This window comes from Chitinophaga silvisoli (assembly GCF_003412465.1).
GTDB lineage: Bacteria > Bacteroidota > Bacteroidia > Chitinophagales > Chitinophagaceae > Chitinophaga > Chitinophaga silvisoli.
In genome coordinates this window covers 1-57671 of record NZ_QTJV01000019.1, presented here as the reverse complement: position 1 = coordinate 57671, position 57671 = coordinate 1, and the positions used below count along the sequence as shown (strand labels likewise).

Below are 57671 nucleotides of genomic sequence, written 5' to 3'. Positions count from 1 at the left end.
CTGATTATTTTCCGGCACCTGCCCCTACACCTTCCACTGCATTAAACGCAATCAACTTCGGTGCACTTGCCACAAACTCATCCAGCACACTATCCGCAATCTTAATCGCTCCACCAAAACGCGTAGCCCCGGGAATCGTCTGCATAGCAGCAGCTTCCGCCGCCAACTTCTTCGCATTTGCAAAATAACGACCCGCAGCATTACTTCCCCGATCTGCAGCATCCAGGCCCGCGGCCGTGAGCTGAAGAGCTCTTCCCCATAACTGCATTGCATCTAACCATGGACGCGCATCCTGCGCAAAAGAAGTATCCGCAACTCCCGCCCTGATTATATCAGGAGCACTTGCAAACGCTGCTGCACCTTGAGTCAGCTCTGCAATCGCCTGATGCCGTCTAAGCCCATCTCCATTAGCAATTGCATCACGCACGCCATCCAGCATTGCCTTCAGCTTAGGTGCCTGCACCTGCCATGGCTGACTACCAAAAGTCGGTGCCAGGTGCTGTGTATCGAAGAAGGTGAGCAGTGCGGCAATGGTTTGCTCATCACCACCAGCCAGTTCTCTTGCAGCAAAAATCCAGGTTCTCTCTGCATCATATCCCTTATCATTCCATGAAAACGCCACCACACCAGTAACCGCCACACGGCTCGGTGCTTCCTGGTTCATTGGATTAGACAGGATACCCGCCAGCTCTGCAGACAAACCAGCTTCTCGCTTTACATAAGGTGCCAGCAACAGGCGGCCTACAGATTCTCCATAGTCATTCACAGGGTAGTTATCCCATAAGAGCGTCTTACGACCGAACGCCTTCATGGCCGCTTTCGCATCATTTACAGAGATCGCAGGAGGCACCACATCAGTACCCGTCCACTGCACGACTACCTGTGAATCCAGATTTTTCCGCAACGCAGCTTTATAGGGCGTTTCTTTGGCATCATAATATTCAGTCGGCACCATAATCAGGTTAGGTGCATTTGGATCCACCTTCCTGATACCAGCCTGCAAAGCATTCAGCAATTTCGCCTGTGCAATACCTGCCGCTTCAGCACCTGATGGACCAAAGGTCACCTTGTCCAGGTCACAATTCCATTTGGTATATTCAATATCATCGAGGGCGACATAGAAGCTATGAACGCCAATACTGCGCAGGGCATTGAACTTACGAACCAGCGCCTGCAGATCACTCGTATCTGAAAAACAGACAGTAGGGCCAGGAGAGATCGCATATACGAAATTGATATGATTCCTGCTGGCATTCGCCGCCAGTTTACCCAACTCAGCCAGCGTTGCCGCAGGATAAGCATCCCGCCAGCGATCCCTGGCATATGGATCATCTTTCGGACTATAAACATAAGTATTTGCCTTGATGGTAGCCAGGAAGTCAAGGTGCTTTGCGCGATCAGCCATTGACCATGGCTTGCCATAAAATCCTTCAATTGTACCACGAATAGGCATAGATGGATGATCCTTTATCACCAGGGCAGGTATGATAGCCCGCTGCGCTAACTGGCGGAAAGTCTGGGCAGCATGAAACAAACCATCTGCATCGTGACCAGCCAGGGTAATCAAAGCGCCGTTGCCAATTACACTACAGGCAATCGTGTAGCCTTCCGCATTACTATCCAGGACAGCACCGCTCTTAGCAAGAGCAGAACGAACAATAGCCGCGTCGCCAGTACCCAAAAGGATGTAAGGACCGTCAAGCACCTGTGGCAGTTGCTTTGCAGTAATCACATTTTCTACTCCTGCTGCTGCTAATATGCTGCGAACCAGGGTGGTAGTAGAAGTATCAGTGCCCGGAGCCGTGATGAGGATCACCGATTTTCCCAATGAGAATGCACCCTTTCCAGGTTCGATAGATACGGGCGTAGGGAAGATGGCAGGTAAGGTAGCTGGTTGCGCAAATGCCTGACTGGTTTGTGGTGAATGTTGAACCGTTTGAGCGAAAGCAGCGCCGGAGCTGAATAGCACAACGGTTAAACAGGTGAATAACATTTTCATTCCTCTTTCGTGTTTTGAGACCTATAAAGGTGGAAAGATAATAACTGGAGAAGGAAAAAACGGGAGAAATATGTTATTCAGATTATTTTCAGGTAGCTTATTTATTCCTGGTCTCATCTTTTCAATGATTGCGGCAATAATAGCTTCTCAAAAAATAAAAAATTAAAATACCGCATCAATTAATAGTTAGCAACTCCATTAAAAAGCAAGTCCTCAGGCAATTTATTCATTGAGCTATTGTGCCAATAGCTCAATGACCCAGGTAATTCCTGATAATCGCACTAATCGTATCTGCCTGGTTAAAAACCATCAAATGCCCTCCCCCTTTAATACGATAATCAGGATGCACAAGCCTGCTGGTGATCACCCTATCAGCCGTCCCGTTTATCTGGATCGTCCTCTCCGGCGGCACCCTATTATCCCAATAAGCAATGCTCTTCAATGCCCAACGGAAAAATGATACATCTGTATCCTTTAACAAATTTGTCAACAACACTTTATCATTTGGCGACCGGGTACCAAAATACTTATAGGTAAGAAAATTAGTACGCTGAATCAACGCACCAGGAATGATCCGGTACAAGCCCAGTTTCATCCAGAAAAACTGCACCCGGTTCAGTTCATTCTTTGTCTTCACGGAAGAAATCAATACCATCTTGTCCACCTTTATCAGCTTAGCCACTTCCACAGCCACGATACCACCAAACGAAAGTCCGATAATATCCGGGTTTTCAACAGTGATCTGACTCTTTATCCTCGCCGCATATTGGGCAATAGATTCAGATGGCAAAGCAGGAATCCAGTTTATGTAAATTTTGTGATAACCTGGCAGGTCCAGGTTCATAAATATACTCGAGTCTGCCCCTATACCACTAAAAAGATAAATAGTTTTAGGTTCATGTTTTCCAGTATCGTTCTGCGTTTGAGCCCCCGCCAACAGGCTACTGAACATCAATAAAAACCCAAAAATCACTTTCACACTGTGCGCCATAATTTTACTTCCTTCTTGCCTGACAGGCATTTTTAATATAGTAGTTTGCGATATTATCCTACAAATAAGCATATACCATTACCTGCTGGAGTAGCTATTCATCCAGATGATTAACATCCTTTTTATTGAAATAGTTCCCCGAAAACCAGCGGGTGGATAAAACCGATGGCAAGTATAATACCAGTTCTCAAAAAGATTCACTAAAAAAATAAAGGGGCAACGATCAGATGATTGATGCGCGAAGATAATAATAAGAATGGCAAGGCATTCCTGAATCAAAAAGCGCCTTCCAATCATAGATTTGAAGGCGCTTTTTGATTTCGTAAGGGCTGATCCTACACATTCCGAACCCGCCGATTGAAAATTTCCACACAAATAAAAAAATCTATCCAAAGGACATACGCTGACAAATTGTTACTATATTGTATATGAACACGCTACACATAAAAACAATGATCTCCCATAAATTGTACAAGCTATATTTCACGCTACTTGTCCTTATTACTACACTGACATGTGTAAAGGGGCAGGAGCATCCTCCAGGAAATAAAACCTGGGGAGATCAGGACAATGGCACCTACCGCAATCCAGTTTTACCGGCGGATTATAGCGATTTGGACTGTATCCGGGTAGGGGGTGATTATTATGCCATATCATCTACTATGCAATTCTCGCCTGGCATGGTAGTACTCCATTCCAAAGATCTTGTCAACTGGGAAATTATCAGTCATGTAGTTGGTGACCTCGTTCGCATAAGCCCGAATTTGAACTGGGACAGGATGAATTGTTATGGAAAAGGAATTTGGGCCGGCTCTGTAAGGTATTATAAGAATAAGTTCTGGGTATATTTTGGTACGCCTGATGATGGCTTCTTTATGAGTACTGCCACCAATCCTGCAGGACCATGGGAACCTGTTCAACAATTATGGAAGGTGAGCGGATGGGATGATTGCTGTTCCTTTTGTGATGATGACGGCCAACTCTATTTCATTGCGACCAGGTTTGAGACGGATCCAAAGAACAACAAAAAGTATAATATCCATTTATTCAAAATGACACCCGACGGCAAAGGGCTTATCATGGAATCAGACTCCATCATCCACCAGTCTGACGGAAGTGAAGCAAATAAGCTTTATAAGATCAACGGACTTTATTACCACTATTTTAGCGAGGTGAAACCGGAAGGGCGTGTCATGATGATGGAACGTTCAAAAAGCCTGTACGGTCCCTGGGAAATTAAACAGTTGAACCATGTAGATCAAAAACTGGATAAAGAACCTAACCAGGGAGGTTTATTGCAACTACCTTCTGGTGAGTGGTATTTCTTCACCCATCATGGTACAGGAGATTGGGAAGGACGTGCCGCCAGTCTCTTGCCTGTTCAGTGGATAAATGGATGGCCCATTGTTGGCGAAGTGGGTGCTGATACAATTGGTCGCATGGTTTGGAAAGGAGTAAAACCCATATCATATAAAAGAAAACTGACCATTCAAACCAGTGATGAATTCAATACAAACAAGCTCAATGTTCAATGGGAATGGAACTACCAGCCCAGGAGTGATAAATGGTCCTTAACAGAACGAAAAGGATTTCTCCGGCTTTATTCATTTATGCCCACTGAATTAAACAATGAAAAAAGCATGATTTTGAAGGCAGGGAATACATTGACCCAACGTAGTATGCGCACGTCTTCGAATATGGCAACGGTAATAATAGACATTAGTCATATGGCTGATGGCCAATTTGCCGGATTAACACATTTTTCGACGACAAGTGCCAGCTTATTAGGTGTCAGGCAGGAGAATGGCATCCGTCATTTGATCTATGAGGTAAATGGAAAAGATTCCTTAGGTACCAGGATAAATGGAAGATATATCTGGCTCCGTTCTACATGGGATGCGAATGGCGTAAACCGATATGCGTTTAGTATAGATGGAAAGCATTATCAACCTTTAGCGGATATTTATCAATTGACCTGGGGGAGTTACCGGGGCGATCGCATTGGGGTCTTTAATTTCAACATAAAGGAGGAAAAGGGTTACGTAGATATTGATTGGTTTAGGTATAATTTTGAGCAATGAAATGATCCCATTTCTTTTATGATTGGGGAGCCCCGGCACTTTTCGAACTTGTTTTATAGCAGATTTAACCCAAATTGAACAATTCTGTTGTCAATGCCACCTCTATACGATCAGTAAAAGGGAGTGGAAAGTGAATATTAAACTAGAAGATAAAAAATGACTTATAAGATAAGTATTGCTTATTGGCATAAAAGTCGTCAGGAATTGCTCGCTGAAGGTACTCTACTATTTCTTTACCAAGGTATCTAAATTATAGGCACTTCCATGACTAAGCAATTTTTCTGGTATCGGTACCAATTTATTCGCTTTTACAACAACAAAATTCAGAATAAAAGGATACTCAAATGATTTCAAAGTCAAAGTATCATTATTTAAGGTCCAACTGCCTGACATTGTATGTTCATAAGAATTCATGCTATAAAACCAATGAATATTATATTCAAACCTGCCATTATCGTTTAAGATTAGTTTCCATTCCTTCGATGCTCCATCCATGCCACTATTGCCTGATTTCCCGACATAAGTTCCTAATATGCCAAACTGGTAAAATGGGAACAAAGCTAAAAGTATCAAATATTTTATCATATTTCAGCCCAGCGATTCTTTCCTACTCTTATCTGCTAAAAAGTAAGACATTTATTGTTTATTAGTACAATGATCCTGCAGGAAGAGTACAATAAAGGCTTTTATTGATTTATCCGTCTCAGTGTATCCACATTATGTAAATTTTTATTCTGAAAAACAATACTTTGAATAGGTATCAACTTATCATTTTTCGCAACAAATTTCACAAAGAACGCATCCTTTGATGCTGCCAGCATTAACGTATCGTTCCTCAAAGTCCATTGACCTTCTGTATGATAGTTGTAATTAGTCAGACGCGAGAAACTGTGAAAATGATATTTAAATTTTCCAGACTCGGTTAATGTCAACGTCCAGTCCTGACTATCGCCATCTGTACGGCCGTCTCCTTTTTCCTGGATATAAGTTCCTACTATACTTAACTGAAAATATGAGAACAATGCTAAAAGGGCCAAAGATTTTATCATACAATTTCAATTAGAACTTTAAGTTACTAAAATCATATTAATATCTTCACATTTGCCACAATCTCTTTGCATCATACCCATCAGTTAAGTTGTAACTATTTGACATGCTATAAAGATCTTAGAAAATCTAAATGACATTTATGAAATGAGTTGAAAAAACAAACGCTTCCTGATTTCTTGGAAGCGTTTGTTTTTTGAGATAATTTGAAACTAGTTTTTATACTGGTAATCATGCACTCTTAGCACATTACCATCCATATCTCTCACAACTTTCAACCGACCTATTCCATCATATTCATAATATGCTATACGATTTGCAGGATCACACTGACTGGTAATCCCTACCAGCGGATTATAGGTATTAGTAGTCATTTTCGCATCAGCAGGATATAGCCTCAACTCATCAATAGTAACGCTACCTGTAACAGTTATAGATGTCACACCTGTCACTTTATGCTCAAAATAATTCCATCCTTTTTTACTAAAAGAAGAAGAAGCAGTCACTCCATTAACTGTAGCTGAACCTGTTTTACTCCAATACGAAACAATATAAGTCGAAGCCGCTGTCAACCCACTCTTTGTTATACTCCCACTAATTGTCCAGGATTTACCACCAGTAATTCCACCAGTTACACTTACACCAGTAGAAGGAACCGTCCAGTTGCCTGTACCGGCATCCTCAAAACTGGAATAAGCAACATCAGCAACACCAGCATTATTCACAATAGCTATGGGAGTGGTACGATTATAATTCCAGATATATGCGTTATGCATATCATTGTAATTACCCTGTTCCAGTAAATTACCAGAGCTATCATAACTGAACGCCTGCCATTGCGGAGTCATCGCCGTTGATCCTCTCTGGAATTGAATAAATTCCGGCAGAATTATATTGCCTACTGGCCACACCCTATAATCATTCCGCGTACGATCAAGTAATACTCCAGCTTTAGAATTTTCCGTTTCGAGTACAACACTCTTGATATCTCTTGTCATCAAACTATCAATTGCCCTCGATGAATTTGCAGTAGTACCAGAGAGCGTTGATTTATCCAAAGGATATTTATACACAGTTTTCAATAAGTTTTGCTTACTATCCATTGTCTCAGTACGTGTCAGCTGGTAATGATTTGGTGTTTTATCGTAATAATAGTTATCAGTCTGAATGATACTATTACCATTATCATCATATGTCGTTACTTTTTTTGATTGTATTTTATCGAACCCGGTGAGGCGATAAAACAAAGGAAGTTTGACTTGATAATAGTTTAAACCACTACCTGGACTCCCATATACATAATAATCAGACTCACCATAAAAATATCCTGCATAATATCCTGTAGAAGTTGGGATAGCATCATAGAAATCTACTATTTCATCACCAACAACCCTATAATGCACATTGAATAAGCTGATAAATTCTGTATTAATCTCCCTGACAGTATCTTCATAACTATCTCCATTCAAATGAGGAGAGTAGAAATTATAGGCATATTCTTCTTTAGCAACTACATTATTTCCTTTCAGATATTCTTTTGAGGTCAATTTACCTCTTGTCCATTCTTTAGCTTCATATTGCCAAAGATCTGTACCGGCATAAAATTCACTAAAAAGTGAAGGACTAAAATTATAATTATACCTTGTTTTTAACGTATCGCCTGCCTTACCTATTGCATTTTCCGTCACAACCCTATATCCCGCATAAGAGCCAGATGTAGATTCCAATGGTAGTTTAGAGGTAGAGCCAAATTGCAGGCCAAATCCCATTGTACCGTCAGATATCATTCTGATCATAGGTTTGACGTAAAGCGGCATAGATAATATTTGTCCGGAAGTAACTTTTGTATTAGGATCAGTATAATCATATTGCTTTTGTAAAGCAAGCGTCCCATCCATATCATAAGTGTTGATCTGCTTTACCCTGATACCACCGATATTCAATTTATGTCCATTAGGATCCGGTTCTCTCCATTTGACCTGAAAAAATGTACTGTGTGGCTGATTAAGCGCAGTGCCAGTAACATTTGATAGAATCCTGATTTGCATAAGATATTTTCCGGCCGCCATTTTTACAAATTGGTTGGTGGAAGGTGTTCGCACACCTGAGTTACAATCAACGGCCGTATGGCTTGTCATTCTCCGGTTTATGCTACCATCATCATTTAACTGGTACAGATCAAAGTTTACATTGGCTGAATTACAACTAATAGCAAGGTTCTTATCGACAGTTGTCTGGCCTATGTTAGTAGAAGACACAAAATCATATGCCAATTGATAAAAACTACCTTCAGGAACAGTAAAATATTTTTTATAATATCGCTCTCCAACTATGCCCGTTGTAGAATCCGGAGCTGGAACAAAATTATTTCTATCGTAACCGGAGATACTGATTGATACTGTTTTATCCGTGAAGTTATCATCCTGGTAAGTAGATTCCAGTGCCCAAGGAACATTATTTTGTCCATATCCTTTAGCTATATTGTTCCCTTCATAAATATACTCGGTTTTGCCACCTTCCGGGAAAGTAATACTCTTTAGTGAAAAAACTTTACTCGTATCTCCTTTTACCCTACGATCTCCTCCTGCATAATAATCGGGTGAAATATTGGGAACTATTGTTGTATTCTGAATCGCATTAAAGAATCCCCAATGATCCTGTGCTGCAGAGAATTTGGACGGCATCTGGCTAAAAGTATAGTAATCAAACTTGTAAGTATTAATTTTCTCAGGGCCACTTCCATATATATTCAAAGAATCCAGCTTCAATCTTTTGTTCGCATAATCAGATGTAGCTACCGGCCAGTTATAATTAACAGACTTATATGCATCTGCCGTAAAATAACTATAGTTAAAAATAATCGTTTGAATGACTTTCCCCTGATTATCAGATACCACAACTTTGCTTAACGCCTTATTGGGCATGTCTATACGTGTTGTAGTATAAAAGTCAACCTTACCATCTTTAAATTTTATCTGTTTTAATATATTTTCATGATAGTAACAGGTGCCTGAACTGATCGCAAAACCTGGAGAGCCCACCAGACTATAGTAGGAGAAGGTTTCATTAAAGACTTTATCTATTGTATAGGCAGGCAATGTATCATATGAAAAAGTAATACTATCATTATATTGGTTATCTATTCTGGTAGGTACCCAGCTATTATCAGCATAAGAATTTGGCCCTCCAATGGAACTTTCTGTACCTCTTCTAAATGTACCCTTAATTCCATCTGGTAATTGTAAAGTCCAGTAATCAATTTGAGTTGTATTCTTGAGCTGATATTTTATACTAATGTCCTCCTTAGGGAATAATACAAATTTTTTATTGCTCTGATTGTACATATATCTTCCGGAAAAACCTAAAAAGTTATAATAGAATTCATCAGGCATCAAATCATTCGTATTATTTGCCGGGTGCTTCGCGTACCACATGAAAGAGCCTCTTTGGATAAGATATGGATCCTTAGCAGCATCCGGCATTGCCAGAAAACGTTTGATAGTTGAATCTAAAAAGAAACTTTTCTCATCAGCAATTGCGCCCCTTACTGTACGGGAGATCTCTCCTCCATAATTCAGGCTCCATCCCAGCCCCACCCAGGTAGCATCCTGGTCTACGCGTATACCACCGGCATGATAGTCTAGTGTGATGGGTATCGAAACTCCGTTTATGCTTATTTCATATAAGGGAATACTGATAGATGGAACACCTGTGAAGTAGGACACAGGGGTTTCTATGAACCGGTTAAATGCAGCGACTTCCGGTGTTTTAGCGTCAACTCTTGTTTTTATTGTCTGACTAATTGACAATAGTGGAAAAGAAAATATGGCAATTAGTAGAAACAAAATACTATTCTTCTTCATCACATAGGTATTTATATGGATACAATGTATTTTTTTGATTAGGCAGAATAAAAGCAAACGGTTAGTTATCTTTTTTTCGTAAAGGTTATATAATAACTATTCATAAAATAAAACTATTATGATTAGATATTTTACCCATTTATTATTTTATGGGTTGATGTTCTGGAAATATTATCACTCCTTTTGAAGGCAATACCAATTGTTTAGAGTAAGGCCATTTAGCATTTACTTTCTCGTCCCTAATCGCCGCTTTCAAAATTTCCAATGCGCTTTGAGACATAGGCAAATATGATTTTGTTCCGAATGTTATAGAAGCGTAAGAAGTCCGCGTTCCAAATTTCTTACCTAACTCTGCTCTTATTATATTCATCCTGACATCTACTTGATCCAAATGATTAAATTCCGTCTTAGTTATATTGGCATGCACAAACTTTCCATATAAAAAGGTATGGCCTAATTCATGCAAAGCAGTCATCCCAATGCCAAATGTCATCGGGTCTAAATCTGGTGAAGTACCATTTACCATATCTTCAATTTCCTGAGGATTGAGAACTATAACATTTACCATTGGATCTATTACCTCTTTCCAATCTGGAATTATAGTTCCTGTCTGCCCTTCTGTAAAACCAATATAAATTTTCCCAGGTCCATCTACTGCATCCATTATATCCTTACGCGCCTGCATACTTATATTTCTATTAGTTCTGATTCCCTGATTTACAATTCGACTAGTTTTACTATCCCATGTCAAATTAAGCCCTGATAACGTGGCCCAATGATTGATTAACTGGTCACGCAGCTGCGCTACGTTTTGATGTATCCTGGCATATACGACAGTCTCAGGTAAACTCAAAAGACCCACAATAGTAGTATCTCCCAAAAAATCACTTAGTAATACCGGATTATTCGCCATACCTGAATATGAACTAGTACTTTCATTTGGCTTAGGATCTACCTGCATCCACCTCCCAATTTGCGGATCATAATTCCGATAAAACGCATCATACTGATTCAACCCCAAATCCCGATTTGACTCAATACCATTGAACTTAAACTTATTCTCCGCATACCTCATCCCCTTCAGGGCATTATAAGAAATAGCCTCCATGGTCAAACCAAATGGATAATAATGGGTCTCCTCCAATACTGGCCCGTTCAACACCATCACCTGCACATTGTCAAAATAAACATCCTGCGCAGTTTCATTATCCGTATACACATACAAAAAACCTGCTTTCTGCATCACCGCTTTATCCACGGCCAATTGCTGTACCTCGTCCGGCATCGCCTGTACCTGCTTCATCCCACTATTCTGATCAACCATATTAAACTGATCATCAAACAAGACATAATTCAGATAAGCCTTTGGACGATTTATATCCGGATTTTCAGTATCCTTTGTTTTTAATTGACGATAATCATTGTTTGATAGGTTAGTAGCCACGTCAGTATTATTTATCCCTGCTGCACTGTGCACCCCACCAGCTGCAACACTACCAGTAATAGACTGTAAAGCATCTGCTATCATTGAAGAGGGAGTCTTATCAGAATTATCAGTCGGACCCTGAGATTTATAAAATGCATTTGCTTTTATCATCACAGTATCTCCCGCCATTACACGCAATACAATAGCCGGTCCCTTTTCATTCCCCTCCGTTTTCCCATTCAGCTTAGCAACATATTTATTGTTTATTGTTGTATCTGCCGGGGAATATCCAGCCGGTGCCGCTACACGCGTCTCTTCAATATTACTGAAAGTAGCAGCTTCTACCACAGCATTTTCAACTTCCATAGAAGCAGCATATACACTGGAATCCGGTTGATCCGTCAACACAAGACGAATATTACCCAGATGATCTTTCTCAAAATAATCAAATGCATAACTAACAGGCTTATTCGTAATATATAAAGGCCGTATTCTGCCTTCCTCATGTTCTACGGTTTGCAGACTGTCATTCTGATATATGAATCCTCCTGCGTAATCAGTAACTGTCGTTACAGCCGTGATATTACTGTTATCAACAACTGTTTTACGCAATTTATTACCTAATGCATCATATTGATAGGTAATAGTACCTTTTCCTTTTACAGTAATAACCTCAGGTAGGTTTAGATAATTATAGGATATAGATGATATATTTCTGTTCTCATCAGATGTCAAATTACCATTCAGATTATAAGTATAATCATCGCCGCCATTAGTTCCATTTATAAAATCACCTAATGTCGTACTGGATTTGGTATTTGCATCCGTTACAGTCCGCAGTTTATTTGAGTTATCAAAATACTTATAGGTAAGGTTATCCATTGTTTCTTTCGCAGTACCATTCATTCCTTGCTGTATCATGGATTGCATCCCCCCATTTGCATCATATGCCAGGTTACTCACAGAAAAATCCATTTTTGCTACTCCCCATGCAGCACCAGCTACATCTTGTTGGGAGAAATCCGCGCCAGCAAGTCTGCCAGTTGCATCATAAGTATAACCATAGGCCCGCGGTATACCATCTGAACGGCTTTTCCATTTTTGTCCTGCTATATTACCATTGTTATAATTCACATTGAAACCATAATCATAGCTAAGATCTTCCCCAAACCAGTTTTTCGTACTGCTATTTGTCTGCACAAATTCCTTATTAATACTTTTCAACCAGCCACGTACATTATAAGTCATCAATAATGAATCGACAGGTTGTCCATTACCGATAATACCCAAACGTTTCTTATTTATTCGGCCTAACTCATCATAACTATAAGTAGCGATAGTACGGTCAAATCTTGATTCATCATTTAACCGCTTTTTAATACTCACCAGCCTGCCTGTATGATCATAAGAATTAGTTGTTAATAACCTCGTTTCGGAAGTAGGGCTTTTAGGATGCTGATGTCGCAAATAGCTGGTCAGTAAATTGCCGTTAAAACTATACAGCATGGTCAATATGTCTTTTCCGCCAACACTGTTACCGGAGACTAACTGAATGGGTCTTCCTTTATCATTATAATAGGTAGTCGTAGTCAGCCATTTATCTGTACCCAATACACGAACTTTCATCCCTGTAGGAAGATATTTTGTAAGCGTACTATAATTACCCGAAAATGTTTCAGGGTAAAGAGTATCTGCCGCTGATAACTTTGAGAATTCATCGCTTTTAAATTTGAGTACCCCAGGGTAATTATAATCATCATAATACATATATATCAGCGGAGTCAATGCAGACATCGCAATTCCCGGCAGTGAATAGGAGGACATCATAGTGTTTGTATTTCCTGTACCAGATACTATCTCAGCCCCAAATTCTGTCCCGGTATTCGACTCAAACCCAGGTAAAAATTCAATTAATTGCGTTGCGTAATAATTTGCACTTCCGTCGTCATAATATAAAGCAAGATTTGCATCAAGTGGTGACTGATAAGACATGGTTGTTGAAGCTGTTGCTGTATTCATGGCCGCCTGCAAAGCCTCTCTGGTAGAATTACTTTTATAGATTGCTGTCATGACGGTTCGATTCTGCCCATCATATAACACAGTATACCATTCCATAGGAGATTTCGTCCGCTGTTCAGCATCCTGCGTAAAAACCAGCCGATCGCGAAGATCAAATACCTTATATAATGCTCCTTTGCCCGGAACTTCTTCTATGATCCGCCTATTGCGATCATCATATACATAATGATAACACAGCTCCTTAGCTACATCTGCAATGTTACTCCACTTATTGATCATGGTATAGTTTGTTGCAGCCGGAGGAATCACAAAGCTAAGCATGTCAGCATCATTGTACACATAATAGGTACATAGCCATCCTGCATGGGCCGTATTAATAGTGGATTGCAGTACTTTTTTGAGTACAAGCTGACCTTGTTTGTCTTTATACACAACAGTTTGATTCTGCTGCTCATCAATGTAAACCTCTTTTAATAACTCCCCGGGAGCATATATACCTGGGCTAACCGGAACTTCATTAATAAGATTCCAGATGCGAACAGAATCAGCAGCTGTATTTGCCAACTGTTTGGTTTCAGTACCATGTGTACTCCAGCTATTACCCGGAGAATAATTTTTCAATATCTTACCCAATGGAGATAATTCATATTCTACCTTTCTGTAGAAAATACTTTCATTGGCTGTCTCAGGATTTAGATTGGCATTCTTGAAGAATGTCTCCTGTGCACCAAAAGGATCTGTTTTAAATTTACCATCATTGGTATTATCTGTTGTTTGCGCATAAGACATGTACATATATTGTTGACGTCCAAATGCATCATATACAACAGGATAAACAAGGTCTCTGCCGCCAAATGTCAAGCCTTTGGCAACAGATTGTTTTACACGTCCCAATCCGTCATAATAGGTAGTAGATTGCCTTACTTCCCTGATTATCCGCGACTTACTAACAACACTCATCGTATCACTGATCGGCATATTAGGCTCCCAGGTAGTCACATAATTGGGTTGGTTTGCATTAGCTGTAGCACCTGGTTTCGTAACCGGCGTAGCTGCTGGAAGCGTAGAACTATTTGGGTTATTTTGCGCCCATCCATAAAAAGGGGATGTAATAATGGCACAGAATAGTATGGTATAGAGGAGTTTCATACTACAAGTAATTTTTAGAATTCATTTAGGCAAGTGACTAACCATAATATTCGTCAAAAGAAAAGGAACGACGATATCAGACGTGTCTGTAAATAGTTGGATTGGAAAATTTCTTCAACTCGGTTCATGGAAGCCGATATAGGTAATGACAGGTAACACAACTTAATGCTCATATGTTTCGTCTTGCGAAAGTTTACTACAATGTTAATTCAACGTCACCTGAACAATGGTACTAATTATAATGGGCTGCATAGCAATTCGTTGCAAATACCATATAAACTTATCAGGGTAATTGAGGTATAGGTTTACAGTTATAGAACAACATATAACTATTCACTAAACAAAAGTAAGGAAAGCTAAATTGAATAATTAGAATAATTTTAAATAATGACATCAAATCATTAAAAAAAGGGCATTTTCAATAAGAATATTACCTAAACCCACTGCGACCTTCATTGCGCATTCTGTAATGCTTGCAGCCCACGGAAAAGGCCAAACTGTCCTGAATTCATATTTATGCTCTAAAAGTTTTTGATCGGTTCTCGGGTAGAACCCGTTTCTTAAAACAAACCATAGTTGCAAAGGAAGAGCACCTACCCTGAGAGAGGCATTTCTTTTTATAGTCGGGGAGAGCCGACACTTTTTCGGACTTGCTGATAAAAGATCTAAAATATATTGGCCGATACTTTCGAAGTTTAAGCAGGATCCCCTTACTTTTAAAAAATACATAATATTACCTCGCCCGTAGCTGGCCTTTTAAACAAAGCATATTCGGACGTTTAAACAAAGCACCCCCAAAACCACTGTGCTATTTTTGTTCCATCAAACATAATTAAAAATTAAAAAAATGGAACAAACAAATTACAACGGAGCATTACAGCATTCAATAGGTTCTGGCTTTAACGCAACTTCAACAGCAAGTGACGTAATCAAAGGCATTGACCTTACAGGAAAAATTGCCATTGTAACAGGAGGGAATACCGGTATTGGTTTAGAAACAACAAAAACGCTGGCTGCTGCCGGGGCAACAGTCATTGTACCTGCAAGAGATATAGCTAAAGCAAAGAAAAACCTGGCATCTGTTGCCAATGTGGAAATTGAACCCATGGACCTGATGGATCCGGCATCTATCGACGCTTTTGCCGAAAAGTTTTTGGCTTCAGGCCGCCCCCTTCATCTACTCATCAATAATGCCGGTATTATGTGGGTACCATTGCGTAAAGACAGCCGTGGCATTGAATCACAGTTAGCCACCAATTATTTAGCGCAATTTCAATTAACCGCCCGGCTTTGGAATGCACTCAAAAAAGCCGGTGGTGCAAGAGTGATCAATGTATCCTCACACGGACATCAATTCGCTCCTTTCAATTTTGAGGACCCTAATTTTCTCAACCGGGAATACGAGACGCTACAGGCATATGGCCAATCAAAAACTGCCACCAATTTATTTGCGCTTGAATTAGACAATCTTGCCAAAGCCTATCATGTAAGAGCATATTCATTGCACCCAGGTTCTATTGGCGGCACTGAATTAGGAAGAGAAGCCCCCTTGGAACTGTTTCAAAAAATGGGTTTTTGCGATGCGGAAGGCAACCTTCTGCCAGAAGTGGCCGCCTCTTTAAAAACGATCCCTCAGGGTGCAGCCACGACAGTTTGGTGTGCCACCAGTCCTTTATTGAACAATATAGGAGGGGTGTATTGCGAAGATGCAGACGTTGCCGAACTGACTGCCGACCCTTCCATGCCAACCGGCGTAAATCCTTACTCATTAGATAAAGCCAGTGCCAAACGTTTATGGACATTGAGCGAAGAAATGACCGGCATTACTTTCCGCATTATTTAATTTAATTAAAATGAATAATTTACAAAATAAAGTAGCGGTTATTACCGGTGGCAATAGTGGCATCGGGTATGCCACCGCAAAAACGCTTACCGAAAAAGGCGCAAGGGTCATTATCACCGGCAGAAGAAAAGAAGCAATTGAAACGGCAGCCTCAACACTCCATGTAAGTGGAGTGGTGGCTGACCAATCCAAATTATCTGACATCGATATGCTGGTATCAGAAGTGAAAGCGCAATTTGGCAAAGTAGATATTTTACTCATCAATGCGGGCATTACAAAATTAGCTCCTATTGAGTCGATGACCGAAAATGTGTTTGACGAAATAATGAATGTAAATTTCAAAGGAGCTTATTTTACATTAAGTAAATTTATCCCCGTTTTAAATGATAACGCATCGGTGATATTTTTGTCGTCAACATCCGCAACCATTTCCCCGCAAAACGCATCGGTATATGCAGCAAGTAAATCTGCCATTAATGCCGTTATGAAAATTGCAGCGCTTGAACTAGCTTCCCGTAAAATCCGTGTGAATGCAGTTAGCCCCGGGCCTGTTGCTACGGAAATCTTGAATAAAATAGGACTGGATGCTGCGCTTGAGGAACAACTCGTGGGTAGTATCCCCTTATCCAGATTAGGAAAGGCCAATGAAGTAGCCGATTTGATAACTTATTTATCGGGCAACGAATCTTCATTTATTACCGGTTCAAATTTCCTGATCGATGGCGGTCAATCCATCTAAATGAATATCATGATTACTTTTATTTTTGTATTCATAATTAACAGTCTGAAGAAAGGACTATCAAAAACATAAAGTATGGAATATCAGGCAAAATATATAACCGAGGATATTAAACTCTCTTGTTACGAAGACAAGTTTTTTAAATCGGATATTATGTTCGACCATCATATGCTCATTTGGTTCATTTCAGGAGAGACCAAGATCGTCCAGGCAGATGCGACTTACATTTTTAAAAAAGGCGATATATTTTTGATCCCCAGAAATCAACTGGCAACAATCATCAATTATCCCAAAGACGGGCAACCCCACCAAACCGTGGTGATGCACCTGTCAACCAAAAGGCTTAGTGAATTTTACGCCAACCTGGCCGTAAAACCTAAAGCCTCGGAATCCCGGAAAATATATACATTCAACAACCATCCCCTGCTTGAAAGTTGCATGGCATCCCTGATCCCATACTTTGAAATGAAAGAGCTTCCCGAAAATATTGCATCATTGAAAATTACAGAAGCCATTAGTATTCTCAGGGCTATCGACAAAGGAATAGACAATGTGTTGGCGAACTTCGAAGAACCTGGAAAAATAGATCTGGCAGACTATATGGAAAAGAACTTTATGTTCAACCTGCCATTGGAAAAATTCGGTTACCTAACCGGTCGTAGCTTAACCACTTTCAAGCGGGATTTTAGTAAAATATTCAACACTACACCTCAGCGCTGGCTTACGCAAAAGCGATTGGAATTGGCACACTATCATTTTGTTGAAAAGAAAAAGAAACCGATTGACGTATACTACGAAGTGGGCTTTGAAAACTTATCGCATTTTTCCTATGCTTTCAAAAAACATTTTGGGTACACACCGACTGACCTGGCTGGGTAATGCTGGTGTTCAAAATGGACTTGAACTGCTTGTATTTAAAACCAGTGCGATAAGACTTTCTTATAAATGGATTCAAAAATTGATTAAATATAAAACCCCTTCAGATCTTTGGATCTGAAGGGGTTTTATATGGTCGGTGTGACAGGACACTTTTCGAACTTAATAATAAATGATCCGATACTAAATGAAGCATATCAGTCAGAATCAACAAATAAGTCGGCAAGGAGTAAAATGTAGTTATTAAATCAAAATATCTATTTTCAAAACAAACAACACACAATCAATTCATTGTCAATTATTTGTGGTAAAAATAATTCTTCGTATCTTTAAATAGTCCTGATAAACTGAATTATCAGCAGGTTTTAAAAAGGTATTTAAATCGGGTATGTCATATAGTACTGAATTTCTAAAACCAAGAATGACTGGCAAACGTTTCGACGACCATACTATTCCATTGGAATTATTAGAAGATTTTGCGGCTTTGGAAGAGTTGTTTATTGAGGTTGCCAAATGGATATATCTGGAAGAAAATCCAGACAGAAAACGTGTGCCACGAGGTTTTAACAATAAAGTAGAATTAAAATTATCCTCAATTGAAGAGGGTAGTACCATACTCAACTTTTTGCTGGTTACAGCATCCTTTGGATTATTTCCTGATGATAATTATCAGTATTTTGAAAAAGCAAAAGATAACATTATAAAATCCATAGATGCAGCCAATAATGGAAAAGAAGTCACCCAATATATACCAGAAAATTTATTGGCCTATTTTAATCGCATAGGTAAAAGACTGAGGGATGACGAAGCCATTGATTTCAGCCCTGATTCTGCTTTGCAAGCTAAACTAAACAAAACAACTCGTAAAAAATTAGTTTTAGCATCTTCAAATATTAGTGAAGTTACACTTGAAACAACAATCAGGGGAACAATTCCAGAAGCTGATAAAAGTAAAAGAACATTTACTATTATGACCAATAATGGTCAAAGAATAACTGCTAAACTATTGGGAGTACATGCTGCAACCATACTCGAAGCATTCAATAATTATGAATCCCAAACGCGAGTGTTAATTTCCGGACTTGGTCATTTTGATAAACATGATAAATTAGTAAGTTTTGAATCAATTGAACATATTTCTATTCTTGACCCATTAGATGTTCCATCTCGACTTGAAGAATTTTCAAATCTAGAGGCAGGCTGGTTTAATGGTGAAGGAGTAGGAATGAAAAAAGAAGATTTAACCTGGTTTGCAGAAATTTTCGAAAACAATTACAATCCAGTCTTACCACTACCATATCTGTATCCTACGCCATTGGGGGGAATTCAGGCAGAATGGTCGTTTGAAAGCCATGACATAAGTTTAACCATAGACTTGGCTCACAAATCTGGATTTTATCAATCCTTAGATCACAATACTGATAATGCTATTGAACATACATTAAATTTGGTTAGTGATGCTGATTGGAAATTACTTAATAAAAATTTAGCAGATATTTTTAAAGTTTAGGAAATGCACCAAGACACATTACTATTAAGACAAGTTCATCCTTCTTTTGTACAGGCTGATAAAATATCTTCCCAGGTCTTTAGCATTACATCTCAGGTATTCAGACCAACCCCAAAAGATGATTATAAACTTTCTGTTTATAATGGCGAGAAATATAGCCCTAAAGAATCTCATGCACATTTTACCAATATGAATAGTGACTTTAAATCTTATGGTGTAGTTGCAGTAACTATTCAGGAATGTAATAATGAAGCGCTAAACTGTACAGAAAACAATTTTCCCTTTGACGGACATTCTTTTATTGATTTCGAGGAACTGCCTAATGGTCAAATAGAGAAAAAAGCCAAAAAGCTAAAAAATTACGCAACAGAAAGAGGATGGCTTTATAAACAGGGTGATGAAAATTAGAGTGTTGAGAAAACATTATCAATAAGCAAGTTAAAAATATCACTATTAAGATAAATGAACCTTCAGATTTACTGTCGTTTGAAAAATTAGGGGACTTCGAACAAAGATGGCATGTAGCGTATTAGGAATAATTGCCAAATTGAACAGCATTCAGAAGATATAAACACAAAAAAGGAGATCAATTGCTTGATCTCCTTTTTTACGATTCGTCGGGGCGGCAAGATTCGAACTTGCGACCTCCTGCTCCCAAAGCAGGCGCGATAACCGGGCTACGCTACGCCCCGAAAAACACAGCTCTACAACAGATACTTCCGTGTTTGGGAGCGCAAACGTAATAAATTTTTAGAAAACTTACCAAATTATTACTCCATTTTTTTTTAAATGAATTCAAAAAGAGAACCTGAATCTATGAGCAAGGGCGGAAACCTCATTCCCGCCCTTACTCAATAAACATCCTATTTCTTACATGCACTCGTACACACATGCCCCTTCTCTCCATGCGCATACACATGCTTCCCACTATCATGACAAGCCTGCGTACATACATGATCTTTCATCTTCATCTTCATTTTCTTCTCCGTCTTCACCTTTGGCCCCTCCTGCTTTTTATCCTGTGCAACAGCAGTCAAAGAACCATATCCAAGCATAAGCATAACAACAGAAATTTTAAGAATCGATTTCATGGTAATTTATTTTAATTGTTATTGAAGCGTCACTTTAATAATACTACTGATAGCCGGCAATGTCGTAAATGCATTAGGGTTAGGTACAGCCGCTATCACTTTCGACTCTGTCAATGGCGTACCCGCCAGGTTAAACTGTGTAATCCCAGCCCCCGGAAACTGGTTCACGGCAGTTCCATCATCATACAATCCTATCGTAGAAGAAAGATCCCCCTTTTGCGTAGCGTCCCAATCATTGCCCGAAGTAGCAAAAAACCAGTCGTTTGAAAACCCATACATCGTTGCAATAGCCACCCTATCACCCTTTACCACAGATAATTGCTGCGATACACTCCCCCCGGCAGCCCCATTAATCCTTGGTAATAAAACCGTATTGGTGGCATCTTTAAGCACATATACCGCCTTAACCCCTGCCTTCGTTTTCAACGCCGCCGCCAACGCATCAGCACTCCCTTTCTGTGCCAGGTCCTTCAGCCCCTCACCACGATCATTTTCTCCCGTCATAAAAAATGGATTTGCCTGCCCATTATAAACGACTACCAATACTGGCGACAACGGCGTAAAAATCCCCGTTTTACCCATCAGGTAAGTATTCAGTACAGAATTATCTCCCATTTCAGCAATATTGGTAAGACCATTGGCTGACGGTTTGCCCGCCGAATAAATCGCCTCAGGCAATAACTGGTTACCACCCGCTACATAAGAAATAGTCCAGACACCCGGGCTAAAAGGCGTTTCATTGCCCGTGCCGCCCGAGATATTACTGATGGTAACTGTAAACATAGAATTACCATTATACGCCAGCATTACCTTCATCAGCTTTGAAGCAGCCAGGTAAGAATTACCATAATCATCAGTCCCACTCACCTCCTTGATATTCTTAGCCGCACTTTCAGCCGTACCAGGGTGAACCACTGCCGACCCCGGCACCTGATTTTGCCGCGTACCATTATCCCACAACTTTATCTGGTCTGATACATCCCCGGTAATAGGCTCCCCATTGTCATTATACAACTGAATCCCCGGGTTATCCGGCGCAAAAAACAGGTCATTGCTCCAGCCATACATCGTAGCAAATGTGAGCCGCTGGTTTTTGGCAGCAGAAAATGTAAAACTGGTCGACTGCCCCGGCAAAATAACCGGCGGCGTTCCGGTTCCCTGGAAAGTACCAGTCTCAACCAAAGGCTTACTATCCAGCACATTCTCAATAGAAATAGTAGTAGATTGGGCCGACGGCATGTCATCATCCTTCTTACAGGCAGCCAGAGTCAGCACAGAAGCAAATAAATAATACGTTTTCAACAGGTTATATTTCATCTTGGGTATATTTTAGTACCACAAAACAAATCAAACCATATCCCACAGGTATTGCAGAATTGTAACAAAAGTATCACAGTGACTTTTCCACAGTTTTATTTAGCAACTTTGTTATAATCGTTGATTATGGATAACAAAACTGTATTGATTATTGAAGATGATCCCAACATAGTTGAACTCCTCCGCATTCATTTATATGACCTCGGATGCAGAGTAGCCAGCGAAAGCGATGGCTTGAAAGGACTGGCAGCTGCAAGGGAAGGCCATTTTAGCCTGATCATACTCGATATTACATTACCTGGTCTGAATGGCATGGAGATTTGCCGGAAACTACGGCAGACCGACCGGCAAACGCCCATCCTGATGCTTACCGCCAGGAGTGAAGAAATTGATAAGGTAATGGGACTTGAAACCGGCGCTGATGATTACCTGACCAAACCATTCAGCATCCGGGAATTTATTGCCCGGGTTAAAGTCATCTTTCGCAGAAGCGAAGATTTCGCTACTGAATCCACTCCTGCTACAATAGCCACCATCATCTCCTGTAGCGGACTCGAAATCGATCTCGATAAAAGAAAAGTCACCCTTCACAATAACCGCATAGATCTATCACCAAAAGAATTTGAACTGATTACCCTGCTGGCATCTAATCCCGGCAAGAGCTATAGCAGGAAACGGCTTCTGAACCTGGTCTGGGGCTACGATTTTGAAGGCTATGAACATACGGTGAACAGTCATATCAACCGCCTGCGAGCAAAGATTGAAACCGACGTATCGAACCCGCAGTTTATATTAACCACCTGGGGCGTAGGCTACAGGTTTAACGAGGAATTATAAATGTCAGTAAGAACTATAAAAGGCAATCGGCTGTTCTGGAAGATCACAATAGTGTTCACTGCACTATTGATCATGCTGGGGATAATATTCGTAGGTATCGCCTCCAATTTTTCCCGAACTTACTATACTGCCGCACACCAGGAATTATATGGTGATATCGCACAACACCTGGCCTCCTTTACCCAGCCCTTTAAAAATGGCCAACCGGATACCAGTGTCACACACGACATCATTCACAGTACAATGGTAGCCAACCCTGTCGTGGAAGTATATTTGCTGGATACCGCCGGCAATATCAAAGATTATGTGGTGCCGGACAAAACAGTGCAGATGCACAAAGTAAATATCAACACAGTTCACCAATGGCTTGCCGCTTCCAGGTTGCAACGCCCTATGGGAGATAATCCCAAACAACCCGGTGAACCCAGTATCTTTTCAGCTGCACCGGTTTATGAAAAAGGAAAATTAGTAGGGTATGTGTACGCAGTGCTGGCCAGCGAAAAACAAAAAGAGATCTTGCAATCATTAGATAATAATTTATACCTGCGTCTTGCCAGCTATATGTTCTTTGCAGCACTCATTGTAGCGTTTATCGTAGGCGTAGTTACCTTTTTCCTGATCACCGACAGCATCTGCCGTATAGCAGGAGTGGTAAAGCGATTTAAAGAAGGCGATTACACAGCACGTATAGAAGGTTATGCAAAAGGTAATCTGGGAATGCTGACATCCACCTTCAATGAAATGGCTGATGTAATTGTGGACAACATTGAAAAAATCTCCGCAACTGATAAATTCAGGCAGGAACTGATTGCAAACATATCACACGATCTTCGTACCCCCTTATCTATCATGCAGGGATATGTTGAAACACTGATGATGAAAAAGAATGAGCTGACAAATACCGAAAAGGAAAAGTTCCTGACGATTGTATATGACAGCAATCGTAAACTGTCCGTGCTGGTGGAACAACTATTTCAATATGCCAAACTGGAGGCCAACCTGATCACCCCTGATAAAGAACCATTCCAGGTGGCCGAACTGGCAGCAGACATCATGATGGCCTACCAATTGCAGGCAGCAGAAAAAGGTATCCGCCTGGGCTTTTATGCACCTGATAACCTGGCACTGGTCTTTGCTGATATTTCTCTTACCGAGCGGGTATTGCAGAATCTACTGGACAATGCATTTAAATTTACGCCTACCGGCGGCACTATTTCGCTTCACTTACAGGAAACAAATGCCGGCGTAAAAATATCCATATCGGACACAGGTATTGGTATTTCGACCGAAGACCTGACACATATTTTTGAACGCTATAAACAATCACAACCTCGCTCCGCCACCTCAAAAGGCATGGGCATTGGCCTGGCAATTGTAAAAAAGATCCTTGAGTTGCATCATACAGTCATTACAGTAGCCAGCACTCCTGGCAAGGGTACAACTTTTAATTTCGAATTACAGACTGTATAAACAACAATCCTGAATACTTTTGCAAGCCACAAAAAATGGCTCCTTTGCATCTTCGCTGATAGTATCCGCCAGCAGATATGCACAATCATGCTTATTTAATACGCCGAAGTACTACTAATCCAACTGTGCCAGCAATAAAAGAAGCTACCAAAATACCGTACTTGGCCTGCGTAATAAATACCTCATCGGTAAACGCTAACCCTGTTATAAAAAGTGACATCGTAAAACCAATACCTGCCAGGATAGCGACACCACATATATGCATCCATTTAGCATTCCCTGGTAAGCTGGCCAACTTCATTTTTACCATGAGCCAGGTAAAAGAGAACACACCAATGAACTTTCCGAAAAACAACCCCAATAATATTCCCATACTAACCGGGTTTACAAGAGAGGAGAAAAAGTCATTCCCTATTACCATCCCGGAATTAGCCAATGCAAACAAAGGCATTATGATGAAAGCCACCCATGGATGAAGAGAATTCTCTATCTTCTGCAAGGGAGTCTCTGCATCCACGCTCAACTGCTTGATTTTTTCAAGTGCACGCAACTGCTCCGGTGAAATCAATGAACCATCCTGTCTACGCGCTACTTCAAACTCATCTGCATAACAACGCGCATCCCTCAAAAATTCATCTTCATCAATCTTAGGCCGGGCAGGAATAGTAAAAGCCACCAATACACCAGCTATTGTTGCATGTACACCAGACATTAAAAATCCAGCCCAAACAATGATACCCAGGATCAGGTAAAAAATAGGATGACGTATACCCAATAAGTTACCTGCGACAAGCAACATCAATACTCCCCCTGCTATCACCAAAGGGAAAAACGCAATTTTGGCTGTATAAAAAAATGCGATGACCAACACAGCTCCCAAATCATCCGCAACTGCAAGCGCTGAAAGAAAAACCTTCACGGAAGCAGGGATACGCCTGCCGGCCAGCGACAATAAGGCCAGGGAAAATGCAATATCTGTTGCCATTGGAATCCCCCATCCACCGGATGAAGACAATCCACTATTCATTGATATATAGATTAGTGCCGGGACAATCATCCCACCCAATGCCGCTATCATTGGCAAAGATGCTTTCTTCATAGAAGAAAGTTCTCCGGCGATAAACTCACGCTTTAATTCCAGTCCTATCACGAAAAAGAACAAAGCCATCAGTCCGTCGTTAATCCAGATGTGCAAGGGTTTGTCAAACGTCATGTTATTAAACCCAACCCTTAAATTCGTCTCCCACAGATGAAGGTAACTTTCCCTTGCAGGAGAATTTGCCCATATAATTGCAATAATTACACTTACAAATAAGACGATGCCTCCTGTAAATTCCTGGTGGATAAATCTGCTTACAGGTTTGAGTATATGTTCTATCGGAGTTCTTGCCATATCTTTTTTCAATTAGGGAAAGAATAATTACTGCATAAAAGATCCAAAATTACATCTTCCAGGTAAACAACATCTATGTTTTATAACACCACTAAGGTACTGGATCCTCCCTGATAGCATCAATAAAATAAAACACCACAATCAAAATGTCTCAACTTTGTGACATTTTACATACCTTTGGGCCATGGAAAGTCAGCAAAAAATTCTGGACAGCGCCATAGAAGTATTAAACGAGGACTTTTCAGCGCCCATAGACGTAATTGCGGATAAAGCCGGGTTAAGCCGTCGCACCCTTCATCGTTATTTCAAAGACAGAACAGCATTAATAGATGCCTGCCTTCTCAATATGATGCAGACATGGGAAACAGCCATGCTACAAGCCTGTAGTAATTCAGATGACCCTGTAAAACAACTGGAAGGCATGCTCTATGCCGGTATTGATTGCGGCGTAAAATATGCATTTCTTCACAAGCTCAGCAAACAGCAGCCCACATCCACTAATTCAAAATACACCTCAGCCAGGGAAAAGTGGTTTCAATTGATCCCGCAACTGCAGCAGAAAAAAATAATCAGCGATAAAATTGATGCTGCCTGGATCAGGCTATTGTTTATCCAAATGATTCATACGACCATTGAGGCCTATCGCTCAGGAGATATTGCTCCCAATGAGATTAAAAGAATGGCCTGGTATTCCTTTCGCAGAAGTATCGGGATGAAATAAACAGCCTGGTAAAAACAATTATAACATGATCTCCTCTTTCCTCCTCATAGGACAATCAAATATGGCCGGGCGTGGTTTTGCCCACGAAGTGCCCGCTATCATCAATGAAGGCATCCAGATGCTTCGAAATGGCCGTTGGCAGATGATGACAGAACCTATTCACAACGACAGACCCGGATCCGGTATTGGTCTCGCTTCCAGCTTCGCAGCAGCCTGGCGACTGGATCACCCTAACCACAGAATTGGTCTCATACCGGCTGCCGAAGGAGGCACAAGTCTGGACGACTGGACTGTAGGAAGTGCACTCTTCGATCATGCCATTGCACAAGCAAAACTGGCACAACGTAGCAGTACAATTCAAGGTATCCTCTGGCACCAGGGCGAAAACGATTGCTTTCCCGAACGTGCACAGGTATACCAGCAAAAGCTGACCGTAATAATGGATGCATTACGCAGTGAATTAGGACTCCCTACGACTCCCCTGGTCATAGGCGCGTTGGGCGATTTCCTGCCACATGGAATGTATGGGCAATATTTCAACACTTATCCTTTGGTGAATGATGCACTTAAAACGTATGCTCAAAATCAACCTGATTGCTACTATGTAAGTGCCCAGGGCTTAAGTGCCAACCCCGATGGTTTGCACTTCAATGCCGAATCTTTACGTGTATTAGGAATCAGGTATTACCAGGCCTATAGCCAAAGGACAGATGTATTGGCCCCATTGCCCCATGAAAATGAACTGCTGACAACTATTTACAATAGGCCACTGACGAAACGTGAGCAAATCTTTCAATTGGAAAGCCACTTTGCTACCGGTAAAATAAGTGTGGAAGCATTCCAGAAAGAGATGGCAAGCTTTCAATAAAATAATGCTCAAAAGAAAGAGGTTGTAGCAAAAGTAAAATGTCCAGGCTTTAATCCGGCTCCCTGACGGAAAGCATTTTCTTTAATTGAATGCTACATCCATCAAGTTACTTTTGTTACAACCTCCATTAATTTATTGTTTTATAAACCACTTCGCCGATACTCCTGTTGATGTCCTGATCATCAGCAAATACATACCAGGTACTAACTTTTGCACATCTACCACCGTTTTCGAAACGGCCACCTTATCAAACATCTTCCTGCCCTGCGCATCATACACACTCAACAAAGCATTGCCGGCAATATTCACCGCCAGGAAATCATGTGTGGGATTGGGATAAATAACAACTGAATCTTTACCTTCCTCCTTCCGCAATGACATCATCTCCTCCAGTTCATCCGCACCAATAGTAGGAATCGCATGCCGCGGATCACCATCATAATCATCAGTAACCGGTACCGAAGACGTGCCGGCAACTAACGCACTGTTTCCTGACGTTAAATGCAGATCAGCACTTGTCGCATCTACAAAAGATACAGGAACGGAGATCGAATGCTGATCCATATTACTACTATCTTTAAACACCTCAAAACTCAGTGGTTTATTATACCATAAGCCCACAGTAGCCGGATTTACACTATACAGATCATTATAGTCAGACAAGATCCATTCCTGCGCAGGCACAGCCCTTTGATTCACCAGTGCATAATGATTTCCGGTACCACCAGTCCTGGTATTATAATAGATGTTATCAACAGAAGTAACAGTTGCACCAGTAAACCTTGATTTCCTGAACGCAGCAGAGATGTTACTACCAGCCCCAGTACCACCGATCCAAACACTATTATAATAAGAGGAAACGGCAGTAGAGATCTGCAACAAATTAATGCCATACACCTCCGTTTTATCAGGGGCCAGGCTGATCATATTATTCTGAACAGTGAAAGAGCCCGCACCATATGCACCGTTTAACAATACCCCGCTCACAATACCAGACGTTGCCAAAGGCGTTCTCAGGTCATAAATCCTGTTTTTCTGCACCTGTAAAACATTGGCATCCCCATTATGCAAACAGGTAATGCCCGCCACATATGCCACAGGTGTAGCCGTATTCTCCAGGTCATAAATGATATTCCCCCTTATGCGGACAGGTGCTTTTCTTGGACCTCTTGCACTGATTCCCTGCACGGCAGGAGAGTACTGTGTACCTGAATAAGCAGCAGGGTTATGCAGGGAATGAATACTATTAGAGTCTACATAATAATACTGATAAAACATATTCGTGTTCTCAATACCAGTTACAATAGTAGCTGCATTAGTACTTGTAGTATACAAATCATAAATGGTATTTCGCCGGATGGTATTATTGAGATAAACACTTAGGACAGACCCGGTCCCAGGCAAATTTTCAGAAAGGATGCCCCTTACCGATCCTTTTATAGTACCATTATTATAAAGACCATATACCTGGTTATCCTCAATGATAGTATTGGCAGTAAATGCACCTGCACTGTTCAACAATAAAGAATAGATGCCTTGTATATTGATAGTGGAATTTAAATTACTGACAGTATTATTCCGGCAAAATACACTCTGGTAATTCCCATGGTTTAGTGCCAGGCCATATACAGCGCCACTATCAGCGTTCACGGCAAACTGGCTGACGATGCAGTTTTCTATTATCACCGTATCAGAACCATTGTCTTTTACAATACCTGCTACCGATGCATTTGAAAGTGGTGCTACGGCACTGATTCCTCCTACTTCCATGTTTTTTAATCTCAATGCCGAATGGCTGCCACGGTACAAGTTACTAAGCAACACACCTGTAATATTCATGTAAGTACAGCCGGCACATTGAACGCTTATGACACCTGTATCACTCACTGAGCCAACAACATTCTTCTCCAATGCTCCAATCAGATCATTGGTCCGGTTAAATACCATTCCGGTAAACCCTACATTGCCAGTGGACGACAAAATTTTAAAATTAGTCACCACATTCCCATCTACCTGTCCGCGATTCCTGTCAGAACCACTGGCATCATATATACCCGTTACACTGATATTATTACCGGAATAATAAGCAGGATGTCCGCCGGCATGTGGAGCACTACCACCTATATAGTTGTCTTTGTTGATATTCCAGTTGGCAACGGGTTCCAGGTACATAAAATACTGGCTTTGCTTAATAGTATCTGTCTGATAAATACTATTCCCACTCACCGTAAGGAAGCCTTCATGATAAGTCAGGTAAATACCTGCTGTAAAAGGGATATCAAAACTTGTAGTATTGTAATTATAAAATCCGTGGATCAGGTTATTGGAAATGGTATTGTAGTAATTAGATCCAAGATTCTGCAGCACAAACCTACCCAGTATGCCATACAGCATTCCCCTGTTATTTGCCGGCCGGATCTCATTGTGATCAATGACATTATAGGAATTATTCAGCGATGTATTGACCGCTGCTTCTGCCAGCACAATATTCCCGCTTTCTTTCGTCTGACCGGAGCCCTCGATATTACAATAGCGTACCGTATTCCCTTTGGCCCCATTTATAAAACGTATCGTAGAACTGCGTACTGTCAGGCTGCTATGTATATTTGAAATTGTCAGGCTTCTTGTCGTGTCAGTGTCATTGATCCGGCCATCAATGATCACGCTATCCGCACCATTCAGGTCAATCATAGCTGAAGGCAGGTTACCACGGAGCGTACAAACCACGGTGGGGCGTATTTCTATGGTAATGTAATTAGAGGTGCCTCCACTGGCATTGAGCTTAGCGGTGCTTGTTTCAGTGGTAGAACCTGTAATGGAAATTTTTATCACTCCTTGATGCGTGCCTGCATTAATGGCATCGAATGCGCCTTTAAGGGTGGTGTAAATGCTGTCGGGTACACCGGCGCTTGCATGTACGGATACCTGGGCATTCATGGTAACCGTACTTAACAGTAGAAAAATAAAGGGTAGGTAGAATTTGTGCATGGAATAAAGGTTTAATGGTGGGAGATAACACACTATTTAAGTTAGCGAATTAAGGGTTAAACAAAACTACTTGACATAGTAAGGCGGGGGGGCAGAAATAACCTAACAATCTCGAGGAGTTCAATCTTAAATTAGATCAAATACCTGTTCCCTCATATTATGTTCCATGCTTGGGCTAGCCGACAATTTTCGAACTTATTTCATCAAAGGGGTAAGGCTATTAATCAAATTTTTCAAAATGCTAACGATAATTTACATGCTAACCAGTATTTTTCAAAATCAAAATAGCCGATCTCCAAATCATCTTAAACAACTATAAATCAATTATTTAAAAAACAAAGAATTGTTTTGTTCAAATGTAGAAGATGCTTAATTTTCCAGGAATAACAACTATCTAATGGAAGAAAATTCGCAGGTTTCAGATATAATTTTCTATACTAGCCCTAAAGGACATATAAAAGTCGAAGTAGTCTATAATAATGACACTTTCTGGCTCACACAAAAAAGGATAGGAGAGCTATTTTCGGTTGAAACTCAAACAATTAATTATCATCTCAAAGAAATATACAGAAGTAGAGAACTAGAAGAAGAAGCAACTATTCGAAAAATTCGAATAGTTCAAAAAGAAGGTTTAAGAGACATAAAACGGGAATTGGAATTTTATAATCTTGATGTCATTATAGCTATCGGCTATAGAGTTAATAGTTTTGAAGCTACTCAGTTCCGTATATGGGCGACGAAAATTCTCAAGGAATTTATTATTAAAGGTTTTGTGCTTGATGACGAACGACTTAAACAAGGACAACGTTTTAATAAGGACTATTTCGAGGAATTATTAGAACGCATCAGGGAAATAAGAGCCAGTGAACGACGATTTTATCTTAAAATAACGGACATATATGAACAATGTAGTATTGATTATAATAAAGACGCAATAATTACTAAGGAATTCTTTAAAACCGTTCAGAATAAACTACATTATGCCATATCAGGAAAAACAGCTGCTCAAATAATAGCGGACAGAGCGGATGCGAACAAACCTAATATGGGTTTACAAACCTTCAAAAACTCTCCAACAGGGAAAATATTAAAAAGCGATATTGGTATAGCTAAGAACTACTTGATAGAAAAAGAAATCAAGGAGTTGGAAAGAATTGTTTCTATGTACTTAGACTACGCAGAAAATCAGGCTGCAAGACAATTACCAATGAAAATGGCTGACTGGGTAAATAAGCTGGATGCTTTCTTACAATTTAATGAGTACCAGGTTTTAACTGATGCTGGCAAGATTAGTCATGCAATTGCAATGAAATTGGCAGAAACAGAATATGAAAAATTTCGGATTTGGCAAGACAAGGCATTTAAAAGTGATTTTGAGAAAGAAATTAAAGACCTACTAAAGTAACCATTATCATTTTCCCTTACACCAATCGCGTTGCGTCAATCTTACCCACCTGATCGACCAACAGCAAAAAGTTTGATTTTTACTATTTTTGTCCCATGACATTCCCAGCAACCACAGAAATTCCCGGTTTGAATCTGGCAGACCTGCGATTAAATGGGTTTAAGGTGCAGGCACTACCCGGATCGGCTGAGGCACCGGTAAATGGTTTCAAGGTGCAGACCCTGCCCGGATCAGCTGAGATACCCGTCAAAGCAGGCCGTCGTGACTTTTATAAAATGGGCCTGGTCAATGGGGACATGACCATCAATTATGGCGGCCAGCTGCTGGAGATCAAAGGCACCGTCCTCTTTTTTGTCAATCCAAGAGTACCGCATTCCCTGGTCAATCGCGTCACCCCTACCAGCGGTTACTCCTGTATCTTCACCGAAACCTTCATCAGCGGGCGCGAACTACAAGACTCCCCGCTTTTCCGGGTGGGCGATAACCCTGTCATATCCCTCAATCCAGAACAAACGAGCTTTATGACCGGCCTGTTTGAGAAAATGCTGGCTGTCTACAACGGCGACTATCTTCACAAGGGCGAATTAATCAAAAGCTGCATCACACTCATCATACACGAAGCCTTGCGGATCCAGCCCCCCAAACATGCATTGCCATTTAAAAACGGTACCAGCCGCATTGCTCATTTATTTACCGACCTCCTTGAAAGGCAATTCCCCATCGAGCGCAGCAACGAACCGCTCCGGCTACGCAGCGCACAGGATTATGCCAACCACCTTTCCATCCATGTGAATTACCTGAACCGGGCCGTCAAGGAAGTGACAGGCAAACCCACCTCCACTCATATAGCAGCACGAATCATTGCCGAAGCCAAAGCACTCCTGCAGCACAGCGACTGGAGTGTGGCAGAGATTGCTTACGCCCTCGGTTTTGAATATCCCGCCTATTTCAACAACTACTTCAGGCGGCTCACCGGTAGCACACCCAATGCCTTCCGTAAGGTTTGAAAATTATAATAATTGGTTTGATCGTGATTGGCTGTCCCCGCATTTTCGGGGGAACTTTGCCCTGTAACAATAAACCAATTAGCAATGAAAATTTTAGTAACGGGTGCAACAGGAAAAGTGGGAAGCCGTTTCGTACCACGCCTTTTAGCAAAAGGTTATGATGTATCTATCCTGGTGAGAGATGCTGCTAAAGCAAGCGACCTGATTCAACTTGGTGCAAAAGCTATTACTGGCGATTTATATGACCCGGCCACTTTACCACCTGCCGTTGCGGGTATGGATGCCGTGATTCACCTGGCTGCCTTATTCCGTACGTTCACTGATACCGAAGGTATCATCAAAACCAACCGTGAAGGTAGCATCGCACTTGCGCAGGCAGCGCTGGAAGCCGGTGTAAAACGGTTTGTGTTTACCAGCACCTCCAACGTGTATGGTTCAGGTTATGGCAGACCAGCCCGCGAAGATGAAAAAGTTGATATCAATGATCCCCGTGCTTACTCTTCCAGCAAAATCGCTGCAGAACAGGAACTGATTGCCATGCAGCAAAACCAGGGATTTGATGTGCGCGTACTTCGCCTGGGTTTCGTGTATGGTGACAAAGATCCGCATATCGAAGAGAGCATCCCGCTGCTGAAAAAGTTCAAGAGACACCCGGGTTCACGCATGCATATGGTTCATCACCTGGATGTAGCACAAGCACTGATTTTATTACTCAACACCGAAGGCCTGGATGGGGAGATTTTTAACGTAGCCGATGATGCACCGATCACCTTGTATGAACTGGCTGATGCTGTTGGCAATGCAGGAGAAATATTTGATGAAGCAGCCGGACCACTCGACGATCCGTTCCAGGGTGTGCAGGATATTACGAAGTTGCGCAACAGAACAGGTTTTCGGCCACTGGTACCGAGTTTTTATACGGCGCGTGATCTTGATATCCTGTAAAAAATGTGGGAATGCCAAACTCCCTCATATACCATATTTACCTTTCAATCTCTCTTGATAGAATTTCAGCAACAGCATGCTCCATTAATTCGTCTTTTCCAAGACGAATTCCTTCTACTGTTGGCTCAATTACCTCGTTAATTTTGACTCCCTTTCCCTGTGTTTCTGTGCCATCCGGATAATACACACCAATACCTGAAATCATTGTGTTAATCTGACCAGGAAGTACAATTCCCGATACGTTACCATCTGCACCAGCAGTCTGACTCCCCATCACTACTGCACCGGGAATAGATTGCAAGGCCATGGCTGTGAATTCAGACTGGCTGATAGATGACTCATTCACCAAAATGATCACTTTACCTGCATAAACAGGGGAGAAATTATATTTATACTTCACAGCACCGGATTCAAGCAGGCCATTACTGACTGTCATATCCTTTACAAATACACCCGGTCTTAATAAACTGCTTTTCGTAAAGGAAGCAAATGGAGAGGCTATTTCCTTCAACCACTTACCATACTCGTAAGGCATAGGTGTATTGGGATAGCATCTCAGATCGATTATCACACCTTTGGTATTTTTAAATAATTCCTTAATAGATTCCAGGTCTTTATCTTTCAATTGTGCGGCATATAAATATCCAATATTCCCATTCATTAACTTGTAGCCCCTGCCTTTCCTGGTTTCCGTTAGATGAAGAAGAAATTTATCATAATAATCTTTAAAAGGAATTTTTGTAATCTTTACCTCTTTAGTGATGCCACCCCTCTCTATTTTCAGTGTCATGCTGGTCCTGGACGACCTTAATAACCATCCGGTGTTAGCAGCCATCTTAAACAATCTGTAATTGCGGTTAGATCCATGCGTAAGCGGTAAATATTTTTCAACTAAGCCTTTCACTGGTTCTCCATCGATACTGGTAATGATATCGCCTGGATTCAATTTACCCTTTTCAGCAATATCTAATCCTGAGACCCCGGTTACGACTAATTCATTTTCAATAAATCTGGCATCAAAAGGAGCGGTCATTTTTCCCTGGAGAGAATCAAGCGCTGGATTGCCGGATATACTTGCATGCCCGTCATTAATTCTACAAATTAATTCGGTACATATCTTCGCATAATCTGTCTTGTCAGCAGCATGCAGGAATTTCGGAATAAAATCCATTAATATTTCATTCCAGTCACCTTCTATATGATATCGGTAGGGATAACAGTAGTTGATGTAATTCCAGTACCTGAATAAGGCTAAAATCCTATAACCGGAATCAGGATATAAATTACCGCTATATGATTTTTCATGTCTGAAAATCGGATTGTTCACGTCCTTATTAAAAGACAGGTAATGAGAATCATCAATAGGTAGATGATAATCCCGCATTTTTTTCAATTGCGCGGTTATTTTCGGGGATAAAGTATTGTCTGAAAAAAGAAAGCCATAATTAGCCTGCATTTTAACTAAACTATCATTAATCAAATTTGGCTTGGAAGCTAATTGGGAAGGGCCTATCCTGTCCAACCATTTTTCAAAAGCCTTATTAGCCTCTTCTGCGGACCGGCATGAAATAATTTCAGGAAGAATACGAAATAATTCAGCATCCCAATTCAGGTCTCCACTCTCTACCCGGCTGTGATAATACTTCAGAAATCCCCAAAGCATGCCCAAATTTGTAAGGTTTTTTACGGTCTGATCATTTAATGATACTTTACTAATTCCCGACCCTCTTATAAAGGACTTGTCAAGTTCTGCTTTTTCCAGTTTCTTAAGCGGCAATGATTCAATAGCGCGACCATCCACTGTTAATTGTAAATGATCAATCCATGATTTCCCTGATCCTGTCAGCAGGCCACCAAAATAGATCCTATCTGCGTTTTCAGCATTAAAGGGTATAGTAATACTACATTTCTTCCAGTTCTGTGTACCATTTATACCACTATCTGCCATGGTCTTGAAACCAATAATCTCCTGATTAATATCCTCAATTCTAACCCATAAACCAGCAAATCCATTCTTTACATTTTCTGTTTTAATATATCCGGTCAATTGTATTTCATGTCCCTGTAATGGACTTGCCAGTTCGTAGGTACAGGCACCGGACCCGTTTGATCCAAAGACATACTCAATGCTGGTAGATAAATGTTGATCCTGGGATACACTGGTATCTATAGTTACCAGATACCCCATATTGAGTTGTGAAAATGTCCATCCTGAGGGGTATCCAAGAGAGTCAATATTTTCAAAACTTAAGTTATAATTGGGAGTGTTTCTACATGAAGTGATAAATATTATGATACAGGCAAAAACGCAACTTCTGATGTAATAATGTTTACAAGCTAATGATTTCTGCATCCAAATAATAGAAGAATAAGTCTGGAATAATTTATAGATATTTTTCAAAATCAATGTTTGAATTCGGATTAATAAACAGAAGAGCGGATTACCTAGGTTGGATCCATACAATTACAACATTCGTTTGCTAATTAATTAGCAAAAACCTGGTAGATGCCCAGTTTCAAGTGTCATATCTGCATATTTTCTTCGCCAGCTAATATTAACAATATTAACTAAAGCAATTAACTGAGTTAGTTAAAATTATAGTATCTTGTTTTTACTACTACAAAAATTTTAAAACAGTAATCGAGATGAAGTTAATTGAAATATTTATTGTTCTATTAATAGTATTAGGATTTATTATTTTGGGATCGCTTCAAATTTTAATCCTAAATAAAAAGTCCATTTACAATAAATGGGGCAATAAAGGAAAATCGAATAAACTTACTGCGTTCGATTATGCGACAGCTTTTGGAGGTTTTTGGTTATTAAGGGATATTAATTATAAGACTTTGTTAGAAAATAATCCAGGGGATTTAGAATTGAGAAGAGGTGTGAAAAATGTTTCTATTGTTAAAATGGTTAGTATTACAACTACGATACTATTTGTAATTGATGCTATTATTTTGAAAATACTTGAGTAGAAAGGATATAGGTGACCGAGTAAGAAATAATAGTATTTAGATGGTATTAATAAGGAATCATTGCATTAAAATGATATCAGGAAAAAAGATCAATTTACTTGTTAAAAACCTTGATGAGATACTTAGTATTTATAAGATTATCTTCGTCACTATAAGTACATTCTCCCTTGTCAATTATTGGAATCATATTAGTTACCATTCCGAGATCTTCACACACAAGCTTTGCATAAAATTTCTTATACTTAAGATAACCGGTACCATCATATACCGCAGTAGCTATAGATTTTTCATCATTGAGTACGGTTAAATCATGTAGTCGTTTGTATAATTCTATTACCGACTGCTGATCTGACAACACTTGAATATAAAGGGTTATTTTTCGACGATTATAATGGTCCAGGTAATAATGCAGACCTTTACTATATAATTCTTTCAAATTATTCTTTAACAAAGTTGAATCGTAATTTATTATAGCTTGGCTTCCTAAATTATCTAATCGATTCAAACATTTTAGAGGTGCATCTATTTCACATAAGAAAAGGCCTTCAACAGTGTCCACTTTTATCTTTGAATTGGCTAACACATCACCATTTAACTGACCAAAAACAAGTTGTGATACGATATGGACTAAAAAAACAATGAAATGAACTTTGTAGTCACGACCGTTTTTTATTTTATTCAATTGACCTTAGAAGGGCTCATAACAACATCTTCTGGTTCCATGTTTGAAATGCATGTAAAAAGTAACTAAACCGAGGCGGTGAAACCTCGATTTAGTTACATAATCAGTTATTTAAAATAGTGCATCGAAAAATGTGCCTGTTTGAATTTTATAAAATCATAGTAAACGTGTAATATATTGAGCCTACGGTATTTTGGAAAAACATCTGGTGCAATTCGTTATACTTTATATATCAATATGTAATCTGCTACCAGCAAATTACAATACTACATAATTAGAAATTCCTATGTCGTTCTAATGGCTGAAATACTACGTTCTCTCCCTTCTGCTTCTACCCCCAGGCTATCTTTTACAACTTTCTAAATTAGATCATTAGCTCATTCAACCCCCAAATTGGATAGGATTTTGCACTTATCACATTTAAAATCAAATTTATCCAGTATTCGGTTTTCTAACTTCCAGCTTCCCCCACAAGAAGGGCAAGCATCAGGAACATCATTATCGTAATTAAACAAATAAAAATAGCAATCTTTATTTGTAAGCTGTTTGATTCGATTGCATATTTTTATTCCTTCTACTGTCAACTGACTTTCGATTGAGGAAAGCAGTTCTTTAAAATATGGTTCATTAATATCCCCTCTATCCCATATTGCGTAAACATTATCATAATTAGAGTGCCACATATTTATATCATAATAAGATGCATTATCACTATAAGTATATGGAAACTTATATAATGGAATGGGATCAAAATTATCTAATGACCTCAACGGCAAATAACTGTTCCCATACAAAATGTACGCAGATACCTCTAAATAACTGCCATTTAGCTCTTCCGGATGTTCTCCTATTCTCTCAATTGATAATTTCAGTGAGTAATCTTCTTCAATATTGCTAATCCATTGTTTTGCATAAAAATTTAATCCATTTGATATTACTTCTTCACCAGGACACGCTATAAAAATGTAAACTTTATCTCCCGTAAAACTGACAACGTTATCTTTATAGACAATTTGATTGCTTCGATTTAACGAATTCAGCAAAGCATGTACATCCATTAAAAAAAATGGCTTTAACTCGTCCGGTATCGAATCACCTGAAAATATGAGCTGATAAATTATCATAGTATCCTTCTTTTTTTATGTTTCATTTTTCGCGCTCTTATCCATCATTTCAGCTGCCCACTTTTCCCTCTCGTATTATATGTCAAAATAAACACATTCTGCTGGCCATTATTAATATTGTATAAACCCATTACTCCGAAATACATTCACGGTCACAGGATCAACTCTTATTATATGTATATTTCTCACTTTTTTAATAATAGTAACTGGTTGATTGTTAATCGTTCGAGTCACGTGTGAGTGCGGTAAAAAATCTTTCTCTTTGACATAATATACTACCGCTGGCATTGTAAGAAATACTCCTAGAGAATCAATCCCCAAAGTATCACAATATGCAAAGTTCATCTCCATGTTACAAAATCGTCCTAATTCTTCCGCTTTCAAATTAACTCCTGGTTTCAAAATGCCCTGCTTTAAAGTTATACTATCTTTTAGCTTTCCAGAAAACAATAAACTCCCAAACGAATTATTATCATTCATCTGAAAGTATTTACGTGATTCAAAATCCATCGTATCAATATTGAGTTTGGTCATATTATAAAACAGGATTAGACCAGTTTCTCATTTGACAACCTTATTGGCTGGAACCCAAAAAGAAACCCCACATGATGATAGCAGCAATATGAAGAACAAACAGATATATAAGATTTTATTACTCTCAAACTTTTCTATTTCAGCATGCTGTTTAAATTATATTCATTCTTATATGACTTATACAGTTCTTCCCATTTTATTACTAACATTAGAATCTGCCACCAGTCCTAACCCTCCTGGAACTTTCCGGTATTCAATTCTTTTAAACAGAATAAAGTTATCACCATTTGTTTCTTCCATTAAGAGTAATTGAGAACATCATTTTTCATACTTGGTTGGTTTAATCCTTTTCCTTTCCACCCATCAAGTTACTCTACAATCCCCCAGGATAACCATATAAAATCTAAAAAGGGGCACTCAAACTTTTGAGATATCCCTTAGATTTTTTTCAAACCACATTTACTTTTTCAAGATCTCTTCTATTCGCTTAATAATAGAACTGCTATTGGAAATTCTGTCAGAGTAGGAACCATGATCTTAAAGATATTTTCCTTTCACTTTATGACAAAACAATAAAAATGTTTCATCTACTTTAAAATCAGGATCACAATTTTCCTGGATCATAAATTCGAATTCCATAGTCATGCAGTATCCAATCTTCCCACCTCATTATCATTCTGCTTTATTTCCCACACTTACTATTTACAATCATAAATCCCCTCTAGTGAATTCTTTTTTATTTTACTAAAAGTACCTGCTCTAATAACTTCCAGCTATTTTATAAAAAGAGCCTTCGAATTCAAACATATCGTCGGGGTAAGCCTTAACTACCTCCGATTTCTAGCAACTGGCTGAAGGTGAATAGAACCTCTATAAAAAAATCCTCTCTCTATGAGGTTTGCCAAAATCTTTTACGAAAAGACACATAACCATAAAATAATGTCTGCATAGGAATAATCAATTCAATTTTCCAAGGTGTTTTCTCAGCAAGTCTGCCTAGCTGTGATAACTAATTTACATAAAAATCTAGCCTCTCGCATGCAGATATGTTATTCAACAACATCTTCTAATCTGGTTTTTCAACTTCCAATATTCTACAATCATAGATCCCTTCAAGAGAATTGTTCCATAATATTTCGGAACTACTTGGTACTACAACTCCAAGTATTTTATAACAAGAACCCTCGAACATAAACGTATCAGCAGTTCCAGCAGGCTTGCCATCCAAAAACTTTATTGTCGCAATGGTACCCATTCGAGAATAGTTATCTTTTTTTAATATTATCGCCTTACGCATACGGTTATATTATAGTCAAATTTATCAATTGCTATTTTCCAACTTTTTAGTCCAAGTTTCTCTTGCCCTTATAATCTCATCCATTTCTTTCTTAGACCATTTTTCATCTTTACCAATCTTCAATAAAATATTTTGTGCTTCCGCTTCCATAAGATATGGATTACTTGTAAAATAATCTTTCCCATATTTAAGAAGCTGTTCATGGTGCAATATTTCTTCTGCTATTTCTTGTCTTGTAGGATTAGCTACCAAAATCATAATACCTTGACCCTCTGCTTGAGCCAAATCGGGGTACTTTAAGTAGAGTCTGTCTTGCATAGCGCCCCAATTCATCAGATGAATTCCCTGGACTAACATCGTCAGGTCCTGGATTTAATGCTCCAGCAGTAAATGTTATTCCCTCGGCAACCAGCATTTGGTTTTGCGGCAGACTTCCCCACAATGCTATTCGCCAAAAACCACTTTCGGCCATCAAACCTACTGTGGGGCCTGCAATTAAGCATACCCCAAATAATATACTATAACTTTTCCTGCTTTGCCATCCTGCTATCCGGATGAAAATATTGAATTATTTTTTGCATACGGTATCTACGCCACTCATCTAGTTCCCATTGAAAAACTAACAGATCAGATTTATAATAAACTAATAATTTATAATAAGTATAACGGGATGGGATAGGTACTAATTCAAATTTGAGTTCACTTATTGGCACAGAAATATCAATTTCCAATTTATCCTTTCTTCTTACTACTACATGGCAAATATTACCTTCAACAATTTCTATCAAGCTAATCCAATGCAAACTATATTTTAAGCATTTAAAATAAGAATTTAGAAAAATGGTAACGGGAATAATGTAAAACCAATAAGCCACCCATCCATGTTCTTTATAAGTTACTGCACGAAACAGCAATGACATGGCGATAACTATTATAATAATAACTCTCAGCAATGTGAATAACCTATTAAAATAGGAAACATTTTTTTCAAATAAGACCATATAATTTAAATAATTTTTATGATTTGCATTAGCCTGTTGCTCTTCATTTTCCCTCTGCACTCTTTTCCCCTGGTTGATTATATCATTTACCGTAATTCCAGTATTAACAAAAGTCGCAATTTTGTCCAATTTATCAATTCCCTTGGAAGTTTCAGCAATAGCCTCAGGCAGGTCTGCTTTAAATATAAATATCCCTTCTGCCAAAGATGGGATACTTCTTGACAATCCCGTATTATCTTTTGCTATTTTTTGCACAGGTATACCTATCAAGCCTTCCAGAGCAGAAGTTGGCACATTATCTGATGCCGCAAAGTTATCTCTACTATCTAATATCATCTTTGTAACACCTCCTCCCAAAGCCACCGTAACTGAAGAAGTGCCAAGTACTGTCATATCCTTCTTTGCATTTGCACTTAAAAACTATATGCTGCTTTGTGTTCAATATTAAAAAAATCGCCTTCGAATGTTAATCCGAAGGCGATTTTATCTTCTTTGAAGAAAAAATGGAATGCCGACTATTTTCACTATAGAGGTCTATGAATAACTGCAGCCGCGCTATTATTAACCTTATTGCAAATAGCTTGTAGATCTTTTCTTAAGCTATCTATGTCATGATTTGAAAGAACAGAATCTCTCCAGTACTTCAAACAAAGACCGTAGGTATCGTCTTTTAAGGTTTACTGGTATTCTCATTTATCAACTTATATTTTAGACAATGGCATTACGAGTTCATCTATTTCAGAAGAAAGTTGTTGAGAAAATCAAGATTTTTTTTGAGTTTTCGTTCATCTATACCATCTACTGTTTTAATTTTTACCATACCATTTTCCATATATAATATGTCATCCTTTAATCTTTCCAATGCATCCACATCAACTACCCAATAAAATCTGTATGCATTTAAAGTAATTTATAGCTTACACACTCAAGTACATTCAAATATGATCGAAAGTATTCACGCAGATAGATATCTTTATTGGCTTTGACATCTCTGAGAAAAAAATCTTTTTTTAAGCTATTGTCAGGTGCCATATATTTGAAATACATCATTGATACTCTCACGGTAACAACCGCCCGAAAATACGAGATAGATCGTTGCTCCAGCCTCCCCCCACTATAAATATCTACGTTATTATTCTTTTTAATAAAAACAGGGATTGTGTCATTCTTCACTATAAAGTCCTTAAAATCATCGTTATATGTAAAAAAATATGGTAAGTATGAATTCTTCTTTAATGTTTCAACTAAACTAGTATCACTTGTACTGATAAACAACCCTTTAAAATGTGGTTGTGTATATATTACAAAGCCGGTGTCCGCGAAAATCAGATATTTATCACTTAGTAAGCTGCCAGAAATATTTTGACTGAATAGCTTACTGCAAAAAAGTAAAATTAAAAATAAAAAGTATTTAGTCATTTCAGATTATTATTTTATAATATTAGATGCTGCTTTAACAGGTATGTTTACAATTTTATTATAGCCTCCTTTATTTTTATTCTCATCAGTATCGATATTTCCTTCTAAAACAAACTTTTTGGCATTATTATGCTCTTTAGAATACTCAAGGGCGACCTTTGCAAATTGATTTATAACTGGTTAACTATATTTTACTGCCAAATCTGAAACCAATTTTCCGTTTTCATCTAATTTATAGTTACCTCCTAAAGGATCACCTTCAAATCCTGGCATGGTAACTGATTGACCTTGCAACCATTTAAAATCTTCTAGCAATGATGCTCTTTGTCCGTTATCATCAACCAGAGCAATATTATCATATCTGTCAACCATACCCAAATTATGACTCCCTTCATGGAAGTAAAAACGAATATCTTTAGCTACTGAGATACTCATATCAATCGTATTTCCCCCAATACTTCCAGAAGAATATGACTTTTTCTTATCTGGGTTAACCCTCACTAAAGACTCCGCAATTGGTGCCGCCGAATTTGAGATCCTATTTACATCTGCAGCAGTGGCTGTCTTAAAGGATAACTCAAACTTAACCTCATACGTTTTACCATGTTCATCTGTGTAAGTTCCGCCAAGCTTACCCTTAAAAAGTCTATCATAATTTTGTTGTAGTATTACAGACTCGATTGGATCAAGCCCCTGAATATAAAAAGTATTACTAAATGTAATCGTGTTACCAGTTATGGTGACACCGACATCTCTACCATCAATATCTTTAAAATAAAGTGGTGAATTCAATGAGAAATTATATGGGCTAAACCCTGGATACTTACTTTGAAGAGGATCCACACTTAGCCACTTTCCTAGTCTTGGGTCATAAATTCTATTTTCATAAGCTAGATTCATCCCTTCCCCCTTCACCTCATTATCATTCTCCTTCCCATTAAACCCATACCTATACCCTCCACTACTATAACTCCTATCCGGCTGAATCATTCCAAACGGATAATAATCATTCGCACTCATCACCAACGCCGTATTATCCGCCTTCAACTCATCAGTCACCGTAGCCAGCACATTCCCCAAATGATTAGATAACTCATACTGCTTCTTATTCGTACTACCCCACAACCCCGCTGCCACAACAGCACCAGCAGACACATTCAATTCCGGATACCATGAACCTAAAAGACTACTTCCATACAATTGTTGTTCCTTCCAATATACATTTCCATCTCCATCCTTATTCCCATAAATCGCCAAAACATTACCACTCGCATCCCTCACATACCACGTCTTATCCACTTGCGTACCATGCGTATACACCTTACACCCCCTATTACCATCCGCATCATACTTATACTCCAATGTACTTCCATCTGTTTTGGTAATCTTCTTAATCTTCCCATACACCGTCCAGGTAATATTAGACACCCCTCCCTGCACATCACTCACCATATTCCCAATCAAATCATATCCATAGTTATTACCAGCATCCAAAATGGCTTTTGTTGTACCTCCGCCAACTATTACCGTTCCTGAAATTATACTGGTAGAAGCAAGATAAGGGGCTTCAATAACTGCTGTAATATCAAACATAATCACTCCTTTAGGAGATTTATGCTAAGCGGAATCGAAAAAGTAGAAGTTGAAACGGGATTATTAGCAATTGCAAATAATCTTTGGAAGAAAATAGCCTAGGACTCTCAAAACAGAGTTGTAACAATCTATTTACGTCCCGAAAATATACATTTAGCCTATCAGATTGCGGACTATAAACATATAAAATCTAAAAAGGGGAAGCTCAAACTTTTGAGACACCCCCTTTAGTTTCTTACTAACAACATTTACTTTTTCAGAATTTTTTCTATTCGTTTAATAACTGAACCGCTATTGGATATTCTATCAGAGTAGGAACAATGATCAGAATAATATATTCCTTTAATTTCATGACAAAATAATAAAAATGCTACATCTACTCTAAAATCGGGATCACAATTATCCTGCATTATAAAGGTTAATCTATTCTTTATTTTAATTCTACCCTTATAAACCTTTAATACTTCTACAATAACTTCATTTCTGTAATCATCTGGGTTACCAACCGGAGTAACGCTAATTACCTTAGCTACAATAATATTAATGGCTCGCGGCACATAATAATCCACCTGATACATATTGCAATCGCATCCTGATACATGTTGCTGTGCAATAAAAAGAAGAGAAAAAATCAAAATACTTTTCGCAAATGTTCTCTTTTTAAGATTTTCTATTAATCCCATTTATTAACTTGTATTTTAGGTAATGGCCCTATGGTTCAGTAATTGCAGATCAGGTGATCGGCAGACGTGTTGTTATTGGATTTTACGACTTGACGGACCACTTTTCTTGATTTTCAAATCAATATACCAGGTTCTTTGCAATACCAACTGCGTTCGCTATATTTGGTACTGCATTACCAGATATAATCAATTTTAATACTTTTCTTTGAAGGCTGCATCATACTTTCTACAAGTCCTTTTTACCGTCTTTGTTTCCATTGCTTTAAAACATTAGGCAAATTGACTGTCCGGATCTATTGGTGTATCTCATTATAAATATGCTTCTAAATGGCAGGTCAAAGAGGGTATTTGCATATAAATCCTAACCCGTCTGCGACCGGAATTATCAGTTATGTAGATTATATTCTACCTGATAGTCTAACTCGGCGGTTAAGGGCGAAGAATTATAATAATAGATTATTGATAGCAGCCCAAGCAAAAATAAGCCTATTCCTACAATCAATAGGTATCTACTTACTAAATGATTTTTTTCTTCAAAAAAAGGCTGATACAAAAATAACTCAATCCCCAAAATGATAGTACATAACCAAACCAATTCAGGTAAATTGGCCTCACATCCAAAAAGGAGTAAGAGACAAGAAATGCTACACTTAATGGTACAACTATTAAGCTGCCTTTCATAATAATCGTCTGTATTACCATAGACGATTCTTAGATGTTCCTATTGCTAATTTTAATTCAACTCAATCTAATCATATTATAAAATCGAACTTCGTGAGCAAGCATAATAAGTAGCCACTTTTCGAATTATATTTTAAATTCTAATTTATTTACCGTATCAATTTTAGGTTTTGTCTTTTGATCCTTATCTTTTTCTAAATAAATATATTCAAATAACGAGTCCTTCCTTATCCGAAATAAAACAATAGAATCTTTATTTGCATAGCATATTTTATAATGAAATTCCTTATCAAGTATAAGGGTAGAATCACCAATAATAGTCCAAACTTTCCTATCATTATTTTCGTAATCTTCCAAATACCTCTCTCCAGTTCTTGGCCAACACCCAAATTCTATATATAAGTTCCGTTCGATTTAAAACAAAATCCTCCACAATAATCCTTAAGCGGCCTTTCATCATGTATACGCCAATACTTACAAGTATCAGAGGATAAATAAACTTCAATCTCACGCTTCCTTTCAAAATTGCAGTTTATTAATATCGAAACAGCAAACAAAAATATTACTTTATTCATCTATTCAAATTTAATGAGGATCGGCTACAGGTGTAGCCTCAATTGAAAGATTTTGTTTTGTTTTAGAATCCTGACCATATAATACTCCCCGAAAATCGGACAGTAAGTTTAAGTGGAAAAACATCTTAAATTTACTGTCCGATTTTCGGGGAGTATTATAGACCTTTACTATACAATTATTTTAAATTATGCTTTAACAAAGTTGAAAATATGGGCTCCGAAAAAGTCTTTCCTATAAAGGACCTTCACAATAAAAAAGCCCTACATAAGAAAAGTCAATTACCGCATACTGAATGAATGAATTTCGGAAATCTTCAGACAACGATTTGAAGTCATACCTTGCCAAGTTAATACTTAGATGCCTTCAGAAGGAAATCCGAAGGCATCTTGAGAAGTCAATAAAACAATAGCTAATCCTTTACCAATTCAGCTATAAAAAATTCATAGTTAAATAATTGTTTATTAAAATTATATAATACTAAACAGTAATGAACTACTATTATTCCTAAAGGGATAACAATACCTACCCAATCCTTATCCTTAAATCCCATAAAATATGAAATGATGATAAAAATAGAATAAAACATTGCCAGTCGAGCGAAAGTACCATTGCTAAGTTTATGTGTACAATTTAATAATGTTAAATTGTTCTCATTAGCAAAACGGACATCCACTGGAGGACGCAGAGGATTCTTTGCATAACTTAAACCATAGTTACCTATTACTAAAATAAATCCATCATGTGTTGGCTGACTTGTAAAACTTACATTATTAAATAACCCCTTCATAGATATCTTCCAAGACTTACTGACGGTTAAATCAGATACTTTTTTAAGAATTTCCTCCTTGTTAAGTTTTGTAGAAACTTGCCACGACTTAATTGGAAATAATTTAATATCCATTTTTTTGATTATTAAGTTGAAAAATTAGACAACAAATCATTCGATTGCCCAGTGAAACCATGCAAATAATAACTTTCCTTTACTTTGATGCCGGACCTTCATCCACGTCCAGTCTTTCCTTCTCAGGCCACTAGCGTAGTTTCGGATGGATACAGATTCCCTGTTAGGCCCGGCATAAATGCTTTTTCATCCACGTTTACCCGGTTCTCTCACAGGAACTCTCATTTGAAAGGGCTCTAGCCAGATATGAAGGTTATCTGGCACATAAGCTACAAACGGAGGTCTCATTTTTATAAGGCTGCACAAAAAGTTCGAGTCCCGTCCATGGAAAGCATCGAAACAAACCCACCTAACTTTTACCTTCAGTTTCCATCCTACAGGATGAATAATTTCCTTTGCCAGATCAATTTTACTTTCCTCGCTTCCCATTGATAATTTTGCCTGAACAAGACTTACTAAACTTCCTCCGCACAATGCACCAAACACACCCACCTGACAGTTTTCTGTTTTTTCCAAGTTGTCCACAGTATTGCATTTTCACGCCTACTGATTGCTTCCCATTTTTCGAATTACCACTTTCATCAATGATCAGACAAGTATCGTCATCCAAACCATTTTTTTGCAGTAGGTGTCTATTACGGTGATACTGGGCACCAAAACTCAAGCGTTATTTTGTGCATTAACTTTGAATAACACCATTTACCGACAGTTATAAAATGGTGTAAACATTGTTGAGACGACTGCTGAAGCTCTTCTCCATCGCCTGGCAATTACGTCGCTGGCTAACCATTAATCCCTTTAAATATAAAAAGGCATTTGTGATCCCGCTTTTTGTCTGGCTTTTAAAATTTAATGTGAAGCTGAAAAGGAATTGCAACAACCTGGTCTCTATGAGCCGGAAATTATCTAATTTCGACTCATATTTATCATTTTTAAATAGTAAGCCCGTTCAGTTTCTACTGATTGGGCGTTCTTTTTGGGTTGATGCAAAGCTAGGTAAATCCCTCTTCCCTGCAAAGTTTCGACTATGTTATATTAAGAACTTTAAATTTGATCAAACAGAGTTAATATTATAACCAATAATTTTTTCATAAAGATTAAATTAGCACCTATTCCGATTGTGACCATACATGAAGAAGTAAAGGAATTAATAAAAGAGCCGGCAAATGGCCGGCTCTTTTATTGATAATGTGGATAATGACATGAAATCATTTAATCTTCTCAATCGACGCTAACCCTTAAATTCACCGTTGTATCCTTTCTTACATTCTCACCTTTATAATGAAAGTGAATGTCCCATAAATAGTCGCCATTTCTTTGCATGGTTTCCTGAATGACAATTCTCCTTCCAAATGTTAGTATCTCAGCATTATTTTCATTGTATTCTTTTGAATAAATTACTTCATTATTATTTTTATCTCTTCCCTCAATTTGCACATCAATATTAATTGAAGGAGGTACTCCAAAGAAAATCCCAATAACATATTCCTGACCACTCTTAATTTTATCAGAATTAAATACACAATAAATTGGAAATCCGTTCCATTTTATAATTTTATTTTGTTCATTATATTTAATTAATGAAACCGTACCTAAATGAAGTGCATTAAATTTGAGCTCTTTTAATTTTCCGTCAGGTTCAAAAATTTTTTGTTCACAAAACTGCTTGCCGCTTATATAGTATTGCTGTTCTTTAATTTTCCCTCCCTGGTAGTAATTTGTCCAGGAGCTATCCATGATTCCATTTTTAAACTGGCCAACAGATTCTACTGTTCCGTCAGAAAAGAATTTTTTATAGCTCCCATTTTTCACGGAATCACTTCTCAATTGAAACGATTCCGAAATCTTCCCATTTTCATTGAATATTATTTCAACAAGGCCTCCCTTACCGTCATTAAGAAATGATTTATATTTACTTTCGGAACTTAAATTATTACATCCATAAACAAAAGACACCAAACCCAATATTCCCGATAACGTAGATGTTTTGCTTAATTTCTTCTTAATTATTATTCTCATTTGCCTTTTTTTGATCGTTTAATATACTTTTAAAGGTTCCAGGACTGTTATAAAAATCAACATGTCCGCTATCTTGATATTGAGTGCAAGTAGGACAAGTCACACTGTCTATCTTTTTCTCTGGGAAATATTTATTATAAACTTTTCCCAAATAATCTAATGCACCCTTTTGATACAGCGTATTTTTGAAAATTAGACTAATGTTCTCAAAATCCTTAATGTTTTTGGGAATCTTCATTGGGTCGCCTCCAGCAGTTATAGACATACTAACTGCATCCAATAGCCAGTCAATATTTTCTGGTCTACCTGGATCAGTTGTGGGTGCATTATATGAATTATCTGAACCTGGTTGTCTATTTGAAGATACCCACTTAATTCCTCCTTTTTCACCTTCTTTAGTTGGAGTAAAGAAATTTTGGACCTTTTCAGCAAATGTAGGTACTGGGACAAAGTCAACTCTGGAACCAACTAAAATGTTTGAACCATCACTTTGTGCCTGAAATACATTATAATTAAATTCCAGCCCTTTACCTTTAGGGCCATATCCATCATACCATTTCAATCCTTCATATGTTTCATGAAAGCCTCTTAGATTACCGTATGGATTTTCAACTTCAACATATGTTATTTCTTTTAAAGCTCCCTTAGTGTCAAGTTGTACATTAACATTAAAATACTTCTCTTCCCCACCATCAAGATCAGTAGCCCATATCGGCTTATTTCCAGCAAATTGATATGGTGTGTAATATGGGAAACTTTGGGCCAATGGGTCTACAGATAAAAACTTCCCAACCCTCGGATCATACACCCTCATCCCATAATCCTGCTGATTCCCATCTCCCTTCACCTCATTATCATTCTCCTTCCCATTAAACCCATACCTATACCCTCCACTACTATACCTCCTATCCGGCTGAATCATCCCAAACGGATAATAATCATTCGCACTCATCACCAATGCCGTATTATCAGCCTTCAACTCATCAGTCACCGTAGCCAGCACATTCCCCAAATGATTCGTCAACTCATACTGTTTCTTATTCGTACTACCCCATAACTCCGCTGCCCCAACAGCACCAGCAGACACATTCAATTCAGGATACCATGAACCTAAACGACTTGTACCGTACAATTGTTGTTCCTTCCAATAAACATTTCCATCACCATCCTTATTCCCATAAACCGCCAACACATTTCCACTCGCATCCCTCACATACCACGTCTTATCCACCTGCGTACCATGCGTATACACCTTACACACCCTATTCCCATCCGCATCATACTTATACTCAAATGTACTTCCATCTGTTTTGGTGATCTTCTTAATCTTCCCATACACCGTCCAGGTAATATTAGACACCCCTCCCTGCACATCACTCACCATATTCCCAATCAAATCATATCCATAGTTATTACTACCCTGAGACTTCAAATCCGCCGTACCATAATCATTTGCCGTAACAGCATCAGTCACCTGCGTCAACTTATTATTCGTCAGATAACCAGACGCATCCCTATTATACCCATAAGTCAGCTGATCCATCGCTACCCCCTTCCCATTCGCACCACTACCATTCCTATTATAAGTCAGGATATTACCATTCCCATCATACGTCACATCTTCCCGATACGCCGCTCCTGCCGTAGCAGCATCCCATGAAGTAGCTCCCAGTGTCACCGGATGCTGACGCATTGCCTTCATTCGATTCAACTGATCATATTTGTAACTATACCCCACCGTATTTCCAAACTGTGCAGAAGCCACTGTCATACGGCTAATATTACCATTATACAGGTTATGCCCGGTCGAAGTTGACCCTGGAGTTCCCCAGGTCAAAGGCAGGAAACTCTGATTACCAACAGCCCAATAATCAGTATTGTAATAGTCTAAAGTATATCCAAATACATCAGGCGCTACCACACTATGATCCCCACTTGCCAATCCATCCTGCCCCATATCCGCTGCTGTGTTCAGGTACTGGCTGTTGACTCCTTTTACCCAACCCTGTAAGGTATATGCATAATCCGTACCCTGCACTAACTGCTTATTTCCCAATTCACTCCGTGACAAAGGCCCATGCAGGTAATAATTATAATGCACATCCGTCTTCGGATTCTCAATCTCCCATCCATCATTACTCCAGCCCCTGATACCCGTCAGCGCTTTCACTACCCTGTTATCTGCATCATACTCATAACCATAATAGAACTGATCCGTCGTAGTATTATCATTATTCAGATGCTGATAACGCAGCTTATTCACCTTACCTGATGCCAGGTCATAATTGTATTCTATCTGTTTCGTGCCAAGTCCATCAATCTGTTGCCACAGGGTCTTCACCATACCTATCTGATCATAACTATAATAAGTCATCTGCGGAGTGGAAGATCCATCCTGGTAAGATCTTGCTGATACCCGTTTACGCAGGTTTTCCTGTGTATAACCAAATCCATCATATTGCTTATCATACCAGGTATGCATGATCTGGCTGTTCGTACCAGAAGCCGCAAACGCCGTCATAGTAGCTGCAGGCACAAACCCAACACTTGCATCCATCGTATTCCCACTGCTCTTCTCGCCCACTTCAACTATTCGGTTCTGCTCATCGTAGGAACTATAAGAATACCTGCTACCCGCCTTTTGCTCAGCATTTTGTGCAACGGAGACACGTCCCAGGTAATCATACCAGTTCTGCATTATACCACCATCAGGTGATACCTGTAGTGTAGGCCCATTCAATGACTGATATGCATAACTGGTCGTCAGCGTGTGCACCGGGTAAATCGGACTTATAGTCGTCTCCGCTAACCCGGAACCTGCACTACCCGTACCACTTGTCGGCATATTATACCTAAACCAATAATCCATCTTCGTTTTATCAGTCGCCGCCATACAAGCATCCACTGCATTTGCTGCAATTTCCGCTTCCGTCAGCAATCTGCTGTACAAACGCATATGTTTTATATTGGCTAAATTCTGTGGTAATACCGGCGCACTCGCACCACCTGCCAAATCCCAACCACAACCACCAGGCGTTGCATTTGTGACTACCGGGCATTTCACACCATTCACATAAATAGCCAGGTTATTGTTTGCCAATCCAGTCCCCTGCACTACCACATGCGTCCATTGCCCTAATGGCAGAATGGCTTGCATATCAGCATCTGTGATATAAGATTGCGTCAGATCTACCGCACCACTAGTCACCGTCAAACTATACATCTCAAGATGTGCATAACGTCCATCCAAACATAAATTTACCAGGTATTTATTACTTCCTGAAGTTGTTAAGAACTGCGCAGATCCCGTGTTCGCACTATACGTCCAGAATTCCATGGCACTATTCGTACCCAGGGCAATCAGGTTCGTCAACGCAGTCATTCCTGCATCTACAGTTGAATTACTGGTCGGGCCGTTATATGTACATACCTGGTCTCCATTTATTCTCGCCCTGTCAATCTGGCTAAATAAACTTTCACTTACCAGGTGTACCCCCTCTGGCGGTACCGTACGCACAAGATTACCCGCCTGATCATAATAATACAATGTATGATGATAGATCTGCTGGCTGCTCTTCATCTTCACCGTTGGTTTAGCACTACCGCAATACGCAATGTATTCTTTACGGAAAACACGTTTTACCTCATCTATAAATTCCTTGTACAACACATAACCTGTAGCTGCAGCTGTATTGACCTGCTGCACCATACATGCATAGGGGTCTTCTGTTACGGTAGGATAAGCTACCTTATTCACCAATACTGCATTGATATCAGCAGCGACACGGGCCTTATAGTCTACATAGTCATCATAAGTCAGGGTAAAGCCCCAGCGCTGATTCATATAATTAGTAAACACCTCCGGGTAGTTAGCATCTGTTTCGTCTACCGTACCACCCATATCCGCTTTAAAATCATTGACAGCAGGCGTATAATCCCAGTAATTCGCCTCCGCTTTTGCATACCCGTCAAAGAATACCGGCAACTTAATGTTCTTACTCAATAAGAACCGGCAATTACCACATCCATTCATTAAGGTGACCAGGTCAGCTTTTGACAAGTTCATGGCATCCCCGAAATGATTCTTCAGCCAGGCATAGAAGGCATCATCATCGCCTGCTGCCGTATAAGAGGCCGTTTTTAAAGAAGATATCCTGTTACAGATAGCAAAATTGGTTTTACTAACAACCTTCTCTGAAGCCTGCATCTCCACATTATAAGGATATGGCGCATCAATCAGCCATGGGTTACAGATCATGCTGAAAGTACTCAGGCCCAGGATACCCTTAATCGCATCCTTAAAGGAAGCATACCCGCCTACAAGTACATTATTAGGTGTTGTACTTGTCCCATACGGATGAGAAGTATCCGCACCTGCTGCACAGATCTCAATCAGCGCCGCTTTTAAGGTAGCCTTCTTCGCGAGATAGTTAGCATTACTATTCAGACACGCATCCAGTTTAGTCATCCAGTCATCAGCCATCGTCTCACAATTGGAATGTACCATCAGCGCCAACTGTGCATTGAGGCTATCCGTCAATGCGGTAGCATCTGTAGGAATATTCATTTCACTGCTAAAAGAGACATTTGTAATACGGGATATTTTGTACTTATACGCCTCGTCACAGGTACTGGTAGCTGATACAGCAGCTGTTGCAATAGTAGATGAAGAGGTGGTGATGGTCGCGTCAGAAGTTGTCGCCACCCGTGCATTGTCCCCAAATCCTATTACCGTACCTGAACACTGATTCTGCACATAACTATAATCCGTCAAACTTACATTACCTGGATTTTCTGGTGCCCAGGTACCGGAAGTACTATTAGCATCAATTCTTATCGCACCATACTTTGTAACGCCACTAACATTTGCTTTTACCACCACATAGGTATATTTCCCTGCAGGAATCGCGTCGGGACCAACATAAGTAATACCTATAGTCTTAGGATCATCCTGACCATTATTAATAATGGTAAACCAGCTCTCCTTCCAGGCACCACAATCCCACTTAGCATCACTATTATTCCCCGCATTACTATTACTATTATTACAAATCACATTTGACACACGGATCACATTTGCCGGAGCATGCGTTGCCATACAAAATGTACGTTCTGTCTGCCCAACTTCAAATGTTATTGATGTTACTCGCTCCGTTCCTGCACTCACATACTCTGCAGGATAATAAAACTGTATAGTGGTCGCAGACGCTAAACCAGCTCCGTTATACCTTACCTTATAACCATATTTCCCAGAACAGCTCAGTTCTGCATCCTCAATGATATCAAAATCACTCGTCTTCGCACAGGTACTAAACACAAAACCAATAGAATCACCTATAGGACAGGCACTGTTACAGAACTTAGCAGTACGTATCTCCTGGTAATACCGTTGTTTCAGCTCCAGGTAAAGGTCCCGATAGGTACGGAATTCAACATCCGGCAGCCGACAGCTCTCCACCGGCGTACAATGTGTCCAGTTATCACTCGTTAATGACCCCTGGTTGACACTATTCGTATTTCCATTACCATCAGCACAATACACCACATAATCTACATAATCCACCAGGCTTTTATTAAACAGCGGATTGTCAGAACTGGTACCGGAAATTTTCGCCACCGTCGTATAATGCTGCAGATCATCAATCACCCTGGCCTTATAATCCGGTGCCCACACGGAAAAGAATGGATCATTATCCACCAGCCAGTTCACATTCGTTCTGCTATATACCACACCCGGCAGAATCAGGTTGAGATTCGTCACCCCCTGTGCAACATTCTTTAACCGCTCATCCCAGTCCTTTGGACCTGAATAAGCCTCACAGAATTGCAATGCACAATACTCAGGATGATACTGCAGGAAAGCCGTATCCCACTCAGGTTTCCAATATTTCACCAGCATTTCCAGGGTGAAAGTCGCATCATTAGCAGACATCGTTACACCATCGCCCAACTCTACCAGGTTCTTCTGATATGTTGAATCCGATGTGTTACTAATAATTGGGAAAACTATACGCCAGTTATTATACAATACATTGATACTCTTTTCCAGCGGAGCATATGTTGCATCAAATAATGCATACTGTCCCTGCGGACTCACATCCTGCAGCATCACATGCTTCAGTTCATCACAGGATGAACCGCCACAACTGATCTGTAAACCCTTACACTTTGCCAACAATGCATCATATTGCAAGCCTGCCCAATCTGTAATAGAATCAACCTTTGGCAACAACATAGCATCCTTTGTCAACTCAGTGACTACCCGGTTAACGAAGTCTGTCTTAGCGCCCAATGCTGTCAGACAAGTAGAACAATCATTAAAACAGGAGCTTAAATCCTGGTCATTCAATGCATTGTATACAAAGCTCCATTGACTACGCAGGTCACTATTCTTACTTACATAATCATTGGTATAATTATCAATGGCAGTCTGTGATAAACTTAGCGTAAAAGTGATATTATAAGGCCCAACCTTGTCAAAATGTTTAGTAGGAATAGCACCAGTGCTCATCGTATTTTTACTACAATCACTTGTCAGACTGCCCACAGGAATTGGACTATCATTATGATATACCACCGTGTTACAGTCATCCGTTATCTGTATATCCAGTTCATAATAACAGTTACTACAAATTTTCACGCTGGTACTCTGATAGGTCTTTATCAGCTGCGCGATATTATAAGAGATATCCACATCACCAGGCACAGGATTCAGGTAAGTTTTCACGGCTGTCATAGATAACCTGGAAGCATCAAACTTAAACTGGCTGGAGTCCAAAATGATCGCCGTCACCTGCCGGGCTTCGGGTTTGCTTGTCAGCTCATCCATTCCTTCCGGCGCTCCACCTGCCAGTGCACTGGCAATCACCTTCCCGGATGCATTGGAATAAGAAAGCGCAACCTGCCCATTGCCATCTACTGTCATCGTCTTCAGGTAATGGCTCGCAAAACCAACATCACTCCCAAACAACCTGTCCAGCTCCCATTGATCAGGTGTGCCATAATAAGTTCTCACTGCCTTGCTGGTCGCCTGATCTGGTCCCGGCTGGAATAACGCACCTACACCACCCTGTACGCTCACCCTTCCTGTATTATCCGGAGTATACCTGGTCACAGAGAAAGGATACCCTGCCGCTCCAGGTGTATACTGGTTTACGGACTTATTATCAAGATTATAAAAGACATTATTGGAAGAATAATACTGCCCGGGCCCACCTACCATCACCGTATTTTCAGAATTATCCACATCTTCATAACCAGTTGAATCCATAGGCGCTGGCGTGCCTATGCAATCTGTATTATTATAAACATATGTATAATCATAAGTATTACCTCCGGGGGCAGGGTGCATTCCTTTATAATACTTAAGAGCGTTATTATTCACCGGTGCCGGCATTGTATTGAGAATAGGACGACCAAACTCATCGTACAGTGTCTCCTGTACAATTGCTTTTTTATCCGTATTACTCAGGGTGACTGCCTGGCGCTCACGTAAAGAACCATCCAAAAAATGAATGACTTCTTTTCGCTTACCATCCTCTGCATATGAAGCACTATAAGTCCAGTTAAAGTTGGACTGGTTACCCGCTGCCGGCGCAAATATGGCCCCTACCATTGGATTCCCATCCTGGTCTACCAGGTCATAGTTCCAGTCTCCTTCTATTCGAAATCCTTCCGCGTCATAATAAACGGGCCTCACACGTATTAATAGGTAGGAATTATAATTTGTCTGGGTGATATCATAATATTCCTGCTGTACCGTTACACGGGTGGCATTGTTTTTAAACATCTTCTGTACCATCGGTACAGTATAAGCCATATAATTTTCATTCAACTCCCTGCCATAATCAGTACCATTATATATAAAAGTCCATTCAAGGTCATATTCCTGTGCACCATCTACCTTATTCCATATCAACGATGCCTGGTAGGCAGTTGACGTATTGGGCCCCATTTTAACATGCGTCACAATCGGTGTAGATGCAATAGTATAAGAACGCTCTATAATCACCTGACCTGTCAGATGAAAAGCAGCCGGCATCGGAGTTCCCAGTTGTTCACTCGTAAAATCCTCAATGGTAATCCTTACCTTATATGCATTGTCAAAATGATAATCAGCAGATGATTGATAGCTTGCTCCTGTAGCAGGATCATAGGTTACCTTCAGCTTTATATTATCTGAAACGCCCGGATCTGCCTGGTTAGGCTGCGACCAGTATTCAACTTTGAACTTTATTTCTGCCGTAAAGGCTTTGGTGATCTTATTAACTTCATCTTTATTCAGACTTAAGGTAATTATATCCGTTACCTTCCGGTTATTAATCTTACTCCAGTCTGTATTGGAATCTTCAAATTTTTCATCCTTTATAATCAGGATATCACCTTGCTTTATCTGTCCTTTGAGTTCATTCTGATAGGTCTCAATTCCCGGACCGGCAGCGGCACAGGTCATGATCCCTGTAAGCAGGGAAATTATTAGAAAGGTGATCCCGATTTGGTGCTCCATAAACCTCCTTCAGATCAGCACAAAACTCTTTTCTGTCTTTCCACACTACATATTTACAGCTATTGCGTATCTGATGAACAACACAAAGCTG

At 39.5% G+C, this 57671-nt stretch carries 39 protein-coding genes and 1 tRNA gene; 14 read left to right on the top strand and 26 right to left on the bottom strand.

The features are described from left to right. Window positions 1–4 precede the first annotated feature (4 nt). Both DXN04_RS32165 and DXN04_RS32160 read right to left on the bottom strand, forming a co-directional pair. Window positions 5–1999: a beta-N-acetylhexosaminidase family protein gene (locus DXN04_RS32165; RefSeq protein WP_116857535.1), complete on the bottom strand. Its 1995-nt coding sequence runs from the start codon at window positions 1997–1999 to the stop codon at window positions 5–7. Window positions 2000–2249: 250 nt separating this feature from the next. Then, window positions 2250–3020 (bottom strand): alpha/beta fold hydrolase, encoded by a 771-nt coding sequence (locus tag DXN04_RS32160; protein WP_116857534.1) that lies wholly within the window; start codon window positions 3018–3020, stop codon window positions 2250–2252. Window positions 3021–3418: 398 nt separating this feature from the next. Between DXN04_RS32160 and DXN04_RS32155 the strand changes: the two genes are divergently transcribed. Continuing rightward, a complete protein-coding gene (locus tag DXN04_RS32155) occupies window positions 3419–5071 on the top strand; it encodes a glycoside hydrolase family 43 protein (RefSeq protein WP_199415187.1) in 1653 nt (550 codons plus the stop codon). A gap of 225 nt (window positions 5072–5296) precedes the next feature. Here the strand turns inward: DXN04_RS32155 and DXN04_RS32150 are convergent, their stop codons facing one another. The 4 genes from DXN04_RS32150 to DXN04_RS32135 form a co-directional block, all read right to left on the bottom strand. After that, window positions 5297–5656, bottom strand: a complete 360-nt coding sequence (locus DXN04_RS32150; protein WP_147320133.1) for a lipocalin family protein — start codon at window positions 5654–5656, stop codon at window positions 5297–5299. A 101-nt stretch (window positions 5657–5757) separates the two neighbouring features. Continuing rightward, a complete protein-coding gene (locus tag DXN04_RS32145; protein WP_116857531.1) occupies window positions 5758–6120 on the bottom strand; it encodes a hypothetical protein in 363 nt (120 codons plus the stop codon). Window positions 6121–6330: 210 nt separating this feature from the next. After that, window positions 6331–9981 (bottom strand): RHS repeat domain-containing protein, encoded by a 3651-nt coding sequence (locus DXN04_RS32140; RefSeq protein WP_147320132.1) that lies wholly within the window; start codon window positions 9979–9981, stop codon window positions 6331–6333. A 142-nt stretch (window positions 9982–10123) separates the two neighbouring features. Beyond that, entirely contained in the window at window positions 10124–14425 is a 4302-nt protein-coding gene (locus DXN04_RS32135) for a DUF6443 domain-containing protein (protein ID WP_158569269.1), read from the bottom strand. Window positions 14426–15422: 997 nt separating this feature from the next. Between DXN04_RS32135 and DXN04_RS32125 the strand changes: the two genes are divergently transcribed. The 5 genes from DXN04_RS32125 to DXN04_RS32105 all read left to right on the top strand — a co-directional run bounded on the left by DXN04_RS32125 (window position 15423) and on the right by DXN04_RS32105 (window position 19951). Beyond that, the gene (locus DXN04_RS32125) at window positions 15423–16418 is read left to right on the top strand and encodes an SDR family NAD(P)-dependent oxidoreductase (protein WP_116857527.1); all 996 of its coding nucleotides are present in this window, start codon (window positions 15423–15425) and stop codon (window positions 16416–16418) included. Between the two features lie 10 nt (window positions 16419–16428). After that, window positions 16429–17157, top strand: a complete 729-nt coding sequence (locus DXN04_RS32120; RefSeq protein WP_116857526.1) for an SDR family NAD(P)-dependent oxidoreductase — start codon at window positions 16429–16431, stop codon at window positions 17155–17157. A 153-nt stretch (window positions 17158–17310) separates the two neighbouring features. Next, window positions 17311–18036 carry a helix-turn-helix domain-containing protein gene (locus tag DXN04_RS32115; RefSeq protein WP_233525737.1) on the top strand — a complete coding sequence of 242 codons (726 nt, stop codon included), beginning with the start codon at window positions 17311–17313 and terminating at the stop codon, window positions 18034–18036. Between the two features lie 418 nt (window positions 18037–18454). Further along, window positions 18455–19543, top strand: coding sequence for a hypothetical protein (locus DXN04_RS32110; RefSeq protein WP_116857524.1), 1089 nt, complete (start codon window positions 18455–18457; stop codon window positions 19541–19543). A 3-nt stretch (window positions 19544–19546) separates the two neighbouring features. Beyond that, the gene (locus DXN04_RS32105; RefSeq protein WP_116857523.1) at window positions 19547–19951 is read left to right on the top strand and encodes a hypothetical protein; all 405 of its coding nucleotides are present in this window, start codon (window positions 19547–19549) and stop codon (window positions 19949–19951) included. 209 nt (window positions 19952–20160) lie between these two features. Here the strand turns inward: DXN04_RS32105 and DXN04_RS32100 are convergent. The 3 genes from DXN04_RS32100 to DXN04_RS32090 form a co-directional block, all read right to left on the bottom strand. Continuing rightward, window positions 20161–20235 (bottom strand) — tRNA-Pro (locus DXN04_RS32100). A gap of 171 nt (window positions 20236–20406) precedes the next feature. Then, window positions 20407–20634, bottom strand: coding sequence for a hypothetical protein (locus tag DXN04_RS32095; protein WP_116857522.1), 228 nt, complete (start codon window positions 20632–20634; stop codon window positions 20407–20409). Between the two features lie 18 nt (window positions 20635–20652). Beyond that, complete coding sequence (locus DXN04_RS32090; protein ID WP_116857521.1) at window positions 20653–21951, bottom strand: spondin domain-containing protein; 1299 nt, start codon at window positions 21949–21951, stop codon at window positions 20653–20655. Between the two features lie 126 nt (window positions 21952–22077). Between DXN04_RS32090 and DXN04_RS32085 the strand changes: the two genes are divergently transcribed. Both DXN04_RS32085 and DXN04_RS32080 read left to right on the top strand, forming a co-directional pair. Then, entirely contained in the window at window positions 22078–22788 is a 711-nt protein-coding gene (locus tag DXN04_RS32085) for a response regulator transcription factor (RefSeq protein ID WP_116857520.1), read from the top strand. After that, a complete protein-coding gene (locus tag DXN04_RS32080; RefSeq protein WP_116857519.1) occupies window positions 22789–24258 on the top strand; it encodes a sensor histidine kinase in 1470 nt (489 codons plus the stop codon). 91 nt (window positions 24259–24349) lie between these two features. On the opposite strand, the gene nhaA is transcribed toward DXN04_RS32080, so the two are convergent. After that, a complete protein-coding gene (gene nhaA, locus DXN04_RS32075) occupies window positions 24350–25663 on the bottom strand; it encodes a Na+/H+ antiporter NhaA (protein WP_233525736.1) in 1314 nt (437 codons plus the stop codon). Window positions 25664–25835: 172 nt separating this feature from the next. Here nhaA and DXN04_RS32070 point away from each other — a divergent pair, with 172 nt between their 5' ends. Together DXN04_RS32070 and DXN04_RS32065 are read left to right on the top strand one after the other, a co-directional pair. Continuing rightward, on the top strand, window positions 25836–26372 hold the full coding sequence (locus tag DXN04_RS32070) for a TetR/AcrR family transcriptional regulator (protein ID WP_116857518.1): 537 nt from the start codon (window positions 25836–25838) through the stop codon (window positions 26370–26372). Between the two features lie 25 nt (window positions 26373–26397). Next, on the top strand, window positions 26398–27240 hold the full coding sequence (locus DXN04_RS32065; protein ID WP_116857517.1) for a sialate O-acetylesterase: 843 nt from the start codon (window positions 26398–26400) through the stop codon (window positions 27238–27240). Window positions 27241–27372: 132 nt separating this feature from the next. Here the strand turns inward: DXN04_RS32065 and DXN04_RS32060 are convergent, their stop codons facing one another. After that, window positions 27373–30228, bottom strand: a complete 2856-nt coding sequence (locus DXN04_RS32060) for a T9SS type A sorting domain-containing protein (protein WP_116857516.1) — start codon at window positions 30226–30228, stop codon at window positions 27373–27375. 397 nt (window positions 30229–30625) lie between these two features. On the opposite strand from DXN04_RS32060, the gene DXN04_RS32055 reads away from it, so the two are divergent. The 3 genes from DXN04_RS32055 (at window position 30626) to DXN04_RS32045 (ending at window position 33585) form a co-directional block, all read left to right on the top strand. Beyond that, window positions 30626–31633, top strand: coding sequence for a virulence RhuM family protein (locus DXN04_RS32055; RefSeq protein WP_116857515.1), 1008 nt, complete (start codon window positions 30626–30628; stop codon window positions 31631–31633). 95 nt (window positions 31634–31728) lie between these two features. Then, window positions 31729–32640 carry an AraC family transcriptional regulator gene (locus tag DXN04_RS32050; protein ID WP_199415186.1) on the top strand — a complete coding sequence of 304 codons (912 nt, stop codon included), beginning with the start codon at window positions 31729–31731 and terminating at the stop codon, window positions 32638–32640. Window positions 32641–32724: 84 nt separating this feature from the next. Continuing rightward, on the top strand, window positions 32725–33585 hold the full coding sequence (locus tag DXN04_RS32045; RefSeq protein WP_116857514.1) for an NAD-dependent epimerase/dehydratase family protein: 861 nt from the start codon (window positions 32725–32727) through the stop codon (window positions 33583–33585). A 37-nt stretch (window positions 33586–33622) separates the two neighbouring features. Here the strand turns inward: DXN04_RS32045 and DXN04_RS32040 are convergent, their stop codons facing one another. Continuing rightward, window positions 33623–35773: a S41 family peptidase gene (locus tag DXN04_RS32040; protein WP_158569267.1), complete on the bottom strand. Its 2151-nt coding sequence runs from the start codon at window positions 35771–35773 to the stop codon at window positions 33623–33625. A 458-nt stretch (window positions 35774–36231) separates the two neighbouring features. Here DXN04_RS32040 and DXN04_RS32035 point away from each other — a divergent pair, with 458 nt between their 5' ends. Next, a complete protein-coding gene (locus tag DXN04_RS32035; RefSeq protein WP_116857512.1) occupies window positions 36232–36564 on the top strand; it encodes a hypothetical protein in 333 nt (110 codons plus the stop codon). A gap of 94 nt (window positions 36565–36658) precedes the next feature. Here the strand turns inward: DXN04_RS32035 and DXN04_RS32030 are convergent, their stop codons facing one another. From DXN04_RS32030 to DXN04_RS31950, 14 genes are all read right to left on the bottom strand, one after another. After that, window positions 36659–37246 carry a hypothetical protein gene (locus DXN04_RS32030; protein WP_116857511.1) on the bottom strand — a complete coding sequence of 196 codons (588 nt, stop codon included), beginning with the start codon at window positions 37244–37246 and terminating at the stop codon, window positions 36659–36661. Window positions 37247–37623: 377 nt separating this feature from the next. Continuing rightward, window positions 37624–38370: a DUF2310 family Zn-ribbon-containing protein gene (locus DXN04_RS32025; RefSeq protein WP_116857510.1), complete on the bottom strand. Its 747-nt coding sequence runs from the start codon at window positions 38368–38370 to the stop codon at window positions 37624–37626. A 111-nt stretch (window positions 38371–38481) separates the two neighbouring features. Further along, window positions 38482–38904 (bottom strand): hypothetical protein, encoded by a 423-nt coding sequence (locus DXN04_RS32020; RefSeq protein ID WP_116857509.1) that lies wholly within the window; start codon window positions 38902–38904, stop codon window positions 38482–38484. Between the two features lie 177 nt (window positions 38905–39081). Continuing rightward, on the bottom strand, window positions 39082–39204 hold the full coding sequence (locus tag DXN04_RS35680; RefSeq protein ID WP_262512549.1) for a hypothetical protein: 123 nt from the start codon (window positions 39202–39204) through the stop codon (window positions 39082–39084). A gap of 766 nt (window positions 39205–39970) precedes the next feature. Continuing rightward, window positions 39971–40201 (bottom strand): hypothetical protein, encoded by a 231-nt coding sequence (locus DXN04_RS32015; protein ID WP_116857508.1) that lies wholly within the window; start codon window positions 40199–40201, stop codon window positions 39971–39973. A gap of 24 nt (window positions 40202–40225) precedes the next feature. Further along, a complete protein-coding gene (locus DXN04_RS32010) occupies window positions 40226–40519 on the bottom strand; it encodes a hypothetical protein (protein WP_147320129.1) in 294 nt (97 codons plus the stop codon). 200 nt (window positions 40520–40719) lie between these two features. Next, window positions 40720–41595: a hypothetical protein gene (locus DXN04_RS32005; RefSeq protein ID WP_116857506.1), complete on the bottom strand. Its 876-nt coding sequence runs from the start codon at window positions 41593–41595 to the stop codon at window positions 40720–40722. 1206 nt (window positions 41596–42801) lie between these two features. Next, the gene (locus DXN04_RS31995; RefSeq protein WP_233525740.1) at window positions 42802–44205 is read right to left on the bottom strand and encodes an RHS repeat domain-containing protein; all 1404 of its coding nucleotides are present in this window, start codon (window positions 44203–44205) and stop codon (window positions 42802–42804) included. Window positions 44206–44462: 257 nt separating this feature from the next. After that, window positions 44463–44897, bottom strand: a complete 435-nt coding sequence (locus DXN04_RS31990; RefSeq protein ID WP_116857503.1) for a hypothetical protein — start codon at window positions 44895–44897, stop codon at window positions 44463–44465. 1666 nt (window positions 44898–46563) lie between these two features. Beyond that, the gene (locus DXN04_RS31975; RefSeq protein ID WP_116857500.1) at window positions 46564–47055 is read right to left on the bottom strand and encodes a hypothetical protein; all 492 of its coding nucleotides are present in this window, start codon (window positions 47053–47055) and stop codon (window positions 46564–46566) included. A 186-nt stretch (window positions 47056–47241) separates the two neighbouring features. Then, window positions 47242–47580 carry a hypothetical protein gene (locus DXN04_RS35965; RefSeq protein ID WP_394337854.1) on the bottom strand — a complete coding sequence of 113 codons (339 nt, stop codon included), beginning with the start codon at window positions 47578–47580 and terminating at the stop codon, window positions 47242–47244. Beyond that, entirely contained in the window at window positions 47465–47719 is a 255-nt protein-coding gene (locus DXN04_RS35960; RefSeq protein WP_116857498.1) for a transposase, read from the bottom strand. Before DXN04_RS35960 ends, DXN04_RS35965 begins: the two co-directional genes overlap by 116 nt. 557 nt (window positions 47720–48276) lie before the next feature. Next, window positions 48277–49074: a toxin-antitoxin system YwqK family antitoxin gene (locus DXN04_RS31955; protein ID WP_116857496.1), complete on the bottom strand. Its 798-nt coding sequence runs from the start codon at window positions 49072–49074 to the stop codon at window positions 48277–48279. Beyond that, window positions 49058–56689, bottom strand: coding sequence for an RHS repeat-associated core domain-containing protein (locus DXN04_RS31950; protein ID WP_449384900.1), 7632 nt, complete (start codon window positions 56687–56689; stop codon window positions 49058–49060). Before DXN04_RS31950 ends, DXN04_RS31955 begins: the two co-directional genes overlap by 17 nt. Between the last annotated feature and the right edge of the window lie 982 nt (window positions 56690–57671).

What these genes read in the sequence shown, in the direction of transcription:
- DXN04_RS32010 (WP_147320129.1), bottom strand. Translation starts at nt 40,519, where the DNA reads ATGCAAGACAGACTCTACTTAAAGTACCCCGATTTGGCTCAAGCAGAG.
- DXN04_RS32150 (WP_147320133.1), bottom strand. Translation starts at nt 5,656, where the DNA reads ATGATAAAATATTTGATACTTTTAGCTTTGTTCCCATTTTACCAGTTT.
- DXN04_RS31990 (WP_116857503.1), bottom strand. Translation starts at nt 44,897, where the DNA reads ATGGGATTAATAGAAAATCTTAAAAAGAGAACATTTGCGAAAAGTATT.
- DXN04_RS32055 (WP_116857515.1), top strand. Translation starts at nt 30,626, where the DNA reads ATGGAAGAAAATTCGCAGGTTTCAGATATAATTTTCTATACTAGCCCT.
- DXN04_RS32145 (WP_116857531.1), bottom strand. Translation starts at nt 6,120, where the DNA reads ATGATAAAATCTTTGGCCCTTTTAGCATTGTTCTCATATTTTCAGTTA.
- DXN04_RS32015 (WP_116857508.1), bottom strand. Translation starts at nt 40,201, where the DNA reads ATGCGTAAGGCGATAATATTAAAAAAAGATAACTATTCTCGAATGGGT.
- DXN04_RS32065 (WP_116857517.1), top strand. Translation starts at nt 26,398, where the DNA reads ATGATCTCCTCTTTCCTCCTCATAGGACAATCAAATATGGCCGGGCGT.
- DXN04_RS32040 (WP_158569267.1), bottom strand. Translation starts at nt 35,773, where the DNA reads ATGGGGTATCTGGTAACTATAGATACCAGTGTATCCCAGGATCAACAT.
- DXN04_RS32140 (WP_147320132.1), bottom strand. Translation starts at nt 9,981, where the DNA reads ATGAAGAAGAATAGTATTTTGTTTCTACTAATTGCCATATTTTCTTTT.
- DXN04_RS32115 (WP_233525737.1), top strand. Translation starts at nt 17,311, where the DNA reads ATGTTCGACCATCATATGCTCATTTGGTTCATTTCAGGAGAGACCAAG.
- DXN04_RS32165 (WP_116857535.1), bottom strand. Translation starts at nt 1,999, where the DNA reads ATGAAAATGTTATTCACCTGTTTAACCGTTGTGCTATTCAGCTCCGGC.
- DXN04_RS35680 (WP_262512549.1), bottom strand. Translation starts at nt 39,204, where the DNA reads ATGGAAGAAACAAATGGTGATAACTTTATTCTGTTTAAAAGAATTGAA.
- DXN04_RS31975 (WP_116857500.1), bottom strand. Translation starts at nt 47,055, where the DNA reads ATGGATATTAAATTATTTCCAATTAAGTCGTGGCAAGTTTCTACAAAA.
- DXN04_RS32070 (WP_116857518.1), top strand. Translation starts at nt 25,836, where the DNA reads ATGGAAAGTCAGCAAAAAATTCTGGACAGCGCCATAGAAGTATTAAAC.
- DXN04_RS32050 (WP_199415186.1), top strand. Translation starts at nt 31,729, where the DNA reads ATGACATTCCCAGCAACCACAGAAATTCCCGGTTTGAATCTGGCAGAC.
- DXN04_RS32020 (WP_116857509.1), bottom strand. Translation starts at nt 38,904, where the DNA reads ATGACCAAACTCAATATTGATACGATGGATTTTGAATCACGTAAATAC.
- DXN04_RS32160 (WP_116857534.1), bottom strand. Translation starts at nt 3,020, where the DNA reads ATGCCTGTCAGGCAAGAAGGAAGTAAAATTATGGCGCACAGTGTGAAA.
- DXN04_RS32120 (WP_116857526.1), top strand. Translation starts at nt 16,429, where the DNA reads ATGAATAATTTACAAAATAAAGTAGCGGTTATTACCGGTGGCAATAGT.
- DXN04_RS32095 (WP_116857522.1), bottom strand. Translation starts at nt 20,634, where the DNA reads ATGAAATCGATTCTTAAAATTTCTGTTGTTATGCTTATGCTTGGATAT.
- DXN04_RS31955 (WP_116857496.1), bottom strand. Translation starts at nt 49,074, where the DNA reads ATGAGAATAATAATTAAGAAGAAATTAAGCAAAACATCTACGTTATCG.
- DXN04_RS32155 (WP_199415187.1), top strand. Translation starts at nt 3,419, where the DNA reads ATGAACACGCTACACATAAAAACAATGATCTCCCATAAATTGTACAAG.
- DXN04_RS32035 (WP_116857512.1), top strand. Translation starts at nt 36,232, where the DNA reads ATGAAGTTAATTGAAATATTTATTGTTCTATTAATAGTATTAGGATTT.
- DXN04_RS32085 (WP_116857520.1), top strand. Translation starts at nt 22,078, where the DNA reads ATGGATAACAAAACTGTATTGATTATTGAAGATGATCCCAACATAGTT.
- DXN04_RS32025 (WP_116857510.1), bottom strand. Translation starts at nt 38,370, where the DNA reads ATGATAATTTATCAGCTCATATTTTCAGGTGATTCGATACCGGACGAG.
- DXN04_RS32080 (WP_116857519.1), top strand. Translation starts at nt 22,789, where the DNA reads ATGTCAGTAAGAACTATAAAAGGCAATCGGCTGTTCTGGAAGATCACA.
- DXN04_RS32045 (WP_116857514.1), top strand. Translation starts at nt 32,725, where the DNA reads ATGAAAATTTTAGTAACGGGTGCAACAGGAAAAGTGGGAAGCCGTTTC.
- DXN04_RS32125 (WP_116857527.1), top strand. Translation starts at nt 15,423, where the DNA reads ATGGAACAAACAAATTACAACGGAGCATTACAGCATTCAATAGGTTCT.
- DXN04_RS31950 (WP_449384900.1), bottom strand. Translation starts at nt 56,689, where the DNA reads ATGGTAGGGGCCATATTTGCGCCGGCAGCGGGTAACCAGTCCAACTTT.
- DXN04_RS32105 (WP_116857523.1), top strand. Translation starts at nt 19,547, where the DNA reads ATGCACCAAGACACATTACTATTAAGACAAGTTCATCCTTCTTTTGTA.
- DXN04_RS32090 (WP_116857521.1), bottom strand. Translation starts at nt 21,951, where the DNA reads ATGAAATATAACCTGTTGAAAACGTATTATTTATTTGCTTCTGTGCTG.
- DXN04_RS32005 (WP_116857506.1), bottom strand. Translation starts at nt 41,595, where the DNA reads ATGACAGTACTTGGCACTTCTTCAGTTACGGTGGCTTTGGGAGGAGGT.
- DXN04_RS32060 (WP_116857516.1), bottom strand. Translation starts at nt 30,228, where the DNA reads ATGCACAAATTCTACCTACCCTTTATTTTTCTACTGTTAAGTACGGTT.
- DXN04_RS32110 (WP_116857524.1), top strand. Translation starts at nt 18,455, where the DNA reads ATGACTGGCAAACGTTTCGACGACCATACTATTCCATTGGAATTATTA.